The organism is Halopseudomonas sp. Lyrl_26, from assembly GCF_051948695.1.
GTDB lineage: Bacteria > Pseudomonadota > Gammaproteobacteria > Pseudomonadales > Pseudomonadaceae > Halopseudomonas > Halopseudomonas formosensis.
Map to the genome: position 1 here is coordinate 56447 of NZ_JAYJLH010000007.1, position 55295 is coordinate 111741.

The 55295-nt window shown below is 62.9% G+C and carries 55 protein-coding genes and 3 pseudogenes (1 of these 58 cut by a window edge); 27 read left to right on the forward strand and 31 right to left on the reverse strand.

Going from position 1 to position 55295, the window contains the following annotated elements; all coding sequences use genetic code 11:
- The 3 genes in view from VF673_RS10490 to tldD are tightly spaced (at most 4 nt apart) and all read left to right on the forward strand, a layout consistent with a single transcriptional unit that may run on beyond the window.
- On the forward strand, positions 1–965 hold the 3' portion of the coding sequence (locus VF673_RS10490) for a YhdP family protein (RefSeq protein WP_440291895.1). The gene continues 2911 nt to the left of window position 1, outside the view; 965 of the gene's 3876 nt are visible here — the last part of the coding sequence; its start codon lies beyond the left edge, outside the window; its stop codon occupies positions 963–965.
- 1 nt (position 966) lies between these two features.
- Positions 967–1812 (forward strand): carbon-nitrogen hydrolase family protein, encoded by an 846-nt coding sequence (locus VF673_RS10495; protein ID WP_440291896.1) that lies wholly within the window; start codon positions 967–969, stop codon positions 1810–1812.
- A 4-nt stretch (positions 1813–1816) separates the two neighbouring features.
- Positions 1817–3262, forward strand: coding sequence for a metalloprotease TldD (gene tldD, locus VF673_RS10500; RefSeq protein ID WP_440291897.1), 1446 nt, complete (start codon positions 1817–1819; stop codon positions 3260–3262).
- A gap of 346 nt (positions 3263–3608) precedes the next feature.
- Here the strand turns inward: tldD and VF673_RS10505 are convergent, their stop codons facing one another.
- Positions 3609–4091 carry an asparaginase domain-containing protein gene (locus VF673_RS10505; RefSeq protein WP_090535847.1) on the reverse strand — a complete coding sequence of 161 codons (483 nt, stop codon included), beginning with the start codon at positions 4089–4091 and terminating at the stop codon, positions 3609–3611.
- 13 nt (positions 4092–4104) lie between these two features.
- Here VF673_RS10505 and VF673_RS10510 point away from each other — a divergent pair, with 13 nt between their 5' ends.
- The 3 genes from VF673_RS10510 (at position 4105) to VF673_RS10520 (ending at position 6873) form a co-directional block, all read left to right on the forward strand.
- Positions 4105–4431 carry a GIY-YIG nuclease family protein gene (locus VF673_RS10510; protein WP_440291898.1) on the forward strand — a complete coding sequence of 109 codons (327 nt, stop codon included), beginning with the start codon at positions 4105–4107 and terminating at the stop codon, positions 4429–4431.
- 81 nt (positions 4432–4512) lie between these two features.
- On the forward strand, positions 4513–5466 hold the full coding sequence (locus tag VF673_RS10515) for a glutathione S-transferase family protein (RefSeq protein WP_440291899.1): 954 nt from the start codon (positions 4513–4515) through the stop codon (positions 5464–5466).
- A gap of 57 nt (positions 5467–5523) precedes the next feature.
- Positions 5524–6873, forward strand: a complete 1350-nt coding sequence (locus VF673_RS10520; RefSeq protein ID WP_440291900.1) for an erythromycin esterase family protein — start codon at positions 5524–5526, stop codon at positions 6871–6873.
- Here VF673_RS10520 and VF673_RS10525 read toward each other — a convergent pair whose 3' ends face one another.
- From VF673_RS10525 to yejK, 4 genes are all read right to left on the reverse strand, one after another.
- Complete coding sequence (locus VF673_RS10525; RefSeq protein ID WP_440291939.1) at positions 6874–7407, reverse strand: glycoside hydrolase family 15 protein; 534 nt, start codon at positions 7405–7407, stop codon at positions 6874–6876.
- Between the two features lie 6 nt (positions 7408–7413).
- Positions 7414–7566, reverse strand: coding sequence for a hypothetical protein (locus tag VF673_RS10530; RefSeq protein ID WP_440291901.1), 153 nt, complete (start codon positions 7564–7566; stop codon positions 7414–7416).
- Between the two features lie 24 nt (positions 7567–7590).
- Positions 7591–7896, reverse strand: a complete 306-nt coding sequence (locus VF673_RS10535) for an SDR family NAD(P)-dependent oxidoreductase (RefSeq protein ID WP_440291902.1) — start codon at positions 7894–7896, stop codon at positions 7591–7593.
- 105 nt (positions 7897–8001) lie between these two features.
- Complete coding sequence (gene yejK / locus VF673_RS10540) at positions 8002–9009, reverse strand: nucleoid-associated protein YejK (RefSeq protein ID WP_440291903.1); 1008 nt, start codon at positions 9007–9009, stop codon at positions 8002–8004.
- Positions 9010–9138: 129 nt separating this feature from the next.
- On the opposite strand from yejK, the gene VF673_RS10545 reads away from it, so the two are divergent.
- Positions 9139–9999 (forward strand): ChaN family lipoprotein, encoded by an 861-nt coding sequence (locus VF673_RS10545; protein ID WP_273125513.1) that lies wholly within the window; start codon positions 9139–9141, stop codon positions 9997–9999.
- 283 nt (positions 10000–10282) lie between these two features.
- Here VF673_RS10545 and VF673_RS10550 read toward each other — a convergent pair whose 3' ends face one another.
- The 3 genes and pseudogenes from VF673_RS10550 to VF673_RS10560 all read right to left on the reverse strand — a co-directional run.
- The gene (locus tag VF673_RS10550) at positions 10283–12109 is read right to left on the reverse strand and encodes an SLC13 family permease (RefSeq protein ID WP_440291904.1); all 1827 of its coding nucleotides are present in this window, start codon (positions 12107–12109) and stop codon (positions 10283–10285) included.
- A gap of 115 nt (positions 12110–12224) precedes the next feature.
- Positions 12225–13598 (reverse strand): sodium:proton antiporter NhaD, encoded by a 1374-nt coding sequence (nhaD, locus tag VF673_RS10555; RefSeq protein WP_440291905.1) that lies wholly within the window; start codon positions 13596–13598, stop codon positions 12225–12227.
- Between the two features lie 218 nt (positions 13599–13816).
- Positions 13817–14116, reverse strand: a pseudogene (locus VF673_RS10560) (SLC13 family permease); the annotation flags it as partial.
- Positions 14117–14327: 211 nt separating this feature from the next.
- Between VF673_RS10560 and bacA the strand changes: the two are divergent.
- The 7 genes and pseudogenes from bacA (at position 14328) to VF673_RS10595 (ending at position 24268) form a co-directional block, all read left to right on the forward strand.
- Positions 14328–14945, forward strand: a complete 618-nt coding sequence (bacA, locus tag VF673_RS10565; RefSeq protein ID WP_440291906.1) for a biofilm formation regulator BacA — start codon at positions 14328–14330, stop codon at positions 14943–14945.
- A 22-nt stretch (positions 14946–14967) separates the two neighbouring features.
- Positions 14968–15663, forward strand: coding sequence for a PspA/IM30 family protein (locus VF673_RS10570; protein WP_440291907.1), 696 nt, complete (start codon positions 14968–14970; stop codon positions 15661–15663).
- Positions 15664–15702: 39 nt separating this feature from the next.
- Complete coding sequence (locus VF673_RS10575; protein WP_440291908.1) at positions 15703–16344, forward strand: hypothetical protein; 642 nt, start codon at positions 15703–15705, stop codon at positions 16342–16344.
- A gap of 43 nt (positions 16345–16387) precedes the next feature.
- A complete protein-coding gene (locus tag VF673_RS10580; protein ID WP_440291909.1) occupies positions 16388–18442 on the forward strand; it encodes a hypothetical protein in 2055 nt (684 codons plus the stop codon).
- Between the two features lie 64 nt (positions 18443–18506).
- Positions 18507–23633 (forward strand): annotated as a pseudogene (locus VF673_RS10585) (DNA repair ATPase); the annotation flags it as partial.
- Between the two features lie 75 nt (positions 23634–23708).
- Positions 23709–23957 (forward strand): Rho-binding antiterminator, encoded by a 249-nt coding sequence (locus VF673_RS10590; RefSeq protein ID WP_440291910.1) that lies wholly within the window; start codon positions 23709–23711, stop codon positions 23955–23957.
- A gap of 38 nt (positions 23958–23995) precedes the next feature.
- Entirely contained in the window at positions 23996–24268 is a 273-nt protein-coding gene (locus VF673_RS10595; protein ID WP_188634622.1) for a hypothetical protein, read from the forward strand.
- 12 nt (positions 24269–24280) lie between these two features.
- On the opposite strand, the gene VF673_RS10600 is transcribed toward VF673_RS10595, so the two are convergent.
- The 5 genes from VF673_RS10600 to VF673_RS10620 form a co-directional block, all read right to left on the reverse strand.
- On the reverse strand, positions 24281–25234 hold the full coding sequence (locus tag VF673_RS10600) for a cation diffusion facilitator family transporter (RefSeq protein ID WP_440291911.1): 954 nt from the start codon (positions 25232–25234) through the stop codon (positions 24281–24283).
- Between the two features lie 61 nt (positions 25235–25295).
- On the reverse strand, positions 25296–26090 hold the full coding sequence (locus VF673_RS10605) for an ABC transporter ATP-binding protein (RefSeq protein WP_440291912.1): 795 nt from the start codon (positions 26088–26090) through the stop codon (positions 25296–25298).
- Positions 26090–26980: an ABC transporter permease gene (locus VF673_RS10610; RefSeq protein ID WP_090535873.1), complete on the reverse strand. Its 891-nt coding sequence runs from the start codon at positions 26978–26980 to the stop codon at positions 26090–26092. The genes VF673_RS10605 and VF673_RS10610 overlap by 1 nt, the downstream gene beginning before the upstream one ends.
- A gap of 59 nt (positions 26981–27039) precedes the next feature.
- Positions 27040–28014, reverse strand: coding sequence for an ABC transporter substrate-binding protein (locus VF673_RS10615; RefSeq protein WP_273128131.1), 975 nt, complete (start codon positions 28012–28014; stop codon positions 27040–27042).
- An 86-nt stretch (positions 28015–28100) separates the two neighbouring features.
- A complete protein-coding gene (locus VF673_RS10620) occupies positions 28101–31001 on the reverse strand; it encodes a valine--tRNA ligase (RefSeq protein ID WP_440291913.1) in 2901 nt (966 codons plus the stop codon).
- A gap of 620 nt (positions 31002–31621) precedes the next feature.
- Between VF673_RS10620 and VF673_RS10625 the strand changes: the two genes are divergently transcribed.
- On the forward strand, positions 31622–32566 hold the full coding sequence (locus tag VF673_RS10625; RefSeq protein WP_440291914.1) for a hypothetical protein: 945 nt from the start codon (positions 31622–31624) through the stop codon (positions 32564–32566).
- Between the two features lie 81 nt (positions 32567–32647).
- Complete coding sequence (locus VF673_RS10630; protein WP_440291915.1) at positions 32648–33145, forward strand: hypothetical protein; 498 nt, start codon at positions 32648–32650, stop codon at positions 33143–33145.
- Positions 33146–33386: 241 nt separating this feature from the next.
- On the opposite strand, the gene VF673_RS10635 is transcribed toward VF673_RS10630, so the two are convergent.
- On the reverse strand, positions 33387–33758 hold the full coding sequence (locus VF673_RS10635) for a hypothetical protein (RefSeq protein ID WP_440291916.1): 372 nt from the start codon (positions 33756–33758) through the stop codon (positions 33387–33389).
- Positions 33759–34197: 439 nt separating this feature from the next.
- Here VF673_RS10635 and VF673_RS10640 point away from each other — a divergent pair, with 439 nt between their 5' ends.
- Positions 34198–36315, forward strand: coding sequence for a catalase (locus VF673_RS10640; RefSeq protein ID WP_440291940.1), 2118 nt, complete (start codon positions 34198–34200; stop codon positions 36313–36315).
- A 73-nt stretch (positions 36316–36388) separates the two neighbouring features.
- Here VF673_RS10640 and VF673_RS10645 read toward each other — a convergent pair whose 3' ends face one another.
- The gene (locus VF673_RS10645; protein ID WP_440291917.1) at positions 36389–36817 is read right to left on the reverse strand and encodes a hypothetical protein; all 429 of its coding nucleotides are present in this window, start codon (positions 36815–36817) and stop codon (positions 36389–36391) included.
- A 90-nt stretch (positions 36818–36907) separates the two neighbouring features.
- Here VF673_RS10645 and VF673_RS10650 point away from each other — a divergent pair, with 90 nt between their 5' ends.
- From VF673_RS10650 to VF673_RS10665, 4 genes and pseudogenes are all read left to right on the forward strand, one after another.
- A complete protein-coding gene (locus tag VF673_RS10650) occupies positions 36908–37189 on the forward strand; it encodes a DUF503 domain-containing protein (RefSeq protein ID WP_440291918.1) in 282 nt (93 codons plus the stop codon).
- A gap of 87 nt (positions 37190–37276) precedes the next feature.
- The gene (locus VF673_RS10655; RefSeq protein WP_440291919.1) at positions 37277–37627 is read left to right on the forward strand and encodes a DUF4870 domain-containing protein; all 351 of its coding nucleotides are present in this window, start codon (positions 37277–37279) and stop codon (positions 37625–37627) included.
- A gap of 212 nt (positions 37628–37839) precedes the next feature.
- A complete protein-coding gene (locus tag VF673_RS10660) occupies positions 37840–38988 on the forward strand; it encodes a DUF503 family protein (RefSeq protein ID WP_440291920.1) in 1149 nt (382 codons plus the stop codon).
- 81 nt (positions 38989–39069) lie between these two features.
- Positions 39070–39249 (forward strand): annotated as a pseudogene (locus tag VF673_RS10665) (helix-turn-helix domain-containing protein); the annotation flags it as partial.
- 24 nt (positions 39250–39273) lie between these two features.
- On the opposite strand, the gene VF673_RS10670 reads toward VF673_RS10665, so the two are convergent.
- Positions 39274–40035, reverse strand: a complete 762-nt coding sequence (locus VF673_RS10670; RefSeq protein ID WP_440291921.1) for an SDR family oxidoreductase — start codon at positions 40033–40035, stop codon at positions 39274–39276.
- 159 nt (positions 40036–40194) lie between these two features.
- Positions 40195–40452, reverse strand: a complete 258-nt coding sequence (locus VF673_RS10675; RefSeq protein ID WP_440291922.1) for an SDR family NAD(P)-dependent oxidoreductase — start codon at positions 40450–40452, stop codon at positions 40195–40197.
- A gap of 152 nt (positions 40453–40604) precedes the next feature.
- On the opposite strand from VF673_RS10675, the gene VF673_RS10680 reads away from it, so the two are divergent.
- Together VF673_RS10680 and VF673_RS10685 are read left to right on the forward strand one after the other, a co-directional pair.
- Complete coding sequence (locus tag VF673_RS10680) at positions 40605–41264, forward strand: DUF1028 domain-containing protein (RefSeq protein WP_440291923.1); 660 nt, start codon at positions 40605–40607, stop codon at positions 41262–41264.
- Between the two features lie 92 nt (positions 41265–41356).
- On the forward strand, positions 41357–41782 hold the full coding sequence (locus tag VF673_RS10685; protein ID WP_440291924.1) for a CBS domain-containing protein: 426 nt from the start codon (positions 41357–41359) through the stop codon (positions 41780–41782).
- Between the two features lie 39 nt (positions 41783–41821).
- Here the strand turns inward: VF673_RS10685 and VF673_RS10690 are convergent, their stop codons facing one another.
- The 5 genes from VF673_RS10690 to VF673_RS10710 form a co-directional block, all read right to left on the reverse strand.
- A complete protein-coding gene (locus VF673_RS10690; RefSeq protein WP_440291925.1) occupies positions 41822–42187 on the reverse strand; it encodes a hypothetical protein in 366 nt (121 codons plus the stop codon).
- A 192-nt stretch (positions 42188–42379) separates the two neighbouring features.
- Positions 42380–42733, reverse strand: coding sequence for a DUF1428 domain-containing protein (locus VF673_RS10695; protein ID WP_440291926.1), 354 nt, complete (start codon positions 42731–42733; stop codon positions 42380–42382).
- 29 nt (positions 42734–42762) lie between these two features.
- Positions 42763–43122 (reverse strand): YciI family protein, encoded by a 360-nt coding sequence (locus VF673_RS10700; protein ID WP_273124964.1) that lies wholly within the window; start codon positions 43120–43122, stop codon positions 42763–42765.
- Positions 43119–43970 (reverse strand): YciI family protein, encoded by an 852-nt coding sequence (locus tag VF673_RS10705; protein WP_440291927.1) that lies wholly within the window; start codon positions 43968–43970, stop codon positions 43119–43121. Before VF673_RS10705 ends, VF673_RS10700 begins: the two co-directional genes overlap by 4 nt.
- A gap of 84 nt (positions 43971–44054) precedes the next feature.
- Positions 44055–45308 carry an RNA polymerase sigma factor gene (locus tag VF673_RS10710; RefSeq protein ID WP_440291928.1) on the reverse strand — a complete coding sequence of 418 codons (1254 nt, stop codon included), beginning with the start codon at positions 45306–45308 and terminating at the stop codon, positions 44055–44057.
- A gap of 270 nt (positions 45309–45578) precedes the next feature.
- On the opposite strand from VF673_RS10710, the gene VF673_RS10715 reads away from it, so the two are divergent.
- Positions 45579–45833: a hypothetical protein gene (locus VF673_RS10715; protein ID WP_320331643.1), complete on the forward strand. Its 255-nt coding sequence runs from the start codon at positions 45579–45581 to the stop codon at positions 45831–45833.
- Positions 45834–45859: 26 nt separating this feature from the next.
- Here the strand turns inward: VF673_RS10715 and VF673_RS10720 are convergent, their stop codons facing one another.
- The 3 genes from VF673_RS10720 to VF673_RS10730 all read right to left on the reverse strand — a co-directional run bounded on the left by VF673_RS10720 (position 45860) and on the right by VF673_RS10730 (position 48365).
- Positions 45860–46336: a hypothetical protein gene (locus VF673_RS10720; protein WP_090535898.1), complete on the reverse strand. Its 477-nt coding sequence runs from the start codon at positions 46334–46336 to the stop codon at positions 45860–45862.
- Positions 46337–46339: 3 nt separating this feature from the next.
- Positions 46340–46771, reverse strand: a complete 432-nt coding sequence (locus VF673_RS10725; protein ID WP_440291929.1) for a DNA polymerase III subunit chi — start codon at positions 46769–46771, stop codon at positions 46340–46342.
- A gap of 112 nt (positions 46772–46883) precedes the next feature.
- The gene (locus tag VF673_RS10730) at positions 46884–48365 is read right to left on the reverse strand and encodes a leucyl aminopeptidase (RefSeq protein ID WP_090535900.1); all 1482 of its coding nucleotides are present in this window, start codon (positions 48363–48365) and stop codon (positions 46884–46886) included.
- A 158-nt stretch (positions 48366–48523) separates the two neighbouring features.
- Here VF673_RS10730 and lptF point away from each other — a divergent pair, with 158 nt between their 5' ends.
- Together lptF and lptG are read left to right on the forward strand one after the other, a co-directional pair.
- Positions 48524–49627: an LPS export ABC transporter permease LptF gene (gene lptF / locus VF673_RS10735; RefSeq protein ID WP_440291930.1), complete on the forward strand. Its 1104-nt coding sequence runs from the start codon at positions 48524–48526 to the stop codon at positions 49625–49627.
- Entirely contained in the window at positions 49614–50675 is a 1062-nt protein-coding gene (lptG, locus tag VF673_RS10740; protein WP_273125685.1) for an LPS export ABC transporter permease LptG, read from the forward strand. The genes lptF and lptG overlap by 14 nt, the downstream gene beginning before the upstream one ends.
- Positions 50676–50841: 166 nt before the next feature.
- Here lptG and VF673_RS10745 read toward each other — a convergent pair whose 3' ends face one another.
- The 5 genes from VF673_RS10745 to folM are packed head-to-tail and all read right to left on the reverse strand — an operon-like array spanning position 50842 to position 53346.
- A complete protein-coding gene (locus tag VF673_RS10745) occupies positions 50842–51327 on the reverse strand; it encodes an RDD family protein (RefSeq protein WP_090535903.1) in 486 nt (161 codons plus the stop codon).
- A 10-nt stretch (positions 51328–51337) separates the two neighbouring features.
- Positions 51338–51679: a HopJ type III effector protein gene (locus VF673_RS10750; protein WP_440291931.1), complete on the reverse strand. Its 342-nt coding sequence runs from the start codon at positions 51677–51679 to the stop codon at positions 51338–51340.
- Between the two features lie 10 nt (positions 51680–51689).
- Positions 51690–52061, reverse strand: a complete 372-nt coding sequence (folX, locus tag VF673_RS10755; RefSeq protein WP_090535905.1) for a dihydroneopterin triphosphate 2'-epimerase — start codon at positions 52059–52061, stop codon at positions 51690–51692.
- Between the two features lies 1 nt (position 52062).
- Positions 52063–52632, reverse strand: a complete 570-nt coding sequence (gene folE / locus VF673_RS10760; RefSeq protein WP_407046234.1) for a GTP cyclohydrolase I FolE — start codon at positions 52630–52632, stop codon at positions 52063–52065.
- A gap of 12 nt (positions 52633–52644) precedes the next feature.
- Positions 52645–53346 carry a dihydromonapterin reductase gene (folM, locus tag VF673_RS10765; protein ID WP_440291932.1) on the reverse strand — a complete coding sequence of 234 codons (702 nt, stop codon included), beginning with the start codon at positions 53344–53346 and terminating at the stop codon, positions 52645–52647.
- 133 nt (positions 53347–53479) lie between these two features.
- Here folM and VF673_RS10770 point away from each other — a divergent pair, with 133 nt between their 5' ends.
- On the forward strand, positions 53480–53932 hold the full coding sequence (locus tag VF673_RS10770) for a flavodoxin domain-containing protein (protein ID WP_440291933.1): 453 nt from the start codon (positions 53480–53482) through the stop codon (positions 53930–53932).
- 584 nt (positions 53933–54516) lie between these two features.
- On the opposite strand, the gene VF673_RS10775 is transcribed toward VF673_RS10770, so the two are convergent.
- The gene (locus tag VF673_RS10775; protein WP_273128321.1) at positions 54517–55257 is read right to left on the reverse strand and encodes a Crp/Fnr family transcriptional regulator; all 741 of its coding nucleotides are present in this window, start codon (positions 55255–55257) and stop codon (positions 54517–54519) included.
- Between the last annotated feature and the right edge of the window lie 38 nt (positions 55258–55295).

The window sequence follows — 55295 nt, forward strand, 5'->3', positions numbered from 1 at the left end:
CGGCCGAGGGTGAACCTGTCATCCTCGACCTGCAGCGCCTGACCCTGCCGCGCCGGGAACAGCAGATTGCCGATACCCAGGGTCTGATCACGCCGCTGGCGTCCGAAGACCCGCTGCGTGGGGTGCGACCGGGTCAGGTGCCGGCCATGCAGGTCAGCATCGATCAACTGGTCTGGGGCCCGGACCCGGTGGGGGCGGTAGCCTTCAACATGACGCCCGAAGCCGGCGCCCTGCGCATCAGCGACATCGACGTGGGCCTGCGCGGCGGCCTCAGCCTGAAGGGCAGCATGCGCTGGGACGAATCCCGCAGCCGCTTCGACGGCACCCTCTCCGCCGGGGATATCGCGCGCGTGCTCAGTGCCTGGAATTACGCACCGACGCTCAGCAGTTCCCGCTTCAATGCCCAGGTGGATATGGACTGGCCCGGCTCCCCCGCCTGGTTTGCCCTGTCGCGCAGCTCCGGCTCGCTGGCGGTCAAGGCCGAGGATGGCGCCCTGCAGAGCGGTGAAAGCTCCGCCGACGCCCTGCGGGTATTCGGTCTGCTCAACTTCAATGCCCTGACCCGGCGCCTGCGTCTGGACTTCTCCGACCTGTTCGGCAAGGGCGTGGCCTATGATACCTTCAGCGGAGAGGCGGCCCTGACCGATGGCCTGCTGCAGACCATGTCGCCGCTGGTCATGGACGGGCCCAGCGCCAAGCTGCAGCTGGACGGCACCCTGGATCTGGCCTCCGATCGGGTGGACATGGGGTTGCTGGTCACCCTGCCGGTCACCAACAACCTGCCACTGGCGGCGATCATTGCCGGGGCACCGCAGATCGGCGGGGTACTGTTTCTGGTCGATCGCATCCTGGGTGACAAGGTCGCCCGCTTCGCTTCCGTGCGCTACCGCATCAGCGGCAGCTGGATGCAGCCCACCGTGGAATTTGACCGGGCCTTCGACGACAAGGCGGCCCTGGAGGATTGAAATGTCACGCGTTGCCGCCATACAGATGATCAGTGGTGCCGATGTCCAGGCCAACCTGGATGCCGCCGCCGTTCTGATTGCCGAGGCCGCGCAGCAGGGCGCCGAGCTGGTGCTGCTGCCGGAGTGCTTCGCCGCCTTCGGCAATCGCAGCCTGCAGGAAATAGCCGCAGCGGAATGGGCGGGCAGCGGCCCGATCCGCCCCTTCCTCGCCGCCCAGGCCCGGCAGCACGGCCTCTGGCTGGTGGGTGGCAGTATCCCTCTCCCGGCAACGGCTGGCGGCAAGGCCATGGCCTGCTGCCTGGTGATGGATGGCCAGGGCCGCGAAGTGGCGCGCTACGACAAGCTGCACCTGTTCGATGTGGAGGTGGCGGACAACCAGCGCAGCTACCGCGAGTCCCGCGACTACGGCTACGGCGACCGGGTGGTCTGCGTGGATACACCGGTCGGGCGGCTGGGCCTGACCATCTGTTACGATGTGCGCTTTGCCGAGCTCTACCTGACGCTGCGCAACCAGGGTGCCGAGCTTATAGTGGTACCCTCGGCATTCACCGCCGTCACCGGCGCCGCCCACTGGGAGGTGCTGTTGCGGGCCCGGGCCATCGAAAGCCAGTGTTACATTCTCGCCGCCAACCAGGGTGGGACCCACGCCAACGGGCGGGAAACCTGGGGCCACAGCTGTCTGATAGATCCCTGGGGCGAGATCAAGGCCTGCCTGCCCCAGGGTGAGGGCGTGGTCTGCGGGGAAATGGATCCGCAGTTGCTGAAGAACACACGCGCGCGCATGCCGGTTCAGGAGCATCGCCGTTTCATGCCGGTCGAGCAGATTCTCCCGGCCAAGGAGCAATGAACCTATGAGTAACCTGTTAGCCCAGGCGGAAAGCCGTCTGCTGCAGCCCGCCGAACTGACCCCGGACGGCATTGCCAGCGTCCTCGGCCAGCTGGTCTCCGCACCGGGCGTGGATGCGGCCGATCTGTATTTCCAGCACCAGGTGAGCGAGTCCTGGGTGCTGGAGGATGGCATCGTCAAGGACGGCAGCTTCAATGTCGACCAGGGCGTCGGGGTACGGGCCCAGGCCGGAGAGAAGACCGGTTTCGCCTACAGCAACGACCTGCACCTGCAGGCCCTGACCCAGGCCGCCGGCGCGGCACGCTCCATCGCCCGCAGCGGTCAGCAGGGCAGCGTGCAGGCCTGGCAGCGCAACAGCGCCGTGCCCCTGTATCCCGCAGACAACCCGCTGGACAGCATGGCCCAGACCGACAAGGTGGCCTTCCTGCAGCGGCTGGATGCGTACACCCGCAGCCTCGACTCGCGCGTGACCCAGGTATCCATCAGCCTCGGCGGGGTACATGACACCGTGCTGGTGGCCGCCAGCGATGGCACCTGGGCCGGCGATGTGCGCCCGCTGGTACGACTCAACATCAGCGTCATCATCGAACACAACGGCCGCCGCGAGCGCGGCAGCTTCGGCGGTGGCGGACGCACCGACTACCGCTTCTTCGAGGCCGAAGAGCGGGGCATGGCCTACGCGCGGGAGGCGGTGCGCCAGGCGGTGGTGAACCTGGATGCGATTGCCGCCCCCGCCGGCAGCATGCCGGTGGTCATGGGCCCGGGCTGGTCCGGGGTACTGCTGCACGAGGCGGTCGGCCACGGTCTGGAGGGTGACTTCAACCGCAAGGGCAGCTCTGCCTACAGCGGACGGGTAGGGCAGAAGGTCGCTTCCGAGCTGTGCACCATAGTCGACGACGGCACCCTGCAGGGGCGTCGGGGCTCGCTCAGCGTGGATGACGAGGGCAGCAGCACCAACTGCACCGTGCTGATCGAGAACGGCATCCTCAAGGGCTATATCCAGGACAAGCTCAACGCCCGCCTGATGGGCGTGGCGCCCACCGGCAACGGTCGCCGCGAGTCCTACGCGCATCTGCCGATGCCGCGCATGACCAACACCTACATGCTGGCCGGGCAGAGCGATCCGGAGGAGATCGTCCGCTCGGTGAAGAAGGGTATCTACTGCGCCAACCTCGGCGGCGGCCAGGTGGACATCACCAGCGGCAAGTTCGTGTTTTCCACCAGTGAGGCCTACCTGATCGAGGATGGACGCATCACCGCCCCGGTCAAGGGCGCGACCCTGATCGGCAACGGCCCCGAGGTGATGAACCGTGTATCCATGGTCGGCCACGACCTGCAGCTGGACAGCGGTGTCGGTACCTGTGGCAAGGATGGTCAGTCGGTGCCCGTGGGTGTGGGCCAGCCCACCCTGAAGATCGATCAGATTACCGTGGGTGGTACCGGGGCCTGACTGGCTCGTGTACGAGCTGCTGTGATATTCGTGCAGGGCTGTGCTGGGGTGCAGGGCCGCGCCGACACGCCGTGAATACTTCACTGTAGGCTCGCGGTTTTCATCCCTGAAAACCGACGGTCGGCACAACCCTGCACCCCAGCCCGCTGATTATTCCGAGCTGCTTTCAGAAAACCATCAGCAGCTCGGAAGTTTCCGCCGTTGCGCCGGTATGCCCCCGATACGACCGTTTGATGTCATGGATGACATCAACGAGCCCCCAGGGATGGGTTCACGGCGTGTCGTAGCGGGGGCGTATCGGCGCAGAGGCCCGCACAGACCACCAGATACTCCCGCACCAATACCTTCAAACCCCTTCAAACTTCCCTGCCAGGCGGTTCTTTCTGACGCCATCGGCAGCAAACACCCGACCGCTCATGGCGATATAGACGCCGGGCTGGCAGCTGTTCAGCGCGCCTATGGCCAGGCCGACGTTGAAGGGGGCGTCCGAATCGCGGAAGCGGGCCGGCTGCATGGCGCCCGTCAGCACTATCACCTTGTTCTCGATATCCGCCAGCGCTGCTGCGGTCACTGTCATGGTGTCGGTACCATGGGTGATCAGGATGTGGTCGGCGGGGCAGGCCGCGACTCTGGAGCGGATCAGCTCGCGGTCATTGTCGTCCAGCTCCAGACTGTCCTTCCTTGTCAGGGATTCGATGGCATAATCGAACCCGACCCGCGCGTCCTTCAGCAGCTCGCCGATGATGGGCTCGCCGATCTGGAATTCGCTCAGTGCGTCGAAGTACACCTTGTCGATGGTGCCGCCGGTACTGAAGATCTGTATGAACATGACTGCCTCCTGAATGACTGTCACCAGTATGCCGCCAGAAAGCGATGAACACAGCCCCGGGAATGCACCGGCGGTACAGACCTGGTGGGTGTACATGGTCCGGGCGCAGAACGGGCACCTGTACACCGGGGTCAGCACCGATCCCGAGCGGCGCTTCCGCCAGCATGCCAGCGGCAAGGGCGGAGCCCGGTTCTTCAATCGCAGTCCGGCCCAGGCTCTGGTCTGGCAGCATCGCTGTGTCGATCGCTCCGATGCCCTGCGCCGTGAGATCGCGGTGAAGAAACTGGCGAAACCGGCCAAGGAAGCCCTGGTCAGTGGGGCGCGGAGTCTGCAAGACTGAGCTGGCGGCGGTACCGGCCCCACGGCAGAAGCCACGGTCAGCGACTAAGATGTGTCCTCAGAGCATAGAACCGAGGTGACCATGAACCAGCTGATTCTGCATCATTATCCGCAATCACCCTTCGCCGAGAAGGCCCGGCTGATGCTCGGGCTCAAGGGATTGTCCTGGCATTCGGTGATGATTCCGCCGGTGATGCCCAAGCCCGATCTGACCGCGCTGACCGGGGGCTATCGGCGTACCCCGGTGTTGCAGATAGGTGCGGATATCTACTGCGACACGGCGCTGATCGCCCAACGTCTGGAGCGGGAAAAGGCCATCCCCGCGCTGTTTCCCGAAGGGCAGGAGGCCGTAGCCGCCGCCCTGGCCCAGTTCGGTGATCAGACCCTTTTCCAGCATTCCATTGCCATCAATTTCCAGCCCCACGCCCTGGAGGCGCGCTTTGCCGGCATGCCGCCGGAGGTGATCAAGGGCTTTCTCAAGGACCGTCAGGCCATGTTCTCCAGTGGCACCGCCAGCCGTCTGGAGACCGACGTGGCGCTGGCCCAGTGGCCGGTGCTGATGAGCCGTCTGGAAACCCAGCTGGAGCGCAACGGCGAGTACCTGCTGGGCGAGGAGCCGAGCATTGCCGACCTGGCCTGGTATCACCCGCTGTGGTTCATGGCAGCCAACTCGGCGGTCTCGGTGATGCTGGAAGATTACCCCGCCGTGCGGGCCTGGATGGCACGTATCCATGACTTCGGCTCCGGCGCATCGGTGCGCATGGAGGCGGAGGAGGCGATCCGCATTGCCCGGGACAGCGAGCCCGAGCCGCTGCCCGAGGGCGGCTTTGTCAGCACCCGGGGCCTGAGTCTGGGGCAGGAGGTCACGGTGCGGGCGGTGGACTACGGCAGCGACCCGGTGGTCGGACGCCTGGTCCACGAGGAGCTGGACGAAATCGTCATCGCCCGGGAAGACGAGCGCGCCGGACTGGTTCATGTGCATTTTCCGCGGGTTGGCTACCGGGTGGACGTCGTCGGCGCCGCCGAAAAGGATTGAACAGCCGCTTTCTCCGTGGGTCACTCTTTACAACAGAGTGAATACCACGGGGAATCCATGAGCAGCGACGACAGTGCACTGGTAACGACCATTACCGAGCAGGCCCTCCCATTGAACGGCACCGACCGGGACTTCGATGCCATCATCGAAGCGGCCCGGGGCAAGTCACTGGTGCTGATCGGCGAATCCACCCACGGCACCAGCGAGTTCTACCGGGCGCGGGAGCGTCTGACCCGCCGCCTGATCAGTGAACTGGGATTTGCCGGTGTGGCGGTGGAGGCCGATTGGCCGGACGCCTTTGCGATCAATCGTCATGTCTGGAATCTGCAACCCGACCAGCCGGAACAGCAGGTGCTGGCCGCCTTCGAACGCTTTCCCGCCTGGCTGTGGGCCAACCGCGAGGTGCTGGAGTTCGTCCGCTGGCTGGCGCGGTTCAACCGCACCCCGGCTCGGGCTGATGCGGGTCTGCGACCGGTCGGCTTCTACGGGCTGGATCTGTACAGCCTGCGCAGCTCCATCCGCGCAGTGATCACCTATCTGGAGCGGGTCGACCCACCGGCAGCGGTGCGCGCGCGGGAGCGCTACTCGTGCATGGATCACTTCCTGCAGGATCCGCAGCTGTATGGGCAGAAGGCGGACTCGGGGTTCAGCCGGTCCTGCGAACAGGCCCTGGCCGAACAGCTGCAGGACATGCAGACCCGCGCCCTGCAGCGGCTGGAAGGGCTCGGTCTGCTGGCCGACGAACACCGCTTTCATGTGGAGCAGAACGCCCGTCTGGTACGCAACGCCGGAGAATACTACCGGGCCATGTTCCGCGGTCGCCCCGGCTCCTGGAACCTGCGCGAGAACCACATGTTCGAGACCCTGCAGGCCCTGCGTGATCATCTGTCCCATCAGCTCGGCGAGCCCGCGGCTCTGGTGGTATGGGCGCACAATTCCCATGTCGGCAACGCGGCGGCGACCGGCATGGTCGAGCGCCGCGAGGCCAGTCTCGGCCAGATGGCCCGGCAGGTCTACGGGGACAAGGCACTGCTGGTCGGCTTCAGTACCGCCAGCGGTGAGGTCACGGCGGCGGCGCACTGGGATGGCCCGGCCGAGACCATGGCCCTCAATCCGCCACTGCCGGGCAGCCATGAAGCCCTGTTCCAGCAGGTGCCGCAGGAGGCCTTCCTGCTGGATCTGCGCAACGGGACGCTGGCGGCGCAGCTCGGCGAGCCCCGCGTGCAGCGCTCCGTCGGCGTGGTGTACCGCCCGGAGACCGAGCGCGAGAGCCATTACCTGTCCAGCCGCCTGCCGCAGCAATTCGATTTCCTGCTGCACTTCCAGCGTACCCATGGCATCGAGCCGCTGATCGAGCGCACCCCGGCCAGCGGCGAGCTGGGGGCCACCTGGCCCAGCGGGCTGTGATCAGTCCACCGGGCGGTAGGAATGCCGCTCGGGTTGACCGCCATGATGGGCCTGTTCGCAGGCCTGCAGCAGGTCCTGCTCGATCCAGCGCAGGGTTGCCCTGACTCTGGGAACCTCCGCCGGCAGAAAGCCCAGCAGGGGAATCATCAGCACGCTGGCGTCCGGCTCGGCATCCTCGTAACTGCGCTTGAAGGCGCCTCTGGCCGGATCCAGTCCCCGTTCGCAGACCTGCGCATGGATCTGGTCCCGGATCTCACGCCAGCGCTCCAGGGGCGCATGCAGTCCGTATTCCTCCGCGTCGCGGATGGAGCGGTCGAAGGCCACCCAGGCGTAGACCTTGGAATGGATGTAGTTGCGACGCTGGCCGCGCAGTTCCCAGATGCCCTCATCGGGCTGGTGCCAGCAGGCCTCGACTTTCTCCATCAGTCGACACTGGTGGTACCAGCTGCGCCACCAGTGGCGGCACTCCTCGAGGGTTTTCTGCGGGTCGACGGGAACAGCCGGGGCTTCGCCGGGCTCCAGGTGCTGGAGGATGAAACATTAATGCTCGCCGGCTTGCACGGTGATCTCGGCCGTGGCCTGATCCTCGCGCAGTTGCAGCGGCACCTCGGTGTGCAGCAGCAGTCGACGTTCGCCATCCCACAGGCTGCAGCCGGTGGCCTCCGGCTCGCAGCGGCCGGCATGGTGGTCCACAGCTGCCAGCTGTGGGTCCTGGCTTCATTGTCGAAGCGCCCATGGCTGCCCATGTCCCTGTCCACCGGCTCGAACAGGTTGTCCGGCCGGTCGCCGGCTGACAGCTGCTCGTCCTGCTGGCCGCTGTAGCCGTCCTCCTCCAGCACCCAATCGGGCGAATCTGTTGCCCCCGGCGGCCTCTACCTCGGCCCGCGCCCCTTCGAGGCCGGCTTTGCCCCGGGCAAGCAGGGCGACAGTGGCACCCTGGCGGGCGAACTCGACGGCGGTGGCGCGGCCCACCCCGGCCGAGGCGCCGGTGACGACGACAATCTTGTTGGCAAGCTCGGACATGGAGGATCTCCACAGGCTGGTCGGAATAATCAGATGACCACGCCAGCGGCGGCCGCGTTCAGCAAAACGCAGCCGTGGAGTCCAACAAAATGTGTCGGTCGGGACCTAGCGCTTGCGGTTGCGCAGCTGCTGGATCAGCCCCTTGGGGGGATGGCGGATGACCAGGGCATCCTCGCCCTCGTCGTACTCCACCCGCTCGCCGAGCAGGTGCGCCTCGAAGCTGATCGACAGCCCGTCGGCCTTGCCATAGAACTTGAAGAAGTTGTTGAGGGTGCGCTTGTCCGCCGGGATCTCCGGCGCCAGGCCGTAGTCCTTGTGGCGGATGTAATCGTAGAACGCCCGGGGGTTCTCCTCATCCAGCACCCCGGACAACTCTTCCAGCGCCACCTGCTCGCCCTGGCGGGACTGGCTGTTGACGTAGCTGGTCATGGCCTTGGCCTTGCCCTTGAGCTCTTCCGCCGGCAGGTCCGCTTCGCCCACGTAGTCCTGGAAGGCCTGCAGCAGGGTCGTGGTCTCCGCCTCCGGGTCGGCCCCTTCCTGGCAGCCGATGAAGTCGCGGAAGTAGTCGGACACACGCTTGCCGCTGCGGCCGCGGATGAAGGAGATGTACTGCTTGGAGCTGGCGTTCTGTTTCCACTCGGTCAGGTTGATGCGCGCCGCCATGTTCAGTGCCGACAGATCCAGATGCCGCGCGGCGGCCACTTCCAGCTCCTCGGTCACGGTCACGCCCTCGGTGTGATGCAGCAGAGCGATGATCAGGAAGGCGGTCATGCCCTGGCGGTAGCGGATGAACAGCACATGCCCGCCGAGGGCCAGGTTGGAGCCCTCCATCAGGGTCTTCAGGTGTTCGGTGGCCTGCTTGGAGAAGCCGACGAAGTCCAGTTCCTCGTCGATCAGCTGCTGCAGCCAGCCGCTGAAGGGGTAGGCGCCGCTTTCCTCGTGGAAGTAGCCCCAGGCCTTGTTCGGCTTGCTGTTGTAGGTTTCGATCAGGCCGGCAAGCAGCTGTTCCAGCGCCTCGCTGTTGGCCAGCTCCTGCTCGCGCAGGGTCAGGCTGGCGGGCTGGCCGTCCGGCTTCTTGTGAATCTGATGAACAATGCTGTTGTCGATGGGCATCGGTAATCCGCAACGGTAAAACGAAAAGGGGAAAGTCGGCCGGGCCGAGAGATGGCAGAACGTTACTCCAGTTCACGCCGCGTCGCAAACCGGGGATACTGAGCCCGTCACAGGACAACCGGGGGCGATATGAAACGCATGCTACTGACAGGCCTGATGGCGCTGTGGACCGGATTGGCGGCCGCGACGCCGCTGCCCGAGTGGGTCAACAGCGTACCGCCGGCGCAAATGCACCTGGGCCAGGCGCTGGATACCCGCAGCGGCGAATGGCTGGAGCCAGACGAGCTGGTCGAGCGCATCCGCAATGCCGACCGGGTACTGCTCGGCGAGCAGCATGACAACGACGATCACCATCGCCTGCAGTTGTGGCTGTTGCAGCGGTTGCACAGCGAACGGCCCCAGGCCGGTCTGCTACTGGAAATGCTCACTCCGGCCCAGCAACCGCTGGTGGATCAGGCCTACGCCACCGGCTCCTCCTCTGCGGCATTGAAGGAGCAGCTGCAATGGAACCCCGGTTGGCCCTGGGAGCTGTATGGCCCCGTGGTGCGCTGGGCCTTGGACAAGCAGGTGCCGCTGTATGCCGCCAACCTGGACCGCAGCGAGATCAGCGAGCTGTACCGCAATCCGCCGCCGCTGTCGCCGCGCTACAGCGAGGTGGCGGTAGCGGAGCTGAGGGAGACCATAGCCCGGTCCCACTGTGGCCGGATCGACGAGCCCCAGCTCGGCGGCATGCTCGGCATCCAGCAGCAGCGGGATATGCGCATGGCCGAAGCGCTGGCCGCCGCCCCGGCCCCCAGTCTGCTGCTGGCGGGCAACTTCCATGTGCGCCGGGATTTGGGTGTGCCCGTGCACGTCGAAGGCGAGGCCCCGGTGGTGATCATGCTGCACGAGGCCGGCAAACCCATGCCCGGCCCCGAGCAGGCCGACTACCTCTGGCTCACCCCCGCCGCACCGGAGCAGGACCACTGTGCGCAGTGGCAGTCGGAGTAAACCGTGGCCCGCTTTCGCACCGGGGCGGTGCTCCTACAGGAATGAAGCATCAGCCAGCGCAGTGCACACTCCCCCTGTAGGAGCGCCGCCGGATCGCCGGACCGCTCGGCGCAAACGCGGCCTGCAAGGGAGCACTCAGGCCGTCTTCAGCATAGGAGTCAAAGGCACGTCCGGTTCGCAGCGGGGGCGCTGCTCCTACGGGAATGAAGCATCAGCCAGCGCAGTGCCCCCCTTCCCTGTAGGAGCACCGCCGGATCGCCGGACCGCCCGGTGCGAAAGCGGGCTAGAAGGGAAATACCGAAGGTACCAGCACTACTGTGACCAGCAGCACCAGCAGGGTGAAGGGCACGCCCACCTTGAGAAAATCGGCAAACCGATAGCCGCCCGGATCCAGCACCAGGGTATTGACCGGGGACGACACCGGGGTCATGAAGGCCGCCGAGGCAGCCAGGGCCACTGCCATGACGAAGGGATAGGGCGACACGCCCATGGCCTGGGCGGTGGCCAGCGCCACCGGCGCCATGAGTACCGCCGTGGCGGTATTGGAGATGAACAGACCGGTCACCGCCGTAGCGATGAACAGGGTTGCCAGCAGCACCCGTGGCCCGGCATCGCCGAACAGGTTCAGCAGGCCGCCCACGGCCAGGTCTATGCCGCCGGTCTTCTGTAGCGCCAGGGCAAAGGGCAGCATGCCCACGATCAGGATCAGACTCGGCCAGTGGATAGACCTGTAGGCGGAGTCCATGGTGATGCACTTGAAGGAGCCCATCAGCAGGCAGCCAATCAGCGCCGCCATCAGGTTGGACACCACGCCACTGACCATCAGGCCGATCATCACCGCCAGGCTCAGCAGGGCATAGGGCGCCTTGCGGGCGGCCGGGACCACTTCCCTGATCTCGCTGGGCAGACTCAGCAGCACAAAATCCCGGGTCAGCAGGTGCAGGCGGTCGATGTCCTTCCAGCTGCCGGCCACCAGCAGGGTATCCCCGGCCCGCAGCTTCTCGTCGACCAGCACGCCGGGCAGGGCCTGACCGTTGCGCCGCAGCCCCACCACATTGAGTCGGTGACGGCTGCGGAAGGCCACTTCCTGAATGGTCTTGCCGGCCAATCGCGACTCCGGCGGCAACGCCACCTCGGCCAGCCCCAGCTGATGGGAATGCACGCTGTAGTAGGAGTCCTCGAGCGGCACCTGGGTAACACCGATTTCATGATAGGCGCCGAGCAGGGCGATGGCCGGGCTGGCCAGATCCACCAGCAGGATATCGTCCGGCTGGGGCACGGTATTGCCGGTGGCAACCTGCAGCAGATTGCGGAAGCGGCGCTGGCGCTCCACGGCAATCACGTTGATGCCGTATTCACTGCGCAGCTCCAGTTCATTCAGCGGCCGGCCGATCAGCGGCGAGTTGTCGTTCAGCCGCAGGCGCCGTTCCCGCTCGGGCAGCCGATACAGCGCGGCCAGATCCTGCATGGTCTGGCGCTCGGGCTCGTCCTTGCCCACCTGGCCGCTGCCCAGCCAGCGCCGGGCAAACAGCATGTAACCGATACCGCACAGCAGTATCACCAGACCGATGGGTGTGAAACTGAAGAAGTGAAAACCATCCAGCCCCTGACGAACCAGCTCGGCGTGGACCACCAGGTTGGGCGGTGTCGCCACCAGCGTCAGCATGCCACTGATCAGCCCGGCAAAGCTCAGCGGCATCATCAGCCGGGAAGCGGGAATATTCATCCGCATCGCCACGCTCATCACCACGGGGATGAAGATCGCCACCACCCCGGTGGAGCTCATTACCGAACCCAGCGCGGCCACCGTCAGCATCAGCAGCACGATCAACCGGGTTTCGCTGTTGCCGGCCTGGTGGGCCATCCAGTCGCCCAGCTTGTAGGCAATGCCGGTGCGCACCAGACCGTCACCAATGACGAAGAGTGCCGCGATCAGCAGCACGCTGGGATCGCTGAAGCCGGCTACCGCCTCCTGGATGGTCAGCACGCCGCTGAGCGGCAGCGCCACTATCACCAGCAAGGCCACCACATCCATGCGCGGCTTGTTGCGGATAAAGAGCACCATGCTGCCAACCAGCAGGGCGAGGACAACGGCGAGATCAGTGTTCATGCATTCCTTACGGGCAGACGGAGCGGTTCCAGCCATGATGGTAGTACAGTCCGAGCGCAGCGGGCAGCACTACCACGGATGCACGTTAGCCCGGAATGTGAAACCGTGCCGGGTGTTACATGTACATCAGGAAGTACACCAGCGCTCCCGCGGTATAGCCGAGGAAGGCCAGCAGGCTGACGCGTCTGATGTACCAGAAGAAGCCGATCTTCTCCATGCCCATGGCCGCGACACCCGCGGCCGAGCCGATGATCAGACTGCTGCCACCGGTACCGGCACAGAAGGCCAGCAGTTGCCAGAAGCGGCCATCGACAACGAACCGACTCATCCACTCGGCCTCGGCTGCAGGGGTCGATGCGAGCATTCCTTCGCTGACCAACGGATACATCTTCATGGCGCCGGCTACCAGCGGCACGTTATCCACCACCGCCGACAGCAGCCCGATGGCGTAGTTGATGGCGAAGATGTCGCCCAGCCCGTCGCGCAGCGCCAGGGCGATCTGACCGAGGTGTCCGGCTGTTGCCAGGCTGGAGACAGCCAGCAGGATACCCAGGAAGAACAGAATGCTCGGCGTATCAATCCGGTGCAGTACCCCGATCACCGACAGCGGATGCTTGAGTTCGGGTTTCTTGTTGCGGTGCATGATCTCGGTAGCCGCCCACAGGACGCCCAGCCCGAACAGAATGCCCATGTACGGCGGCAGACCGGTGACCGTCTTGAACACGGGTACAAACAGCAATGCGCCAATCCCCATCGCCAGCACGATATTGCGTTCCCCGTCGGTGGTCTCATGGCCACCCTCGGCGAGGTGAGCGCGTACCCGCGGCCGTGGGGCGTCACCCTTCAGACGCAGGCTGAGGATCACCAGTGGTACCAGCAGACAGGCCAGGCTGGGCAGGAACAGATTGGTAACCACCTGATGTGCGGTGATCTGGCCACCGATCCAGAGCATGGTGGTGGTCACGTCACCAATGGGCGACCAGGCGCCGCCGGCGTTTGCGGCAATCACCACTATCCCCACATACAGCCAGCGCTCCGGCCGCCCCCGTACCAGCTTGCGCAGCAGCGAGATCATGACGATGGTGGTGGTCAGGTTATCCAGTACCGCAGAGAGGAAGAAGGTCAGCAGGCCGATGATCCACAGCAGCGATACGCGCCTGCGGGTGGTGATGCGGTCGGTGATCACCTTGAAGCCGCCATGGGCGTCGACCAGCTCGACGATGGTCATGGCGCCGAGCAGGAAGAACAGGATCTCGGCGATCTCACCCAGGTGATGACGCAGCGCACTGACCACTATCCCCGAGGAGTCCGCCGGGTCATTGGTGTACAGCTCCAGGGTCGGCAGTATCTCATTGGCCCCCAGCACCAGTACCGTCCAGGTCAGTGCAGCCGTGAGGATCGCTGAAGCGGCCTTGTCGAGCCTGAGCGGATGCTCCAGCGCGATACAGAGGTAACCCACTACAAAAATGACCGCCATCAGCACATACATCAATCCGCCTCCTTACTGCTTTCGGAACCACAGGAATGCCGGGCTCGGCTCTGAAATCGACCCGCCATTATTCGCGGCTGGCGAGCCCTCGGCCTTATCCCAGATCAATTCTGCGGGATAGCCGTCACGACACATCCTGTTACAAGGGGGCGAACTTTACCCTATGGCGGGATTGATCGGTAGTTCGGTGGCCAGGGTGTGCAGGCCACCCCAGGGGTCAGCATCAGCAGCACGATCAACCGGGTTTCGCTGTTGCCGGCCTGGTGGGCCATCCAGTCGCCCAGCTTGTAGGCAATGCCGGTGCGCACCAGACCATCGCCGATCACGAACAGCGCAGCAATCAGCAGCACACTGGGATCACTGAACCCCGCCACCGCCTCCTGAACCGTCAGTACACCACTCAATGGCAGCGCAACGATCACCAGCAGCGCCACCACGTCCATGCGCGGCTTGTTGCGGATAAACAGCACCATGCTGGCGAGCAGCAGGGCAAGGGTGATCAGCAGTTGGGTATTCATCAATGCGTTCCGTCAATTGCCTGCGAAGCGGAACAGAGGATGCCGCATCACCGCTCCGTCCTCACCGGGCGCGTGGTAGCCCCGATCCCGGGGCGATGGGTGTGCGCCAGCACACCCTTTGTTCAACGGGAATGTGAGCCACGTCTCGTTGCGAACAATCCACTGAGCAAACCGCTATCCACCCTCACATGTAATGCCTTAAGTTCCGCCCATGCAGAACAAATCATCAGCACACTATCAGCGGCTTTATCGCCAGCGCTTGCGCGAGCGTGGGCTGATCAAGAAGGAAGTTTGGGTGCTGCCCGAGTACGCCTCACAGCTTATGGCGTGTGAGCGGCAATGGCGCCAGCCGCGGTCCGGGCTGGCTTTGACAGACAGTGAGGGAAATGGAATGCAGCAGATCTGGACTGCAAAGGGATTGTACGAAGCGCTGGCGACCACCGAGCTCTTTACCAGTGGAGCGGCCCGGATTGAGCTGATCAGCGGCAGCGAGCCGAGCCTGCACATCACCATGTGCGAATACGGCGAGCTGCCGCTGTTTCTGGCGGTGCACGGTGAGCAGATCATCGTCGAGGCGCTGCTATGGCCAGCCAGCGATGTGGAGCACCAGGGGGATTTCAATGCCGAGGTGCTGCGTACCCAGAAGCTGTTCCCGCTGTCCTGCATCGGACTGGAAACGCTCGGCGATGGCGAGCTCTGCTACACCATGTTCGGTGCACTGAGCTCGTCCTCCTCGCTGGCGGACGTGGTGTTCGAGATCGAGCTGCTGGCAGACAACGTGATCAAGGCCACCGAGGCCTATGAAGGTCATCTCAAGGCGACCGCCTGATTGTTTTCAAGGAGAAGAAGCGATGAATGTCTGGAGAAAGTTGCTGACAGCGGTACGAGGCGGGGCACATGAAGTGGGCGAGGCCGTAGTGGACAGTCAGGCCCTGCGCATTCTGGATCAGGAAATACGCGACGCCGACGACGAACTGCACCGCTCCCGCGAGGCGCTGGCCGGCATCATGGCCAGGCAGAAGCTGGCCGCCGAGCGGGTGGCCAAACTGCAGGATCAGATCACGGAATACGAAGGTTACGCCCTGAAGGCGCTGGACGCCGATAACGAGACGCTGGCGCGGGAAGTGGCGGAAAAGATTGCTGCGCTGGAAGCCCAGCTCGGCGAGGAGCGCCACCAGGCTGACGGTTACGCCAACAGTGTTGCCCAGCTGCGCAAGGCAATCACCCAGGCTGAAGGCAACCTCAAGCGGCTGAAGCAGCAGGTGGACACGGTCAAGGCCACCGAAAGCGTGCACAAGGCGCAGCTGGCAGTCTCCCAGCGCCACAGCGGATCCCAGGCAAAGATGCATACAGCGCTGGAGTCGCTGGAGCGCATCAAGCAGAAGCAGGCCGAGCGTGGAGCGCGCATGGAGGCAGCCGAGGAGCTGGCCGCCGAAGCGAATCTGGATGGCCAGCTGGAAGGCAAGCTGCGCGCCGCAGGTATCACCCCGGATGCAGGCAGCGCTGACAGTGTGCTGGCGCGCTTGAAGAACCGTGCCACTACCTGATCCGCCCGCGGCCCCGCTACTGCGTACAAGGATGTACCCATGAATCTGTTTCTGCAGACGTCACTGTCTTTCCCCGTAGTGCTGCTGAGTTTCGTGCTCTGTGTGGCGGTGCTCTACTGGCTGGCGGTTGCCCTGGGGGTGCTGGATATCGAGGCGCTGGATTTCAGTCTGGACGGGGTAGAGTCGAGTTTTTCCTCCGCCGAGGGGCTCGGCGGCCTGCTGCTGAAGCTGGGCTTCCGGGATGTGCCGGTGACCCTGTGGTTGACGCTGCTGGTCTTCTTCGGCTGGATGCTCTGCTACTTCGCCGAACTGCTGGCGCTGCGTTTCCTGCCCCTGGGCTGGCTGCGCTATCCGCTCGGGCTGGTGGTCGCTGCCGGCTGCCTGACACTCGCACTACCGGTAGTGCGGCTGATCAGCAGACCTCTGCGGCCGCTGTTTCGCAAGGTCAACGGCGACAGCACCCGTTCGCTGATCGGCCAGACCGCAGTGGTACGCAGCGGCAAGGTCAGTATGCGCACCGGGCAGGCCAGCCTGGAAAACGGGGGAGCAGGGCTGATCCTGCGCATCCGCGCCGAGGAGGAGCTCGGCCTGCAGCGGGGCGACCGGGTGGTGCTGCTGGATTATCTGCCGGCCGAACACGCCTACCGCGTGATAACCGAAAACGAATTCAACGATGTATGACCCGCAGGAAGCAGTCACGGGTGCCGCAAACAAGGAGATGTAGATGAACATCGCAATGCTGATGCCCTTCCTGATCGGGGTGGGCGTTTTCTTTCTGATCCTGATCGGATTTTTCGTTCTGTTCCAGGCGTTTTATATCAAGGTGCCGCAGGGCACGGCGCTGATCGTCAACGACATGTCCTCCACGCCAAAGGTGCACTTCACCGGTGCGCTGGTATATCCGGTGATCTACAAAAAGGAGTTCATGAAGATCTCCCTGCTGACGCTGGAAGTGGACCGGCGTGGCAAGGATGGCCTGATCTGCAAGGACAACCTGCGGGCGGACATCACCGTTGCCTTTTACCTGCGGGTGAACGAAACCGCTCAGGATGTGCTGAAGGTGGCCAAGGCCATCGGTGTGGATCGCGCATCCGACCGGGTGGCGGTGAACGAGCTGTTCAACGCCAAGTTCTCCGAGGCACTGAAGACAGTCGGCAAGAACTTCGATTTCGTCAGCCTGTTCGAGGAGCGCCAGGCGTTTCGCGACCGCATCATCGAGGTAATCGGCAATGATCTGAACGGTTATATCCTCGAAGACGTGGCCATCGACTACCTGGAGCAGACCCCGCGCACCTCGCTGGACCCGCACAACATCCTGGATGCCGAGGGTATCCGCAAGATCACCCAGCTGACCGCGGCGCAGAACGTCATCACCAACGAGCTCGAGCGTAACGAAGAACTGGCGATCAAGAAGAAGAACGTCGAAACCCGCGAGGCCACCCTGGCGCTTGAGCGCCAGCAGGCCGACGCCGAGGCGCGTCAGAAACGCGAGATCGAGACCATCCGCGCCCGGGAAGAAGCCGAAACCCTGCGGGTGCGCGAGGAGGAACGGCTCAAGGCCGAGCAGGCGCGTATTCAGACCCAGCAGGAGCTGGATATCCGCGCGGAGAACCACCAGCGCGAAGTGGAGGTGGCCCAGCAGAACCGCGAACGGGCGGTGGTGATCGAGAAGGAGAAGGTGTTCCGCGCCCGGGACCTGGAGATAGTCGCCCGCGAGCGAGAGGTCGAGCTGCAGCGTATCGAGAAGGAAAAGGCGCTGGAGGAAGAGCGCAAGAATATCGCCTCGGTCATCCGCGAACGCGTGGCGGTGGAGAAGACAGTGGCTCAGGAAGAGGAGCGCATCAAGGAAGTGCGGGAGGTGTCCGAAGCCGAGCGTCTGAAGCAGGTCGTGCTGCTCAATGCCCAGGCCGAAGCAGAGCAGGAGCTGGTACGCCAGGTCAAGCAGGCCGAGGCGGACGAAACCCGTTCCCGGCACAAGGCGGTGGAAATCAACACCCTGGCCCAGGCCGAGCTGGAAGCGGCGGCCAAGAAGGCCGAAGCCCTGAAGAAACTGGCCGAAGGCACCCAGGCCGAGCAGGCTGCCAGCGGTCTGGCGGCAGCGAAGGTGCGGGAAGTGACCGCCGCGGCGAAGGAGAAAGAGGGCCTGGCCGAAGCGCGTGTACATGCCGAATACATGACCGCCGACGCCAGGGGCGAGCAGGAGAAGGGGCTGGCGCAGGCGCGCATTACCGAAGCTCAGGCACTGGCCAAGGAGAAAGAAGGGCTGGCCGAGGCCAAGGTGCTGGAAGAGAAACTCACCGCCCAGGCCCGCGGCGAGGAGCAGCTCGGTGTCGCCCAGGCGCGCGCCACACGCGAACAGGGTCTGGCCGAGGCGCAAATCCTGCTGGAGCGCTTCAACTCCGAAGCCGAAGGTCTGGGCAAGAAGTTCAGCGCGCTGGACGCGCTCAGCGACAACGCCCGCCAGCACGAGGAGTTCCGCATGCAGCTGGAGAAGAGCTTCGAGGAAGCCATGGCCGCGATTGCCGCGAACAAGGACATCGCCAAGGATCAGGCCGAAGTACTCTCCGCAGCGCTGTCCAAGACCAAGATCGACATCGTTGGCGGCGAGGGCGATTTCTTCAATTCCTTCGCCAAGTCCCTCTCGGTGGGCAAGGCCATCGAAGGCGTGGTCGGCAAGAGTCCAGTGGTGCAGGACGTTATCCAGCGCCTGTTGGCCGGCAAGGCGGCCCCGGCCGATGCTTCCAAGACCAACGGTCATGCCATCCCCGGCGAGATCTGAGCTTTACCCTCTTCACCCCCGGTCTTCCGGGGGTGCTTGTCTGGCTTGAATCAGGAACAACACCATGACGGATGTGCAGACCGAGGCGCCGGGACAGGAGCTGGTTGATCGGGCGGTCGCGGAGGGCGGCGCCTACGAGGTGCTGCAGCGGCGGCTGCAGGAGCAGGGAGCACAGCTCAGAGCGATTGCCGACGGGCTGAACCACCAGCGCCAGGAGGCCTTCGGCAGCAGTCGGATGGAGGTCACGGGGCGCGTACGCATCCGCACCGAGAACAATTGCCTGGCCAGGGATATCGTGCAGGTTGGCGACGCGCTGCTGTTTGGCTACAACGTGTTCCTGGGTTTGAAGAAGGAGACCCGGGTCGCCGATGTCTTCTCCCTGTATCGGGTGATACAGCACGAGGAAGGCTACGAGGCGGAGCCGCTCCCGCTGACCGGCAGCTTCCTTGACGAGCCCGGCTTCGTCAATGATTTCAACGAGCTCTACGCCTATTACAAGAATACCCGGCTGCTGCAGCTGACGATCCGCGACGGCAAGCTGCTGGCCAGCTTCCAGATCGGCGATCGCATCAGCGACATCCGCGTGTTCCGCTGGTCGATCTCCCAGAACGGCGAGCATGTGCGCTACATCGACAACCGCGGCGAGCGGGACGTGGCGCTGCCGCAGCCCTTCGACTTCGAGTGGCAGCGTGCAACGAGGGAGATGGCGGTCAATGGGCGCCATCCGCACGTCAATATCCTCGATACCGTCTTCGTCGAGACCGTCGCTGGCGACCTGACGGTGAAGGTTGAAAACAACACCGAAGACGGTCTGGGCATCTACCGCGAGCCGGTGCAGGACAAGACCCAGTCGCTGGATGACGCGGTCATCGAGTTTGCCCAGGTAGGCAGCCTGGTGCTGCTGAAGATCCTGCCCTACCGGGAGGAGACCTGGCGCTATCTGGTCTTCAACAGCCTGACCCGGAAGGTCGAGCGCATCGATGCGATTGGTCTGGCCTGCGTACAGCTGCCTGAAGACCACGGCATCATCTTCCCCGGTGGTTATTACCTGCAGAGCGGTGAGCACAAGACCTTCGACCAGTCGATGGAAGGCATGCGCTTCAAGCGGGCAATGCGCTCGCCCAACGGCGAGGATGTGCAATACGTGTTCTACCACCCGGAGCAGGGCCGCTCGGCGCTGTTCACCTACAACCTGATCCGCCGCGAGCTGCAGAACCCCGTGTTCGGCCACGGCTACGCGCGGCTGGAAGACGGGCGCATGGTGATCTTCTCGGCAGAGGGCGATGAGCCGACGCGGATCCATCCCATGCAGATCTGGCAGACGCCTTTCTTCACCGATGAGTACGCAGCGCGCCAGCCGCAGCGCAGCGATTTCTTCGGACGTACCGGCAATGCCGAGCTGGTGCGCGGTATCTCCGAACTGCTGAACCTGAGCCGCGAGATAGACAGCAGCGAGGTGTCCATCCAGCGCTACACCCGACTGTGCCAGGACGTACGTCGGCTGTTCGATGCCTACCATTGGCTGGATGATCCCCAATGCCAGGGGCTGGGCAAGCTGCTGCATCAGGTCGCCTCGACCGCCGAACTGGTGCTGGACGAGTTCGAAAAGGTGGAGAGCATCCGCCAGCAATCACGCCGCGCCATGAATGAGGCGGAAACACGCTGGCAGGCCCTGCTGGAAACCCTGCACCGTGACGAGCGGGGGGATGTCCAGGCGCATGTCTCGGCGCTGAACAACCTCGCTCAGTTGCGTGGCCAGCTGCTGACCATCCGCGATTATCGCTACATCGACATCGAGCGCATCGACCAGATGGAAGACGCCTTGCTTGAAGAGCAGGCGCGCGCTGCGGCGGAAACGGCCGAGTTTCTTGCCGGGGAAACGGCACTGCAGCCGTACCTGGCCGCCCTTGAAGAAACGGATGAGCAGGCACAGCAGGCCGAAACAGTGGCCGAGCTGGCTGAACCGCTGGCCGCGTTCGAGCGGATGTCAGCCGACCTGGACATGCTGTCCTCGCTGATGGCCTCGCTGCAGATCGAGGATGCCACCCAGCGTACCCGCATCGTCGAGTCCATCTCCGAGGTCTACGCCCGGCTCAATCAGGCCAAGGCCCGTGCCGAACAGCGCCGGCGCAGCATGGGTTCTGCCGAGCAGGTAGCACAGTTCGGAGCCCAGTTCCGCCTGTTCAGTCAGAGCATTACCAGCGCCCTGGCTCAGGCCCGGGATCCGGAGGGGTGCGACGCACAGCTGTCGCGCCTGCTGGTGCAGCTGGAGGAGCTGGAAAGCCAGTTCGGCGATCACGAGGCGTTTCTCGGTGATATCCTGGCCAAGCGCGAAGAGCTGCTGGAAACCTTTGAGAGCCATCGACAGGCCTTGCTGGATGAGCGTCAGCGCCGCGCGCAGGGCCTGCTTGATGCAGCCGTGCGCATCATCGACAGCCTGCCTCGCCGTACCGGGCGGCTGGAGACCCCGGAGGAGATGAACGCCTTCTTCGCCACCGATCCGCTGATTCTCAAGCTCCGCGAGCTGACCGAGCGGCTGCGCACGCTGCAGGATAACGTCAAGGCTGACGATGTCGAAGCCCGTCTCAAGCATACCCGGGACCAGGCTGTGCGCGGCCTGCGCGACAAGGCCGAGCTGTTCGAGGAAGGAGGCAATGTCATCCGCCTGGGGCCGCGGCATCGCTTCAGCGTCAACACCCAGGAACTGGACCTGACGCTGATGCCCCGGGGCGATCAGCTGTACCTGCATCTGACCGGCACCGACTTCCTCGAGCCCTTGCAGCACCCTGAGCTGGAGGCGCTCAAACCCTTCTGGCAGGTGAACCTGGAGTCGGAATCCGACGAGCTTTACCGTGCCGAGTACCTGGCCGGCGAAGTGCTGGCTGCCTGCGAGGCTGGCCGTGATGGGCTGGACATGGGCCAACTGCATGAACTCCTGGTGCAGCCGGAACAGTTGGTGCGGATGGTGCGCGAGTTTGCCACCCCCCGTTACCGCGAAGGCTATGAGAAAGGCATTCATGACCATGACGCCGCGCTTATCCTGAATCAGCTGGTACCGCTGCGCGACAGCGCCGGCCTGCTGGCATTCAGTCCGCTGGCACGGGCGCTGGGGCTGCTGTTCATTTCCACCCATGGCGACCTCTCAGCGCAGGGGCAGTGGCCGCAACGAGCCCAGGCTGCGGCGCATATCCAGCGCCTGTTCGGCCGCCGCGATGCCTTCACCCAGCTGCAGGCCGAGGTTCAGCAGCACCTTGCCGATCACGTGCAGCAGCTGGCATTGGAGGAGGCGCCACTGGCCGAAGCGGCCGAGTATCTACTGGCCGAGCTGGCCGGTGGGAACCAGCCGGTGATGAGCAAGTACGCCCGCCAACTCACGGAGGGATTGCAGGATTGCCTGCAGCACGCCGGCCTGTGGGAGGAATATCAAACGACCCTGGCCCAGCTGGCGGATCAGCCGGCCCAGCGCTGGCGCCTGGTGGAAAGCTGGTTGCTGGGGTTGTGCGAGAGTGAGGAATTTGCCGGTGCACGACATTACCTGCCCGAGGCCATCGCGCTGATGCTGTTGCCCGAGTCGGCGGGCGTGCAGGTGACCGAAGTGGACCTGCGCTTTACCGTTGACGGGCTACTGGGCGACCACCCACGGATAGACAATGGCAGCATGACACTGGCACTGGACGATCTGTTCGCGCGCCTGCGCCGTCACCGTGAGGCGTTCCTGCCGGGCATGCAGCGCTATCAGGCGTTGCGCCAGGAGGTCATCCAGCAGCAGCGCGATGCCCTGCGGCTGTCCGAGTTCAAGCCAAGACCGCTCAGCTCCTTTGTGCGCAACAAGCTGATCAACGACGTTTATCTGGGCGTTATCGGCGACAACCTGGCCAAGCAGATGGGCACTGCGGGAGAGAGCCGCCGCTCAGACCTCACCGGCCTGCTCATGTTGATTTCACCACCCGGCTACGGCAAGACCACGCTGATGGAATACGTTGCCCACCGCCTCGGCCTGGTGTTCATGAAGATCAACGGCCCGTCGCTGGGACACGAGGTGCGCTCGCTGGATCCGGAGCAGGCGCCCGACGCGACCTCGGCTCAGGAGCTGGTCAAGCTCAACCTGGCGCTGGAGATGGGCAACAACGTCATGCTGTATGTGGACGATATCCAGCACACCCACCCGGAGTTCCTGCAGAAGTTCATCTCCCTGTGCGACGGCACCCGGCGTATCGAAGGGGTATGGAAGGGGCGCACCCGCACCTACGACATGCGCGGCCGCAAGTTCTGTGTGGTCATGGCCGGCAACCCCTATACCGAGTCCGGGGAGGTATTCCGGATTCCGGACATGCTGGCCAACCGGGCGGACATCTACAACCTGGGCGATACCCTCGGGGGCATGCAGGAGGTGTTCGCCCTCAGCTATATCGAGAACAGCCTGACCTCCAATCCGGTGCTCGCCCCGCTGGCCACCCGGGACATGCAGGATCTCTACCGCTTCGTCGACAAGGCGGAAGGCAAGCCCTTCTCCAGCAACGAGCTGAGTCATGATTACAGCACCGCCGAGATCAACGAGATCACGGCTACCCTGCAGCGCCTGATGCAGGCCCGGGACGTCGTATTCCGTGTCAACCAGCAGTATATCGCCAGTGCCGCACAGGATGATCGCTACCGTACCGAACCGCCGTTCCGCCTGCAGGGCAGTTACCGCAACATGAACAAGCTTGCGGAAAGGATTTCCGCAGTGATGAACCAGAACGAGCTGATGCAGCTGATCGCCGATCACTACCAGGGCGAGTCCCAGCTGTTGACCACCGGCGCCGAGGAAAACATGCTCAAGCTCGCTGAGCTGCGCGGCAACATGACCGACGAACAGGCTGCGCGCTGGGAGCAGATCAAGACCGACTTCATGCGCAACAAGGCCATGGGCGGCGACGATGCCGATGTGGGCAGCCGTGTCGTGGCGCAGCTCAACGATCTGGTGAACGGCGTTCGTGCTCTGGGCACCGCCGCAAACCAGCCAGCCGGAGTGCGGATGGAAGACATACCTTGGCAGCAACTTGTGGACGGCCTGGAAAGCCTGCACAAGCTCAGCCCCCAGGTGCGCGTGGTAACCCCACCCAAGGCCGCGATGCAGTGGTTTGCCGGCGAACTGGGCGGCAGCCTGCAGGCGTCGCTGAAACCCTTGATAGAGGCGCTGGAGCGCAAGTAGGGCAGGCGGCAGCCAGCCCCTGCGCTACACTGATGCGCGACATATCCCGCATCTGCATCACCGGAGGCTGTCGTGAAGATTACCTGTGACCAGTCCGATTATCTGGAAATCGCCTGCCTCTACCGCATCCCCATTGCGCTCGACTGGGCCGATGGCAAGCGGGTGGAAGGGGTGCCGCTGGATACCGGCTACAACGAACAACGCCAGGAGTGCCTGCAGATGGCGCTCGGCGACGGGCCGCAATGGGTGGTGCTGGAAGGCGCGCTGAGCATGACGGCGCTGGAGGAGAACAAGCACTTCGCTCAGGTACGCTTCGGGTAGAAGGCATACGCAGTTGTACCGGTATTCAGGGAGGCGTTATGAAAAGGAAGCATGAAACACAGGAAACACTCGGCTCGCGTCTCATGGCCGCATTGTTTTCACTGTTTGTTTCGGTGCCCACGGCCGCGCTCATCTGGTTATGGGTCAACCGGGAGCTGGCATTCTGGGGAGGCTTTGTCAGCAGCAGCTATCTGCTGGTCTCGGTGGCCATTTTTGCGCTGATCGCCTTTGTCGTCCCCAGGCTGTTTCCCAGCCTGCTCGGCAGAATCTGGCACGGCATGATCAGCGTCAATCGCTGGTTCGGCTGGTAGCGGCAGGGGAGCTCACTCCGCCCACTCCGGATCACCGGTAAACACCACCGTCAGCCAGCGGTCCGGGCCCTTGTCGCCGATCATCTCGCCTACTTCCTCACGCAGCGCATCCCATTCCTGGATGGTGCGAGAGGGAGCGTCCGGCGGCACGATGAAGTAGATCTCGATCTCCCGGCAGCGGCCCATCCGCGCCACATAGGCGCGGAAGGACAACAGCCCGTGCTTCTCCTTGAATGCCTTGGCAACCTCATCCACGTGTTCCTTCAGATCAGCCGGGGTGACCAGAAAGATGTCCGCCAGCGCCTGACGGATGGTGGAAATGGGCAGGGGAATGATGACCACGCAGACCACAGCCAGGATGACCGGGTCGATGTAGGGTGAGACCCATTCCAGCGAGGTGCCCTGCACCAGATAACCGAAGATGAAGGCGATCAGCAGGGCAGCGGTGATGGCGCCCGCCATGATCCAGCCCTTGATATCCAGCGCCACGAAGTCGGAGTTGATCTTTTCATTGGCATTTTTCTCGACGCTGGCCATGACCACACAGGCAATCAGCGTGACCAGGGTGTAGAGAATTGCCCAGCCGAACTCTAGCTCACGTCCACCGTCCAGGATGCTGCCCACTGCGTTGAACAGTGCATAAGTCGCAACACTGACCAGCAGGGTGCCGTTCAGGCACAACACCATCGGCTCCAGATGCCACAGCCCCATGGAGAAGCGCTCCTGCAGCTTCTTCGACACCGGCTTGATCGCCGCCGCAGCAGCAATCAGCCGAGCCACCACCAGCGACAGCAGGCTCATGCAGGCGTCGACCAGCGAGTAGACTCCGTCGAACACGATGGAGAACGAGCCGGAGATGATGCCGAAGCAGATGCCGAGCAGCGAGTAGAACACCGTCGCGGCGATGGAAGCACGCAGCACGCCGGCTTCGTCGGAGAGGTTGAACAGCCTTGTAACTCGATTCATGTCAGGTCAGTCAGGAGGGTGAATCGGGTATAGCGCAGGTGCGCTACACCCGCAGTGCAGCTCAGCTTAGCAGTAACGCATCATCCGAGAGCTTCTCACCACGGACCTTCTCGAACATCTGCAGCAGGTCCGGCACGTCCAGCCCCTTGCGCTCGTCGCCGGCCACGTCCAGCACCACCTGGCCCTGGTGCAGCATCACCGTACGGTCGCCCACATCCAGCGCCTGGCGCATGCTGTGGGTGACCATCATGGTGGTGAGCTTTTTTTCCTCGACGATACGGGCCGTCAGTTGCAGAACGAAGTCAGCGGTGCGCGGGTCGAGGGCGGCGGTGTGTTCGTCGAGCAGCAGAATGCGTGAAGGCTGCAGCGCCGCCATCAGCAGGCTGACCGCCTGGCGCTGACCGCCGGAGAGCAGACCGATGCGGTCGGTCAGGCGGTTCTCCAGACCCAGGCCCAGGGTCGACAGCCGATCCCGGAACTCGTCGCGCATCTCGCGCTGCACCGCCCGGCGCAGACCGCGACGCTGGCCGCGCTGCTGGGCCAGAGCCAGGTTTTCCTCGATGGTCAGGTCCTCGCAGGTACCCGCCATGGGGTCCTGGAATACCCGGGCCACGCGGTTGGCGCGGCTCCATACCGGCAGGCGGGTAACGTCATCGCCATCGATCAGGATCTTGCCGCTATCCACCGGCAGGTCGCCGGACACCGCATTGAGGAAGGTCGACTTGCCCGCGCCGTTGGTGCCGATCACGGTAACGAACTGGCCGGTGGGAATCTCCAGCGACAGCCCCTGCAGCGCCTTGGTCTCGATCGGCGTGCCGGGGTTGAAGGTGATTTTCAGATTCTGGGCGCTGAGCATCAGATTTGTCTCCTGCGGGTCAGGCGTTGCTTGAGCAGCGGGATGACCAGCGCAATCACTACCAGCACCGCGGTAATCAGGTTCAGGTCCTGGGCCTGCAGCCCGATGAAGTCACTGTTCAGGGCCAGGGCGATGAAGAAGCGGTAGATCACCGCACCGATCACCACGGCCAGGGTCAGGTAGACGATGCGGCGGGCGGGAATGATGCTCTCGCCGATGATCACCGCCGCCAGACCGATAACGATGGTACCGATACCCATGGAGATGTCGGCACCGCCCTGGGTCTGCACGAAGAGCGCACCGGCCAGGCCGACCAGGGCGTTGGAGATGGCCATGCCGAGGATGACCATGGCGCCGGTGTTCACGCCCTGGGCGCGGCTCATGCGCGGGTTGGAGCCGGTGGCGCGGATGGCCAGACCCTGGCGGGTGGAGAAGTAGGCGTCCAGCAGGAACTTGGCCAGCAGGACGATCACCAGCAGGATCAGCGGGCGGGCGATGTAGTCGGCCAGCCACTCGGGCTGCAGGATGCTGAACATGGTCGGTTCCATGATCAGCGGAATATTGGGACGGCCCATGATGCGCAGGTTGATCGAATACAGGGCAATCATCATCAGGATACTGGCCAGCAGATCCATGATCTTCAGGTGCACGTTGAGCACCGCAGTGACCATGCCAGCCAGCGCACCGGCGAGGGTAGCGATCAGCGTGGCCAGGAAGGGATCCATGCCATTGGCAATCAGCACGGCGCAGACGGCGCCGCCCAGCGGAAAACTGCCGTCCACGGTCAGGTCGGGAAAGCGCAGCAGACGGAAGGAAATGAATACACCAAGCGCCACCAGACTGAAGATCAGGCCGACTTCAAGGGCGCCAAACAGGGAAAACAATGACATGGGATGTTAAGCCTTTGGGTGAAGGCTGCGCCGGTGCGGGTGCACCGGCGCAGGTCGGATCAGTCGATGATCTCGGCGGCCGAGTCGATCAGCTCCTGGGACAGGGTGACACCCTGAGCCGCAGCGGCGGAGCGGTTGAGGTACAGGCTCAGCTCACCGCTTTTCTGCGGAGCGATGCTGCCGGGGGCTTCACCCTGCAGTACCCGTACGGCGACCTTGCCGGCCTGAACGCCGTGCTGGTAGTAGTCGATACCCAGGGCAGCAATGGCGCCGCGCTTGACCGAGTCGGTATCGGAGGCCACCAGCGGCGTCTTGGTGTCGTTGCCGACCTTGACCAGCGACTCGTAGGCGGAGACCACGTTGTTGTCGGTGCTGGTGTAGATCACGTCCACCTTGCCGACCAGGCTGCGGGCAGCGGCGCCCACGTCAACGGTACGCGGAGCGGCGGCTTCCACTAGGGTCATGCCCATGGTCGGCAGCAGCTCGCGCAGACGCTCGACCACCACCACGGAGTTGGCTTCACCCGGGTTGTAGACCATGCCCACGCGGGTGGCGTTGGGCACTACCTGCTTGACCAGCTCCATCTGGCGATCCAGTTCCAGCTCGTCGGACACACCGGTAACGTTGGTGCCGGAGGCTTCCCAGCTGCTGACCAGCTGCGCTGCCAGCGGATCGGTTACCGCAGCAAAGACCACCGGAATGGACTTGGTGCTGGCCACCACGGCCTGGGCCGAGGGGGTGGCGATGGCGACGATCACGTCGGGCTTGTCACCCACGAACTTGCGGGCGATCTGGCCGGCGGTGGCGGTGTTGCCCTGGGCAGTCTGGTACTGCCACTTCAGGTTGTCGCCAACGGTGTAACCGGCTTCTTCCAGCGCGGCACGGACGCCATCACGCACCGAGTCCAGTGCCGGGTGTTCCACGATTGCGGTGGCCGCCACGGATTTGGTGTCGGCTACAGCACTGGAGAACGGGGACGCCAAGGCCATGGCGAGGGCGCCCAGGGATAACCACTTGCTCATAGGTGACTTCATCTTATTTCCTTGTGGGCCGGCAGGAGGCCCTGTTCTGGTTTTTGTTTCCGTGTCACGGGTTCAACAGGTGCATTATTCCCCGTTCGTTACAAATTGGCGATATGTGCCCGCTGTTCGCTCAACTGGGTCAGGGCCTTCTCGGCCTCTTCCAGCTTTGCGCGCTCCTTGTCGATCACCGCAGCCGGAGCCTTGGCGACGAATCCTTCGTTGGCGAGTTTGCCGCCGATCCGCTTGACCTCACCCTGCAGGCGGGTGATTTCCTTGTCCAGGCGGGCCAGTTCCGCATCCTTGTCGATCAGCCCGGCCATGGGTACCAGAACCTCCAGCTCACCCACCAGGGCGGTGGCGGCCAGCGGTGCTTCGTCGGCATCCGACAGTACACGGATGGACTCCAGTTTCGCCAGCTTCTTGAGGAAGGCCTCGTTCTCGCCCAGGCGGCGCTGATCCTCGGCACCGGCCTTGCGCAGCAGTACATCCAGCGCCTTGCCGGGGGCGATGTTCATCTCGCCGCGGATGTTGCGCACGCCCAGAATCAGGCCCTTGAGCCATTCGATATCACCCTCGGCGGCGGCGTCGATGCGGTCATCGGCCGCCTCCGGCCAGGGTTGCAGCATGATGGTGGCGCCGGACTTGCCCGCCAGCGGCGCAATGCGCTGCCAGATCTCTTCGGTAATGAAGGGCATGAACGGGTGGGCCAGGCGCAGGGCGGTTTCCAGCACGCGTACCAGGGTACGGCGGGTGCCGCGCTGGCGGCGTTCATGTGCGCTCTCGGTCGCTTCCGGCGTCCTGCCCTCAGCGACACTCGCACTTCCCTGTGCAGCGTCCCACAGTACCGGCTTGGACAGCTCCAGGTACCAGTCGCAGTACTGGTTCCAGATGAACTCGTACAGGGCGTTGGCCGCCATGTCGAATCGGAACTGATCCAGGTGACGGGTGACCTCGGCCTCGGTGCGCTGCAGCTGGGAGATGATCCAGCGGTCGGCCAGGGTCAGCTCCACGGACTCCCCGTTGACGCCGGTATCCTTGTCCTCGCACTGCATCATCACATAACGCGCGGCGTTCCAGATCTTGTTGCAGAAGTTGCGGTAACCCTCGACCCGGCCCATGTCGAACTTGATGTCACGCCCGGTGGAGGCCAGCGACAGGTTGGTAAAGCGCAGGGCGTCGGTACCGTAGGCGGCAATGCCCTCGGGGAACTCGGCGCGGGTCTGCTTCTCGATGGCCGCAGCCAGCTTGGGCTGCATCATGCCGCTGGTGCGCTTCTTCACCAGGGTTTCCAGATCGATACCGTCGATGATATCCAGCGGGTCCAGCACGTTGCCCTTGGACTTGGACATCTTCTGGCCCTGGCCGTCGCGCACCAGACCATGCACATAGACGGTCTTGAACGGAATCTGCGGGCTGCCGTCCTCATGCTTCATCAGGTGCATGGTCAGCATGATCATGCGCGCTACCCAGAAGAAGATGATGTCGAAGCCGGTCACCAGAACATCGGTCGGGTGGAAGGTCTTCAGCGCTTCGGTCTGCTCCGGCCAGCCCAGGGTGGAGAAGGTCCACAGGCCCGAGCTGAACCAGGTGTCCAGCACGTCGTCGTCCTGGCGCAGTACCGCATCGCCCAGATCGTGCTTGGCGCGCACTTCGGCCTCGTCGCGGCCGACATAGACGTTGCCCGCCTCGTCATACCAGGCCGGAATACGGTGGCCCCACCACAGCTGGCGGGAAATACACCAGTCCTGGATGTCACGCATCCAGGAGAAATACATGTTCTCGTACTGCTTGGGCACGAACTGGATGCGGCCGTCTTCCACCGCGGCAATGGCCGGCTCGGCCAGAGGCTTGGTGGACACGTACCACTGGTCGGTCAGCCAGGGCTCGATCACCACGCCGGAGCGGTCGCCCTTGGGCGTCTTCAGGCTGTGCGGCTCGATCTTCTCCAGCAGGCCGGCGGCGTCGAAGTCCTCGACAATGCGCTTGCGCGCCTCGAAGCGGTCCAGCCCGGCATAGGCGGCGGGCAGGGTGGCGTCCACCTCGGTGTTGACGCTGCCATCGACATTGAACACCTGGGCGGTGGCCAGAACAGCCGCGTTCTTGTCCAGCACGTTGATCAGCGGCAGGTTGTGGCGCTTGCCCACTTCATAGTCATTGAAGTCATGGGCGGGGGTGATCTTCACGCAGCCGGTACCGAACTCCGGATCGCAGTAGTCGTCACCGACAATCGGAATGCGCCGGCCAACCAGCGGCAGCTCGACGAACTTGCCGATCAGAGCCTTGTAACGCTCATCCTCCGGGTTCACCGCCACAGCGGTATCGCCGAGCATGGTCTCGGGGCGGGTAGTGGCAACGATCAGATAGTTCTTGCCGTCAGCGGTGGTCGCGCCATCGGCCAGCGGATAACGCAGGTGCCACAGCGAACCGGTCTCGTCGTGGTTCTCCACTTCCAGATCGGAAATGGCCGTGTGCAGTTTCGGGTCCCAGTTCACCAGGCGCTTGCCGCGATAGATCAGCCCGTCCTCATACAGACGAACAAAGGCCTCCTTCACCGCCTCGGACAGACCCTCGTCCATGGTGAAGCGCTCGCGGGTCCAGTCCACCGAGCTGCCCAGACGACGGATCTGGCTGGTGATGGTGCCGCCGGACTGCTCCTTCCACTCCCACACCTTCTCCAGAAACTTCTCCCGACCCAGGTCGTGGCGGCTCACGCCCTGAGCCGCCAGCTGACGCTCGACCACCATCTGGGTGGCGATACCCGCGTGGTCGGTACCCGGCTGCCACAGGGTGTTGCGACCCTGCATGCGGCGGAAGCGGATCAGCGCATCCATCACCGAGTTGTTGAAACCATGGCCCATGTGCAGGCTGCCGGTCACGTTCGGCGGCGGCAGGGCAATGGTGTAGGGCTCGCCAGACCCCTGGGGAGCAAAGTAATTGTTCTGCTCCCAGGTCTGGTACCAGGAAGTTTCGATGGCGTGGGGCTGGTAGGTTTTATCCATGGGTGTTCTGGCTATCCGGTATAGGCTGGCGACGGAAACAGGGTGCCACGGCGCCGAACAGGAGTCCCGCCCGGCCCGCTGATTGGTTGGGGCTATAGAGGCAGGAACTCCGCGCGCCGTGAGACAGAGTCGCAAAAGGAGCCATTATACCGAGGTGGGGCGGTGGAGGCATCCTTAGTTCACGCGCAGTCCAGCGCTACACGGGCACAGCCTCCACCTCACTCTAATCAAGCCCCAAGATTCATCGCCTACCGGCTATGGCCAAGCGCCATCGCCTGCGCTATGTTCACAATCAGGCAATGGATTGCAGCCACTCCCGCCCCGAGCGGCAAGGACAGCTCGCAATCCATTCATTTAAAAATTTAGAGCGTACCGGCTCGCCTGCCATTTAAGGCCGGGCGGTAGCGTGCCCCCGATCAGCTGGTTTTATCCAGTAGTAATGGAATCGGGAAAAGACGCAGTCAAGCGAATACGGGTACAGTTAGCGTTGCGTTCGTAATCTATTGATTTTTATAGATTTTATGGCGGGCAGAGTTCTGGCTTAACCGGAGTTATACCGCAGTCATTGTTATGTATTAGTGCCGCATGCGGTCTAATCACTGTTATATTTCAGAGGAAGCATGAGCGCATTTAAGAATGGTCCCTTTAAGGTTCCTAAATTATCAGATGATCACCCATTGTATGGGCGATTGCTTGCTAGAGAGGTAGAGAAGCTGGTTTCTCTGCCTGATTTCTCTGATGACAAAGGGTTGTTTATTTTTTCTGATTTTGGTGGTGAGCATAAAGGAGCGGACTTCACAACTTACTCAATCTTGATTTGCTCAGCCGACAAAAGAGTTATTTTCGAAGAGAAGACTAAGAAACTAAGAGCTAAAAATGGCCTGAATGATCCATGGAAAGAATTTGGTTTTAAAGATCTAGGTTATGGGCCTATATCCAGATCGTTAGATGAATTCCTTAGTCTTGCCGACAATTTCATTCATGGGATTTTGGTTACTATTTCAATAGATCAGAAAATTCAAAGTCTTTTTGGTCTTGATAAAAAAGAAGCTCAAAATCAAATTGTAGAACTATTTCGAAACAACGATTTAGGCGAGTGGAAAGGCAAGGAGTCAGAAAAAGTACTTCGGGTATGCCATGCAATTAGCATATTTATGTCGCTTGTTGCTTTCTCAGGTCAAAAGATATTGTGGTTATGCGATCACGATTCAATAAATGTAGATGGAAAAAAACGCGATTTCACCCACACGCAGAAGATATTTGGGCACTGCCTAGCAATGTATAGCGACAATCTATACGAAATATATGGATTTGCAAAGCCATTCGAAAAGGATGCCGGAACAACTGACTTACTCAGCTTAGCTGATTTTTCAGCTGGCATTATACAGGAGATCCTTCAAGGTGAAGTTTCAAAGAAAGATGTACAGCTATCTGATGAGAAAGCGAAGCTAGCCAAATGGATGGGAACAGATAGCTCATTCCTCACCAAGGCGAACTTGGTTTTTATTCAACAAGATGATGGGGGTTGGGGTGTTGGTTCTGTCGATATCCAAGCAAAAATATAACAATCGCAAGCACTCGGACCAATTTTCCGCTGCGCTACAAATTGCCCGGTGTTGCGGGCGTTAGCTTGCTGAGGTGTAAATATGTCAGATTCAGAAAGCACCGAAATCCTTAAAATAAAAATAGGTATTTGGGAGAAGGTAATAGATGTGCAAATGCATTTTAATGACCTATGCCTAAGGATTCGTAGCTTCGCAATATCAATACTTGGTGTACTACTTGGTTCGGCAGCTATTGCATATCGATTTGCTGGGTATGTAGAGGTTTTTTCTTATAAAGTCCCTACGGCAACAATTTTTATTGCAATTTCTATGATTTCTTGGTCCGCATTTTACTTGATGGATCGTTTTTGGTATCACGAGCTCCTAAAAGGAGCGGTGCATCATGCGCAAAAAATTGAGGACTCTCTGAAGAGTGTGTTATCTGAAATAAATCTTTCGCATTCAATTAGAGAGCAAAGCCACGAGTCGCTTAATATGAATGCAGCTAAGAAATTGCATATTTTTTACATCACTATTTTGTTGGTGCAGGTGGCAGCATTTTTTGTTCTTGCAAGCGATATGGTCAAGGTCGCAAGCTAACAAGGCATTCAAGATCGTTCGCTTTGCTCACTGGGACCGGTGTAATGACCCAGTGAAAACCTGCACATGCTAAAGTCGCTTCAGAAATTGGAGTGAAGCATGACGCAAGAACCCGACATCAAGCGCTGGACAGCCAAACGCAAAGCGGAGCTGATCATGCAGATCTACCGAGGGCAAACTACAGTGCCCGAGGCGGCGCGGGCCGCTGATCTCGAATGCTTCGCCCTATCCGGGCGCAGCCTCAGAGTCCCAGATACTCTGCAATCAGGAAGGCTTCGCCCTTGCCCTCGTGCTTGCCGAAATAGCTGACCGGCTCGCGGGCGCCGTCTTGGATATAGCCCACTTCGCAATCAATGCCGTACTGCTCGGCCAGCCCGTTGAACAGGTCCACGGGAAAGTTGAGGTGGGTATTCCTGGTCACCGGGTGGCTGATGCCCAGCTGCCAGTCCTCGCAATCGTCGCTCTCGCATTCATTGATCAGAATGACGTCGTATGCGGCGTTGGCCTCGGCGTACGCCTGCAGGGCAGCCTGCAGCTCCGGCAGGTTCTGCCGGAGTTTCTTCTCCTGCTTGTCCTCAAGGCGGTCGCAGGCGATCAGAAGGTATATGAGCATTCGGGTGGTCCGGTCTGTTTGAGTGGCTACTTTACCATGGTGGCCCTGTTCGGCTGTCACCCTTTGATTGCCGCCGGTAGCCGCTTGTCGCACCCCGTCAAATAACCCCTGAACGCTTCGTTTGAGGGCCTTGTCACAAGTCGGAAGGGCAATATCTCTGTGACTGACGAGGTGAAGACCAATGCCGAACGACAAGAAAGGCCAGGGCGGTACCTATATTCCCGAGACCGCCTATCTTGGCACCGATGGTGGCCCCGCTTCCGCCCCAGCCAAGGCGGACAGGCCGGCGGTAAAGCAGGCGAAGTTGGTGGGAGAGGTGGCTGGCAGCATGCCGCACAACGACACCAAACCCAGTGAGTACGACCCTGCCGGTGCGCCGCCCGCGGGCTCGGTGTCGCCGCGGTTCAATGACCTGGCTGCGGCCAGTACGCCCAGTGAGATGAACAGCAATGCCAAGACCGGCGGGGCCGGGCCGGTCAAGGATGGCGAGTATCAGGACGGCTCACTGGACAAGGATCGCGCGCCGCCGCCCGAGGGTCCGCTGACCACCAACCAGGGTGTGCTGATCGCCGATAACCAGTCCTCGCTCAAGGCGGGGGGCCGCGGACCGGCGCTGCTCAAGGACTTCATTCTCCGCGAGAAGATCACCCACTTCGACCATGAGCGCATCCCCGAGCGCATCGTGCATGCCCGCGGCTCCGGGGCCCATGGTTTCTTCGAATGCTTCGACAGCCTCGAGCATCTGACCTGCGCGGCTCCCTTCGCCGAAAAGGGCAAGCAGACGCCGGTGTTCGTACGATTCTCCACCGTGGCCGGGGAGCGTGGCTCCAAGGACACTGCCCGGGACGTGCGCGGTTTTGCCATCAAGTTCTACACCGATCAGGGCAACTGGGATCTGGTGGCCAACAACATGCCGGTGTTCTTCATTCAGGATGCAATCAAGTTTCCCGACCTGGTGCATGCGGTGAAGCCGGAACCGCACCATGCCATGCCCCAGGCGGCCTCGGCCCACGACACCTTCTGGGACTTCGTTTCCCTGATGCCGGAAAGCACCCACATGCTGATGTGGCAGATGTCCGACCGGGCCATTCCGCGCAGCTACCGCATGATGCAGGGCTTTGGCGTGCACACCTTCCGCTTCGTGACCCGGGAGGGCAAAGCCACCTTCGTCAAATTCCACCTCACCCCCAAGCTGGGCACCCATTCGCTGGTGTGGGATGAGGCGGTGAAGATTGCCGGTGCCGATCCGGACTTCCATCGCCGCGACCTGTGGGAGGCGATTGATGCCGGGGAATACCCGGAGTGGACCTTCGGCGTGCAGTTGATCCCCGAGGAGGATGCGGAAAAATTCAGCTTCGATCTGCTGGATGCGACCAAGATCATTCCGGAGGAGCTGGTGCCGGTAACGCCGATCGGCCGGCTGGTGCTCAACCGCAACCCGGACAACTTCTTTGCCGAGACCGAGCAGGTGGCCTTCTGCGCCGCCCATGTCATCCCGGGCATCGATTTCACCAACGATCCGCTGCTGGCGGGGCGCATCCACTCCTATCAGGACACCCAGCTGTCACGCCTGGGTGGGCCGAACTTCCATGAAATCCCCATCAACGCGCCGGTGGTACCGGTCAACAACAACCAGCGCGACGGCCTGCATCGTCAGACCATCAACCGAGGCAAGGTAGCCTACGAGCCCAACTCCCTGGCCGGCGGTTGCCCGTTCCAGGCCGGCAAGGCAGGCTTTGTCGCCTTCCCCGAGCCGGTGTCCGGGGTGGAGCTGACCGGCAAGCCGGAGAAGTTCGCCGAGCATTACAACCAGGCGCGGTTGTTCTTCAACAGCCAGACGCCGGCGGAGCAGAAGCACATCATCGATGCCTTCGCCTTCGAGCTGGGCAAGGTGACTGTGCCGGCGGTGCGCGAGCGTACCGTGTCGATGTTGCGCAATGTGACTGACGAGCTGGCGGTACCGATTGCGAAGAAACTCGGCATCACCAGACTGCTACCGCCCATGCCGTTGGCCACCGACAGGGTGTTCAAACCGGAGGTGGAGAAGTCCGACTTCCTGTCGCTGCGGGCGCATCCCGGTGAGATGGGCATCCGTACCCGCAAGGTGGCCATTCTCTGTGAGGACGGCGTAGATGGCGCAGCAGTGCGGCAGGTTGCTGAAGCGCTGATCGCGGAGGGCGCGGTGGTGCGGCTGGTCAGCTCGCGGCTGGGTGACATTGCCGGATCGGGTTGCGCGGTGGAGGCCGATACTACCTGCGAGGCGTCGCCCTCAGCTGTATTCGACGCCATGGTGCTGCCGGGCGGCAAGGCCGCCGCCGAGGCCATGATCAGGAACGGCGAGGCGCTGGGCTTTGTCCGTACGCTGTTCCGTCACTGCAAACCCATGCTGGTACTGGGGGAGAGCGCTCAAGTGCTGAGTAAGGCAGGCATCGATCCCAAGGCATCCTTCCCCGGCGTGCATGTCGTGGCCCAGGGGGGGGATGGGACCGCTGACCTTATTGCCTCGATGATCAGGCATCGTGATTTTGAGCGGGAGACTGATCCGCCTATGGTCTGATTATGGGGCGGAGTACACTTTCAGGCGCATAAAAGTGTAGGTTTCTGCATTTTTATGCGCATAAAAGTGTAAATCAGCCTTGGTTTTCCGCTTCCAGCATCTGCAGCAATTGATTCATTGCACTCATCAGGTTGCTGGTCAGAGCGCTGATACTGGCCTGAATTTCGGCCAGTTTGACCTGTTTGGTCTCATGGCTCAGGTTGGCGTCAGCCATTACCTGCATGAGTTCCTGTTGCTTTTCCTGAAGCTGGCGCTGAAGGTCCTGAATGAGTTCCATCAGGCGTTGGGCTTCTTCAGGCAGCTCGTAGCCGGACGCTTCACCCTCGGTTCTACTGGGTTGATTGGTCTGCCCCAGAGCAGCCAGAGCTCGACCGAGGCTGGACAGGTCGACAGTATCGCCGGTGCTGGATGGCAACGGTTGGTTTGCCGGTGCCGTGCCACTGCTGGGGCTGGCAGTTACTGTCGGCAGGCTGGGCATGCTGGGTGGGATTGTCGGGCTCATGGGTAGTCCGTGTCTGGCCTGTTACCCTGAGTGTATCGGCCGCTACTGGGCATCCTTGATGGCCAATGGCTTTTTCACGGAGAAAAACTGATGCATATCGCTATCCTCACCATGACCTTTTCCCTGCCGGGCTGCACTTCTCTGAAGGAGAAGCGCCAGCGTATGGGCGGTATGCATGAACGCTACGGGCGCAATCCGGCGGTGGCGGTGTGCGAGAGTGGGGCGCGGGACAGTCTGGATAGCAGCGAGTGGAGCATGGTTGTGGTGGGCAACTCGGTGCAGGAAGTGGATTCGCTGTGCAGCGAGATCGAGGACCGGATCCAGCGTACTGTGGAGGCCCGGATCACGGATGTAGTGCGTGAGCGGTTGTGAGTGAACAATTGCAAGTTCATGGTATTGAAACACTTTCTCACTTACCTTATGGTGTTTCGACACAAATAAATGCAATGGAGATATGCCATGAGTATTGAAGAGACAGCGGAAGTTGGGGTGGTGAGTCAGGAGTCCAAGAACTTCGCCCTGCTGACCTGGATCGGTACCCTGTTTTTCGGCTTCATCCCGGGTCTGATTGTCTACCTGGTGAAGACCGATGACGCTTATGTCAGAGGACAGGCGAAAGAGGCGCTGAACTGGTCGATCACTGCCATCATCGCTTATGTCGCTGCCTTCATTCTGGCCTTTATCGTGATCGGTGCTTTCCTGATTCCGATCATCGCCATTGCCCACCTGGTGATCTGCATCATGGGGGCGGTTTCCACTTCCAAGGGCAACGACTTCCGCGCGCCCCTGACTATCCGTCTTATCAAGTAACACGACCTCACAACATACTGCAGACTGTTTCATGCCGCTGATTGCGGCGTGGGACGGCTGCAGGTCATGTCTCAGAGTCATACCGCTTATTGTTTCCCTCAGTGGCAGGATTAATCGCTGCTTGCACTCTTGTGGTCTACGCTTGAAGAGCGGTGGCCCAGCCATTAGCAGAAATTCAGTCCCCTTTTTTCTGCATATGCTAGAGAGAATCCATGCCAATCGACCCTCCCGATCTGGAAGGCGCCGGTGCAGATCAGCCGGACGCAGCATCCTCAGGTTCACGGGCAAAAGTGCCGCCGCCGTTGGAGCGCAGTCGATTCGGGGGTACCCAGCGTCGTCCGGAGCGTCCTGATGAGGCGCCGGTGTCACGCAGCGACCTGAGCAAGGGCCCCGAGGAGTTACTGGAGCATCGCACCTCCCGCACCAACTGGCAGGTTCTGGTGATTTCCTCCTTGGTCATTCTGGCTTTCTCGGTCTGGGCGATCCTTACGCCGGGCCAGGCGCGGGTCGGAATGAAGGCGATGGTGGACTGGATAGCCTTCAATCTCGGCTGGTATTACGTGGTCACCATGACTCTGGTGATCGGGTTTGTGCTCTGGGTGGCGCTGTCCAGAGAGGGCAGTGTGCGACTCGGGCCGGATCATTCGCGGCCGCAGTACAAGCTGGGGACCTGGGTGGCGATGCTGTTCGCCGCCGGAGTGGGGATCGATATGCTGTTCTACTCGGTTACCGGCCCGGTGGTGCAGTACCTGTATCCGCCCTCCGGTGAGGGCAGCAATGCCCAGGCGATGCAGGATGCGGTGGTCTGGACGATGTTCCATTACGGCATTGCGGGCTGGTCGATGTATGCCTTGCTCGGTATGTCCATGGGCTATTTTGCCTATCGCTGGGGCATGCCGCTGTCCATCCGCGCGGCGCTGTATCCCCTGCTGGGTAAACGGGTGAAAGGCCCCCTGGGAGATGGGATCAGCATCATCGCGCTGGTTGGAACTGTGTTCGGGGTTGCTACCTCCATGGGCATCGGTGTGGTGCTGTTGAGCGTAGGCTTTTCGCTGATTTTTGGTTTGCCGGACGGGCTGGGATTGCAGATCGGCCTGGTCATTGGCGCGGTGGTGCTGACCATAGGGGCAACCACCTCGGGGGTGGATCGGGGGATTCGCTGGATCTCGGAGCTGAACCTGTGGAGTGCGGTGGCGGTCTGTGAAAGCGGCGATCGCGAGCGGCTGGATGCCAGCGAATGGAGCTTTGTTGTAGTAGGCAACACGGCACAGGAAGTGGAATCGCTGTGCAGTGAGATTGAGGAGCGGGTACAGCGGACGGTGGATGCCAGGGTGATGGCGGCTGTCAGGGACAAGCTGTAGCCAGACAGCCACCCCCGAGTTTCCCCTCAGCCGCCGTACCGGTTCGCATCAGTCAGCTGCTGCCAGGCCCAGGGAGCTGTTCTGCATGAAGCCCGCCGGCTGATGCTCAGCGAAGGGCTGGAAGCGGCTACCGCCAGTTACCGGGTCGGCTATGAAAGCCCGTCCCACTTCAGCCGCGAGTACAGCCGCATGTTCGGCGCGCCGCCCCGGGCGGATGTGACCAAGCTGCGGCAGGAAACCCGGCTCAGCATGCACGCCTGAGCCAGGCCACCCGCTGACTTCAGCTCAGATGCAGGTGCTGCCACCGTCGACCGGCAGGGCAATGCCGGTGGTGAAGCTGGCGGCATCGGAACACAGGTAGAGCACCGCCGCGGCCACTTCCTCGGCCCGGCCGATACGACCTATGGGGTGCAGCCTGGCGACGGATTCGGCCTTGCGCGGCTCGGCTTCCACCGCGCGGCGGTACATGTCGGTGTCGATCACCGCCGGGCACACGGCATTGATGCGTACTCCCCTGAAGCCATATTCGACCGCCGCCGAGCGGGTCAGCCCCAGCACCGCGTGCTTGCTGGCGGCGTAGATGCTCATCTTCGGCGCAGCACCCAGGGCGGCGATCGAGGCGGTGTTGACGATGGCGCCGCCACCGCTCTTGAGCATCAGCGGAATCTCGAAGCGCATGCACTGCCAGACGCCCTTGACGTTGACGTCCATGATGCGGTCGAACACGGTTTCGTCGCCGTCGGCCAGCTTGTCCTGCTCGAACTCGACCCCGGCGTTGTTGAAGGCGCAGTCCAGCCGGCCGTAGTCGCGCTCGATCATCTCCAGCATGGACTGGACCTGGGCGGCGTCGGCCACGTTGCACTGGCAGAAGACCGCATCACCGCCCTGTTCGCGGATGGCTGCCACTGTCGCCTCGCCATTGCCGGTGTCGATATCCGCCAGTATCAGCCGCGCCCCTTCAGCGGCGAAGGCCTGGGCGGTGGCCTTGCCGATGCCGGCAGCGGCCCCTGTGATCAGTACGACCTTGCCCGAAAACGCTGAACCCATGGTGTGTTCTCCTGAGCGATGGCGGCGGTCCCATACCGCCGCCTGTCCGTCGCTCAAGAATATCAACGCGACGGCGGATGGCACGCTGCATCAGGAAGCTTGTTCATGGGCCATGAGCATGGATGATGGGTCACGGCCGGGCCGGGCGTCCGGTGGCGGTCAGATCGGCTGTCGGGTCGGGCGTACCACTATCTCGTTCAGCGATACCCGTCCCGGCCGGGTCAGGGTAAAGCACAGTGGCAGCAGGCGATCAGACCCGGCCTCCAGGGAAGTCTGCATCTGCTCGAGCCGCTCAATGCGACGGGCCAGCGCGACCACGCGGGCACCTGCATTCAACAGTGTGGTGATGGTGGCGGCACCGATACCGGAGGAGGCCCCGGTGACCATGATGATCTGATCCTGCAACGGCTTTGTCATTGTTGTTACTCCCGTATGTCTTGAATTGGATCTGCTGGTGGCAGGGCTCTGGAAAATAACAGCTGGTCGGTACGCCGAAAACGGAGCCGCGCCAGTGAACCTGAATCCCGCTCGCCAGTCCCATTTGTAGATAACAATACACGGGAAAACCCATGACCTTTTCCATCGCAGCGCTGTGCCCGCGAACCGGGCAGATCGGTATCGCCGCCACCACCGCCGCCCAGTCGGTAGGCAAGCTGGCCTGCCATGCCCTGCCGGGGGTGGGAGCCTTTGCTTCCCAGGCCCGGCTCAATCCCTACCTGGCCTATGATGGTCTGCGCCTGCTGCAGCGCGGCGCGACAGCCGAAGTGGCGCTGGCGCGGGTCCTGGCCAGTGACCCGGAGCAGCAGGAGCGCCAGGCGGGGGTGATCGACCGCCATGGCAATATCGCCGCCTTCACCGGCGCCGAGAACATTCCCTGGGCCGGGCATGTGGCGGGACGGTTGTTCGTCACCCAGGGCAATCGCCTGGCCGGGCCGCAGGTGCTGCAGAGTATGGTCGAAAGCATGCAGGGTTCGGAGCATCTGGAGCTGGCCGAGCGGCTGGTGCTGGCACTCAGGGCAGGGGCGGATGCCGGCGGTGATGTGGAAGGGGAGCGCTCGATCAACGTGATGGTGTTCGCCGATGAGGAGTATCCGTTGTGCGATATCCGCATCGATGATCACGACGAACCCCTGATCGAGCTGGAGCGGCTCTTTGCCCTGTACCGTGAGGAGATACTGCCGGTCGTGCTTGGGCTGCCCAAACGGACCGAAATCGCCGAACCCCGCTGAGCTTGCCCTGGGTCAATTGATATCCCGGCAGATATGGTGAACCATGCTGTGAGACGTATCCGCATCTCGCGGTGGTTAACAGGAGAGTTGCCATGCTGCCCATTCAAGTTCCGGTGGAAGAGTTCACCACTCCCGATCCCGTCACGGCGGATGCCAGCACAATGGTCGATGATCTGCGCCTGCTGATGGAGCGCCATGGTATCCGCCACCTGCCCATAGTTCAGGATGGCGCCGTGGTAGGTATTGTCAGTGACAGGGATATGCGGCTGTTTGCCGGCCTCAGTGCGGCGGAGAAATTTCAGGTACAGGCCTCGGATATCATGGCCGAGAACCCGCTGAGTGTGACCGCTTCGACACCCCTGGACGAGGTCGCCTTCCTGATGTCCGAACGCAAGGTGGGCAGTGTCATCGTCAAGGATGAGGAGGGCGCCCTGCTGGGCATCTTCACCGCCACTGACGCGCTCAATGCGCTGATCGAGATCATCCGCGAGGGGCGGTCTTCTGCTTCGCAGGAGTGAAGGTATGCTGCCCGGTGCGCCGGGCGGCCCGAGGCGCAATCAATCCCTGACGATGCGCCCGCGATAGATACGTACTGCCCGAGGCTCACCCCCCGGGGCGGGCTGCTCGAAGCTGGCCGGCATGGTCATGGCGGTATCGGTCAGCAGCTTGTCGCGCAGCGCTTCCATCAGGCCCTTGCCGGAGGGGGCGGACGACTGGGGTTGCTGTTGTGTCGCGGCCAGCGCCAGTTCCAGGCCCAGCTGGCGGATGAGTTGGTCGTCACTGGCCTCGCTCAGGCGGATCATCTTCTGGACCGCGTCGGGATCGTCCAGATGGACTGTTACGCCCTGGGTCTGTTTGAGATGCCTGCGCAGTACCACCATGCGATCCAGGGTGCTGCGGTTGAAGCGGGTTTCATCGATCATGCTCCATGTCTCCTTCGGACAGCGTGGCGATGGCCTCCGAAGACCAAGCAGAATGTGTTCCACTTCTCACCATTCCGCGAATTCTGTGCCCTGCGCGGCTCTGGCACGGGGTTTTCACCCAATTGTTGCTCCAGACTGGGTCGCCGGCGGTCGGCTCGGACCAAAAGTGAGCCGACCGCCGTCCCGACTCCCTCATTCATCCACCACCATGCGGAAGCCGCCATAGATCATCCGCTTGCCGTCGAAGGGCATGGGATTGCTGTCCTGTTTCAGGCGAGGGTCTTCCATCACCTTCTGCATGCCGACGTCGCGCACCTCGCGGGAGGGCCACTCGATCCAGGAGAACACCACGGTTTCCTCCGGTTCCAGTTTCACCGCCATGGGGAAGGAGGTGAGTTTCCCGTCGGGTACATCGTCGCCCCAGCATTCGGTGATGCGCAGGGCGCCGTGCTCCCTGAATATCTCCGCGGCCAGCCGGGCATGGTGGACATAGGCATCCTTGTTGCTGGTGGGTACTGCTACTACAAAGCCGTCTACATAGTTCATGTCGGACTCCCGTTATTGGTAGAGGACAATCAGTCCTTCGGTGGCAGCTCCCGCACCGGACGCACCTCGATGCTGCCCAGGCGTGCGGGAGGAATGCGGCTGGCCAGCTGCAGGGCCTCGTCCAGATCCCGGGCTTCCAGCAGGTAGAAGCCGGCCAGCTGTTCCTTGGTTTCGGCGAAGGGGCCGTCGCTGAGCAGAACCTCGCCCTCGCGCACCCGCACCGTGGTCGCGGTGGCCACCGGCTGCAGAGCCTGACCGGCCACATAGTGCCCGGCTGCGGTCAGGCGCTCGACGCCGGCAACGCATTCCTGATTGAGGTCATGCCACTGCTGATCGGTCATGGCCTCGATGATGCTTTCCTGGTAGTACACCAGCGCCACGTACTTCATGGGTTGCATACCTCCTCAAGCGGGGTTTGCGGGCTGCGCCCGGTGCCGTAGCCGATCATCCAGCTGATGCCGAAGCGGTCGGTGACCATGCCGAAACGGCTGGCCCAGAAGGTTTCGGCAAAGGGCATGGTGACCTGGCCACCCTGTTGCAGCTGGTCGAACACCTCGGCGGCCCGGTCCTGATCATCGTATTCCAGGTGGATGCAGGTTCCCTGGGCGACCTGCTGGCATTCGCCAGCCATGTCCGCACCCATCAGCCGCCGGCCGCGGATGTTGAGCGAGCCGTGGATGATCAGGTCGGCTGCCTCCGGCGGTACCTCTGCGGCAGCCGGAGTCTCGCCGTAGGTGATCAGGGCTTCCAGGGTGCCGCCGATGGTCTGGTGATAGAAGGTCATGGCCTCGCGGCAGGTGCCGGGAAAACCGAGATGGATATTGACCTCCACCGGCATCTTCAGCTGCTGCTGGTGTGCCTCCACCAGCGGACCGGGGGCGAAATCCCCCGGTTCGAAATAGCGCCGCAGTTCCAGTACCGCATTGCCGTTACTGTCCAGCGTCGGCCATTGCCGGGCCCATTCGATGGCCTGTTCGAGGCTGTCGACCTCCAGGACGGAGTAGCCCGCGAGTTGTTCGCCGGGCGGCGTGAAGGGCCCACGCACCACCTCCGGCTGGCCGTTGCGGAACACGATGCGGCAGCCTTCGCTGGTCGGCCGCAGACCGTTGCCGAACAGGAATACCCCGGCCTGGATCATGCGGTCGTTGTACTCGAGCATCGCCTTGAACAGCTCGTCGGTCGGCAGAATGCCCTGTTCGGTTTCACTGTCGGCCTTGCGCATCAACATGAATTTCATCCCTCTGACTCCTCTTCTGGCGGGTGGTAACAGTGGGTCGTGCGGCGGGCAGGGGAATCGACAGTGGCGCTCGACAGCACCTTTTTACTCCGACGAACGGTCGTCCGGCGCCTCCAGATGTTCGAGCTGGCGCGCCAGAAATCGCCGCTCCGGTTCCTGGGTGGCCAGGCTCAGTGCGCGCTGGTAGGCCTGCCGGGCTCCGTCGATATCGCCGGTGCGGCGCAGGAGGTCGGCCCGGGCGGCGTGATACAGGTGAAAGTTGATTACCGCCCGGACATTCAGCCGGTCCAGTTCCTGCAGCCCGGCGGCCGGCGAGTCCCGCATGGCAATCGCCACGGCACGGTTGAGGGCAATGACGGCTGAGGGCTGCTGGCGGTACAGGGCGTCGTAGAGCGCCACTATGCGCTTCCAGTTGGTCTGGCTGGCGCTGGGGGCGGTGGCGTGTTCAGCGGCGATGGACGCCTGCAGGGTGTAAGGCCCTACCGGCGTCAGGGGCAGGGCGCGGGTCAGCCAGGCCATGCCCTGGTCGATCTCGTCCCGATGCCACAGCCGCCGGTCCTGCTGCTCCAGGGTGATCAGCTCGCCAGTGGCATCCTGCCGGGCATCACGGCGGGAGTGTTGCAACAGCATCAGTGCCAACAGGCCGAAGACCTCCCCTTGGGGCAGCAGTGCGGCGAGGGACTCGGCCAGTCGGATGGCTTCGCCGGCCAGGCTCACATCTTGCACCTGCTCACCTTCGCTGCGCGAATAGCCCTCGTTGAACACCAGGTAGATGACCCGCAACACATCCGGCAGCCGCTGGGGCAGTTCATCACTGTCGGGCACCCGGTAGGGGATGTTGGCATCGCGGATCTTGCGTTTGGCGCGCACCAGGCGCTGGGCCAGCGTCGCCGGCTGCTGCAGCAGAGCGCGGGCGATCTGTTCGGTGGACAGGCCGCACATCTCGCGCAGGGTCAGGGCAACCCGCGTCTGCGTGGCCAGGGCCGGGTGGCAGCAGGTGAACAGCAGGCGCAGCAGGTCATCCTCGATGGCGGCATCATCCGGATCGAAGGCCAGCGCCTCCTCCGACGTCAGCCAGGGCGCGTGACGGCGAGCGGTCTGCTGGCGCCGGATATGATCGATACCGCGCCGGTGCCCGGTACTGACCAGCCAGGCGGCAGGGTGGTCCGGCAGGCCGCTTCGGGGCCATTGATCCAGGGCGGCAATGAAGGCCTCCTGCAGGCACTCCTCGGCCAGGCTGAAGTCGTTGAGCAGGCGAATCAGGGTCGCCAGCACCCGCCGCGACTGTGCGCGGTAGATCTGTTCGATCTGCTGCCGGGTGACGCTGTTGTGGCTCATGGACCGGTCCGCTGGAGGCCGCTGGGCACGGCCCGCGTCACTGAGCCTAGAACTCTGTGCCGGGGCGCGCCACCGCAGCGGCTGTGTGCCGTACCGCTTATCGTTTTCCGGGTGCGTGGATTTATCGCTGCTTAACTTAAGCATGTTGGAGTCAACCAACCCAAGGGGATAACGTCATGAACACAGGTTGTGAGCCGTGTCCGTGATACCCCCTTGCATGGTCTTACGCTGAAAATGCGTTAACGAGCCCACCACAGGAGAGTTTGCGTCATGTTCCGTTTAAGTTTGCTTGTGTTTGCGATGCTGTTCGCTTCAACCGCGCTGGCCATGCACTGTCCCCAGGACATGGCCCGGATCGACGCCATTCTGGAAAGCGATCCGCCGGCGGATGAGGAGGTGCTGGCGCGGGTGCAGGAGCTGCGTGCCGAAGGGGAGGATCTGCATGAGGCCGGACGCCATGCGGAGTCCGTTGCGGTACTGGGTGAGGCGCTCGAGTTGCTGGGCGAGCCGCCCCACGAGGACTGACCCGCGGGGAAGGGGAGTGCCCGGCATCAGAGACCGGCGCTCCCCTCCCGGTCCAGTTGTTCCTCCACCAGTTGCTGCAAGCGGCCGTTCAGTCGCTTGCGCAGCTCCGCCTCGATCAGGGGCAGTATCTCGTCGATCACGTCCTGCATGATCAGCTGCGCATCGGCATGCAGGCGCTCCTCCATCCTCACCTCCCGGGCGCCGGTGTGCGGGCTGGGCGTGGTCGGGCTCAGGCTCTGTTGCAGCAGGCGTTCGAGCTGCACGCGCTCGCCCGCCAGCTTGGCCAGGGATTCATAGGGAAGAAAGGGATTGGGCGCCTTCTCGGCTGAGGCGGTGGGGGGTGGAGTCGGTTCCGGCTCCGGCCGATCGGTACCGGAGGTGATGATGTCCTCCAGCAGGGGAATGTCCAGGGTCTGCGCAGGCTGCTCTTCATCCAGCAGAGTGCGGATGGACTCCAGATCCTGCAGCAAGCCTTTCCGGTCCTTTGGCTCGCGTTGCTTCATGCTTCATCCTGCTATCCGTATCTGATGAGTGTCCAGAGGATAGCCCCGATCGCGGTAAAAGCGAAAGCGTTCGCGGCCCGGAACGATGATCGGTTCATGATTGACGAGGATTTCCGCCAGACGGTTGAAGCGGCTGAAGAACTCGGGCGTCTCGTTGCTCAGATTGATCAGCAGGTCATTGTAGGGGTCGGGTTCGCGACCCCAGCCACAGACCACCGGCTCGTCCCCATGGCATTCGTACAGGGCGTGGGGCAGGAAGGTATCGGGGCGGAATGACCACAGCAGTTCGTCCAGCTCTTCGGCTTCCTGCTCGCTGCCGCAGTGCAGGTAGACCCGGCGGTTATGCTGCCAGGCCTTGTACGCCAGCCGGCAGGCAAACTGCAGTCGGGCGTTGCTGCTGTGGCTGTTGAGAACGTAGAAATCGATTCGGGTCATGACAGGTCGGGGATACGGAATTTGAGCTGCACGCTACAGGCTGCGGGCCGGGAGCACAAGGTCCGGCGGGGTGCCGGGCCCTTGTACTGGCCCGCAGTCAGGGTGCGGGGCTTCAGCCAGCCTGGTTGAGCAGGTACTGGGTCAGCAGGGGGACCGGACGGCCGGTCGCACCCTTGTCCTTGCCGCCGCTGGTCCAGGCGGTTCCGGCGATATCCATATGCGCCCAGCGATAGGCCTTGGTGAAACGCGACAGGAAGCAGGCGGCGGTGATGGTGCCGGCCTTGGGCCCGCCGATGTTGGCGATGTCGGCGAAGGGGCTGTCCAGCTGCTCCTGGTACTCGTCGAACAGCGGCAGCTGCCAGCCACGGTCATCGGCCTGGCGGCCGGCGTCCAGCAGTTGCGCTACCAGCGTGTCGTCATTGCCCATGATGCCGGTGGTATGCGCACCCAGGGCGACCACGCAGGCACCGGTGAGGGTGGCGATATCGACCACGCTGGCGGGGTTGAAGCGCTCGGCGTAGGTCAGGGCGTCGCACAGCACCAGACGGCCTTCGGCGTCGGTGTTGAGGATCTCGATGGTCTGGCCGGACATGCTGGTGACGATGTCACCGGGCTTGGTGGCGGTGCCGCTCGGCATGTTCTCCGCGGCGGCAATGATGCCGGTCAGGTTGATTGGCAGCTGCAGGCTGGCCACGGCCTTGAGCACGCCCAGTACGGTGGCGGCACCGCACATGTCGTACTTCATCTCGTCCATGCCGGCACCGGGCTTGAGGCTGATGCCACCGGTATCGAAGGTGATGCCCTTGCCGACCAGCACATGGGGCTGGGCCTTGCCGGCGCCCTGGTAGCTGAGGCGGATCAGCTTGGCCGGTTCAGCGCTGCCGGCGCTGACCGACAGCAGCGAGCCCATGCCCAGGGCCTGCATGTCCTTCTCCTCCAGCACTTCCACTTCCAGCCCGTGCTGCTCGGCCAGTTCCCTGGCCTGAGTGGCCAGATAGGAGGGGGTGCAGACATTGCCCGGCAGGTTGCCCAGATCGCGGGTCAGGCTGGCGCCGTCGCTGATCGCCTGACCGTGGGCGATGGCCCGCTTCAGGATTTCGGCATCGGCCTTGTCCGCCGTCCACAGGGTGCATTTCTTCAGCCGCGGCTTGTCGGCCTTCTTGCTCTTGAACTGGTCGAACTGATACAGGCTCTCGCGGGTGGTCTGCACCAGCAGGCGGGTACGGGCGTAGAGGTCGCGGTCCTTGACCGGCAGGGCGGCGAGCGCCAGCAGGGCGTCGGTGGCGCCGCCGCTCTTCAGGCCACCGATGACGCCGGCAACCAGCTTGCGGAAGCTGCGGTCGTTCAGCTCGTCCTTGCCGGTACCCACCAGCAGTACCCGCTGGGCACTGATGCCCGGCAGGGCAAACAGCATCAGGCTCTGGCCGGATTTACCGGTGATGTCGCCGCGCTTGATGGCGGCGCTGATCTGGCCGCCGCTGGTGGCATCCAGTTCGGCGGCAGGGCCGGTGAGGGTTTTGGCTTCGCTGATGCCGACCACCAGGCAGCCGGTTTTGATGGTTGCCAGTGCGCCGTGTTTGACGTTGAACTCCATGGTACTCCCCAAGACAAATCAGGTGGATTGACCGATAATGCTGCCCATCACGACCGGCTTGTGGCGGCGGAGAGCAGTCATTTCTACATAGAAGTGCTGTGCAGCATTCTGGCCTATTCCCGCTGGCCCATAAAGCCCCGGACTCAAGGAAACAAAGTGTGATCGTATTCCGATACCTCAGCCGCGAGGTGTTGACCACGCTGGCTGCGGTCAGCGGTGTGCTGCTGATCATCATCATGAGCGGCCGCTTCATCAAGTATCTGGCACAGGCTGCAGCAGGGCAGCTGGACCCGGGCGTGCTGTTCACCATCATGGCCTTCCGGGTGCCCGGCTTCCTGGTGCTGATCGTGCCCCTGGCCATGTTCCTGGGCATCCTGCTGGCCTACGGACGCATGTACCTGGACAGTGAAATGGCCGTGCTTTCGGCGACCGGCGTCAGCGACCGCCGGATTCTCGGTTATACCCAGGGCCCGGCGCTGCTGGTGGCCCTGCTGGTGGCCTGGCTGAGCCTCTGGGTGGCACCGGCGGGCGTGCTCAAGACCCAGCAGCTGTTCAATGAACAGGACGCCATGACCGAGTTCGATACCCTGGCCGCAGGACGCTTCCAGGCCCTGGGCAGCGGCCAGCGGGTGACCTACGCCGGTGGTCTGTCCGAGGACCGCACCGAGCTGGAAACCGTGTTCATCGCAGAGCGCACCGGGTCCGGCGAGGACGCCTCGGTCGGCGTGCTGGTGGCCGAAGGCGGGCGTCAGGAACTGACTGCCGATGGCAACCGCTACCTGGTGCTGCACAACGGCTACCGCTATGACGGTCGGCCGGGCTCGGCGGATTTCCGCACCATCCAGTACGACCGCTACGGCGTGCTGCTGCCCAAGCCGGAGGTGATCCGGGAGATCACCGACAGGGAAGCCATGCCGACCCGCCAGCTGCTGGGCAGTGATGACCTGAAAAACCGCGCCGAGCTGCAGTGGCGCCTGGCGGTGCCGCTGCTGGTGCCCATCGTCGCCTTCTTTGCCGTACCGCTGGCGCGGGTCAATCCGCGTCAGGGCCGCTTCCTCAAGCTGATTCCGGCGATCATTCTCTACATGGCCTACCTGGCGCTGCTGGTCAGCGCCCGGGGCTGGATGGAAGCCGGCAAGACCCCGGCGGCCATCGGTCTGTGGTGGGTGCATCTGGTGTTCCTGGCGATCGGGGTGATGCTGAATTTCCGCGCCCTGACTGCGCCCTCCGGTCCGAAAGGGGGTGCCCATGCGGCTGCTTGATCGGCACATCGGCACTACTGTGCTGCTCAGCGTCCTGACCGTGGCGCTGATCATCGTCGGGCTGGATCTGTTGTTCGCCTATATCGGTGAGCTGGAGGACCTGGAAGGGGACTATGGTGCGCTGCAGGCGCTGCTTTACGTGTTCCTGACCCTGCCGCGCAGGCTGTATGACCTGCTGCCGATGGCGGCGCTGGTCGGCTGCCTGATCGGTCTGGGGACTCTGGCCAGCAATTCCGAACTGACGGTCATGCGCGCCTCCGGGGTCTCCATCGGGCGCATCATGGGCTCCGTGCTCAAGCCGCTGCTGGCGCTGATGATCGCCGGGGTGCTGCTGGGCGAATACGTGGTGCCCTATACCGAGAATCTGGCCGACAGCCGCCGGGCGCTGGCGGTGGGCAGTGGCTCTGCGGTCAAGTCCAAGGGCCTGTGGCACCGGGAAGGCAACGACTTCATCCACATCAACGCGGTGCACCCCAACGGCACCCTGCATGGCATCACCCGCTACCGCTTCGACGACGAGCGCCGGCTGATCGAGACCAGCTTCGCCACCCGGGCCAGTGTGGAAGAGGAGCACTGGCTGCTGCAGGAGGTCGCCGCGACCCTGTTCGAGGACGACGGCACCAGCCGCGTCGAACAACATGAACAGCAGCGCTGGGATGTCGGCCTGTCACCCAGCCTGCTGCGCGTGGTGCTGCTGGATCCGGACGTGCTGCCGCTGCGCGGCATATGGCATTACCAGAGCTATCTGGCCAATCAGGGACTGAACAACAGCCAGTACTGGCTGGCCTTCTGGAAGAAGCTGCTGCAACCGGTGACCACGGCGGCGCTGGTGTTTGTCGCCATCTCCTTCATCTTCGGCCCGCTGCGCTCGGTAACGCTCGGCCAGCGGGTATTCACCGGGGTGCTGGTGGGCTTCAGTTTCCGCATCCTCCAGGACCTGCTGGGTCCATCGAGTCTGGTATTCGGCTTCTCCCCACTGATCGCGGTAGTGGCACCTATCCTCATCCTGGTAGTGATGGGCATGTGGCTGATCCGCCGGGCGGGATGAGCTGAAAGGACCCGGGAGGGAGGAGCACATTCTGCCGGGAACTCCATCATCGAGCTAGTGCTCGACGTTCCCAGGGGGGGGGGGCGTTTCCGGGCGGGCAGGAGGGTGGGGACGCTGTTCCGGGGGGGGGACGAGCACCAGCTCGTCCAGCAATCTCTCCCCAAGCTCAGGTCTTGGGCAGTACCACGGTGCGGGTGCCGGAGGCGATATCCGCCCAGGTGCGGGACTGCTTGTCCCACAGCGCCCACCAGATGCCCAGCCCGCCACACAGCCAGCTGACCAGCGAGACGCTTACCCGGTTGATCGCCTGACGGCGGGTGATGGAGGTGCCGTCGGGCTGCTGCACGCGCAAGCGCCAGGCCTGCATGCCCAGGGTCTGTCCGCGCAGGGTCCAGAACAGCATGAAGAAGCCGTAGATGGCCAGGACCATCAGCACCGTCAGCAGCGGGTCGCGGTCCAGCTGACCGGCGTTGGACATGGCCTCCAGCGTCTCGGCGCCATAGATCATCCGCAGCACGACCTGCTGGTAGACCAGGGTCAGCACCATGAGCATCGCCAGGCACAGCATCATGTCGTAGAAGGCGCTGGCGACCCGGCGGAAAATGCCGGGGGCGGGAAAGTCGCCCTGGGGGTGGAGTTGCTTGACGGCCATGTCTGCTCCGTTAACGTCGGGTCAAGGGCGGCCGGTCGAAGCGTACCGCTTCCAGGCCGTGTTGCATCAGGGTACGGATATTGGCGTGTTCGCTGCCGGTCGGATCACCCAGCACCGCCTGGTAATGCTCGGCAAAGCAATGCAGGGCCTGCTGGGTATCCAGCCCGAGATCCTGAGCCATCGCCAGCAGGCGGCAGGAGCCCTGGTTCTGCTCCGCGCTGTTGTACAGCGGCCCGTTGTGAAAGCCGCTGGGCCGGTAGTGGTAATGCTGTTCGATGAACGCCAGGGTGTCGGCGAAGCGGTGCTCGGCAGTGCCCAGGCGCGACTTGAATTGCTCGGCAGTCAGCGTCATGGGTGGCCTCTCAGCGTGCTGCGCTCAGGGTGATGGATACCGATTCGGAAAAGCGCAGGGCATGGGGCTTGTCCACTTCCACCTCGGCGTAACGCACCTGCTCGTTGTCCATGACGATATCCAGCACTTCCTGGGTCAGGCGCTCCAGCAGGGCAAAGCGGTTGCTTTCCACATGGCTGATGATCGCCTTGGTGATGGTCCGGTAGTTGAGCGCGTGCTCGATCTGGTTGATCTCCACCGCGTTGTCCGCCGGATAGAGGATGGTGGCGTTGATCACCACATCCTGCCGGTTGTTGATCTCTTCTTCCTTGATGCCGATGTAGGTGCGCAGGCGCAGGTCCTTGATCCTGATCCGCGCCATGCCGGGTTGCAGCTGCTGCATCTCAGTTGTCCCGTCCGATCAGTTGCAGGAATTCCTGGCGGGTGTTGAAGGACTCGCGGAAGGCGCCGAGCATCACCGAGGTCATCATTGACGAGTTCTGCTTCTCCACGCCGCGCATCATCATGCACATGTGTCGGGCCTCGATCACCACGGCCACGCCCCGGGCATCGGTGACCGTCTGCACGGCCTCGGCGATCTGCCGGGTCAGGCTCTCCTGAATCTGCAGACGGCGGGCGAACATGTCGACGATGCGGGCGACCTTGGACAGGCCGATCACCTTGCCCGCCGGCAGATAGGCCACATGGGCCTTGCCGATGAAGGGCAGCATGTGGTGCTCGCACAGGGAGTAGAGCTCGATGTTCTTGACGATCACCATCTCGTCACTGGAGGACTCGAACAGCGCGCCGTTGACGATTTCCTCCAGCGATTGCTGGTAGCCGCGACAGAGAAACTGCATGGCCTTGGCGGCACGCTGGGGGGTGCCCTTGAGCCCTTCGCGTTCGGGATTCTCACCCAGGTTGGTGAGGATGTCGTGGTAATTGCTGGTCAGCTTTTCAAGGCTCATTGGCATTCTCGTGTCGGTTCATTTGAGGTTCCTGCCGCCGTTGAGGTCGAGGCAGGTGCCTGTGACGTAGGGGTTGTCCATGAGATAGCGGATGGACTGGTAGACAACCTCGGGGCCGGGCTCGATGCCCAGCGCGGATTTGGCCAGCGCCTTCTCGCGGTATTCGGGTGTATCGCCTTCGTTGAACATGATCAGCGCCGGGGCGATGGTGTTGACCTTGATGCGCGGCGCCAGTCTGGCCGCGAAGGAGCGGCTCAGACCTTCCAGCCCGGCCTTGCTGGCACTGTAGGCAATGTGCCGGGCGCTGCCACGCTGGGCCACATGATCGCTGATATGGATGATGTCGCCGACCTGCACGGGGTCGAACAGCTGGTCGCTGGCCAGGTTCAGCAGGTAGGGCGCCTGCATGTGCACCATGAACATTTGCTGCAGCGCGTCGGCGCCCTGGTCATCGTTGTGCCAGATCGAGGCGTTGTGAATCAGCGCCCGCAGGCGCACACGGCGCTCGATCAGGGTGTCGATGAGCCGGCGGATGCCCTCAACGCTGGAGAAGTCAGCCAGCAACACCTCGATGCCCTGCAGCGGATTGTCCTGCCACTCCGGGCGAGCCTGCCGGCAGGTGATGATCACCCGGTAACCATCCTCCACCAGGCGCTGGGCGCAGTGCAGTCCGATGCGCTGGGCGCCACCGGTAATCAGAATGGTCGGTTTCTCTGTCATTGGCCGGGCAGGGTCAGGTGCATGGACCGGCTATCTTACCATGCCGGCTGCGGGCTGGGGCCCTGCCGGGTCGGACAGCCGCGGCGCTTCCGGGCATAATGGCCGGCCACCATGTGAACTGACGGGAGTGACAATGCATCTGGCGATTTTCAGTGGATCGGTTTTCGGTACCGCCGACGAAGTGGCGGACATGGCGGCCGAGCGGTGCCGCGCGGCGGGCCTGCAGGTGACCCGCCTCAAGCCGGTGACGGTAGACGCGCTGCTGGCCGCCGATGCCGATGCGCTGCTGGCGTGCTGCTCGACCACCGGCATGGGTGAACTGCCGGCGAGCATCCAGGACTTCTACTACGAGCTGCAATCGCGCTTTCCCCTGCTGACCGACAAGCCCTTCGGGGTCATTGCCCTGGGCGACTCCGGCTACGGCGATACCTTCTGCCAGGGCGGCGAGCAGCTGCGTGAACTGCTGCTGGAAGTGCAGGCCAGGGAGCTGCTGCCCATGCTGCGCCTGGACGCCAGCGAGACGGTCACCCCCGAAGAAGATGCCAAGCCCTGGCTGGATGAGTTTGTGGCGGCGTTGAAGGGGTAGAAGTCACGCGGGCCCCCTTCGCACCCGGGGCGGGTGCTCCTACAGGGGACGGGTGAGGTTCTTGTAGGAGCACCGCCTCGGTGCGAACCGGGCAGGCAGCCATTCGCACCCGGGGCGGGTGCTCCTACGGGGGCGGGGGCTGGGTGAGGTTTTTTTGTAGGAGCACCGCCTCGGTGCGAACCGGGCAGTCATCCACATCCGGGGCGAAGGCTCCTTGTATGTTACGCAGAGATCAACTGATAAGGTTGCTCGCCAGTTATCGGGGAGGCCGTATGCTCCTGGAGGCAGCTTGGACTGACCTCGTGTGTAGAGTGGCTCCCCGCCTCATTACCAACCTCGAAGAGTATCCGGAAGCTGGCTTGGCCAGACTTCGCATGACAAGGTCGAGGCGGCATCAAGTACGAGGTCGGGGAACCGGTAACTATTGTGACCGAAAATCTGCCGAGGGAGAACTCATTTGACCATTGCTGTTGGAATCGATATCGCTGCCAAGACATTCGACATGGTCATCCGCCGCTCCGAAAAGCCGAGCAAGTCGAGTGTTCAGTGAGGAGCACATGAAAGCTTGACCTTTAACAGAGTCTCTACAGGCTGCCGGTGGCGACCCGGGTCAGGGCGGCTTCGTCGAGGATGCTGATCTGGCTGTAGTGGATCTGCACCCAGCCGGCCTGTTCGAACTGTTTCAGCAGGCGGTTGATGCTCTGGCGTGAACTGTTGAGCATCAGCCCCAGGGTTTCCTGGGACAGCTGGATAGACAGGCGATCTCCACCCGGCCCCGGCTCGCTGTACTGCTGGGCATGCATCAGCAGGCGCTTGGCCAGGCGTGCGGGCAGGGGCAGCAGGGCGCTGTCCTCGAGCATGCTGAAGGAGTGGCGCAGGCGCAGGCACAGCAGGCGCATGAAGTGCGGGTACAGTTCGGGGCGGCGTTCCAGCAGCTGGTGGAACTCCCGGCGCGGGATCACCAGCACCTCGGTGGGACCCATGGCGTGGGCATCGTGGGTGCGGGGCAGGCCATCGAACAGCGATATCTCGCCGAACCAGTTGCCGGGACTGAGAATGGTCAGCAGCGCCTCGCGGCCGTCGGCACCGGTGCTGCTGATCCGCATCGCCCCGGTGCTGACGCCATACAGACCATCCGGCAGGTCACCCTGGGCATGCAGACGCTGGCCGTCTTCCAGCCGCCGCAGCCGGGCCATGCCGACCATCTCGCTGATGGCATCCGCCGGAAGGCCGCGGAACCAGCGATTCCTGTGCAGCAACTCCACATGCCGCTCGGTCACGCCGGCGGACACTGTAAGCTGATTGACAGTGCTGTCGTCAGTCACGCCTTAGACTCTCCTGAACTGGGCTGGCCAGTATGCCG

Bases quoted from the DNA above. Each gene is read 5' to 3' on its own strand.
- VF673_RS10495 (WP_440291896.1), top strand. From the start codon at position 967: ATGTCACGCGTTGCCGCCATACAGATGATCAGTGGTGCCGATGTCCAG.
- tldD (WP_440291897.1), top strand. From the start codon at position 1,817: ATGAGTAACCTGTTAGCCCAGGCGGAAAGCCGTCTGCTGCAGCCCGCC.
- VF673_RS10505 (WP_090535847.1), bottom strand. From the start codon at position 4,091: ATGTTCATACAGATCTTCAGTACCGGCGGCACCATCGACAAGGTGTAC.
- VF673_RS10510 (WP_440291898.1), top strand. From the start codon at position 4,105: ATGACTGTCACCAGTATGCCGCCAGAAAGCGATGAACACAGCCCCGGG.
- VF673_RS10515 (WP_440291899.1), top strand. From the start codon at position 4,513: ATGAACCAGCTGATTCTGCATCATTATCCGCAATCACCCTTCGCCGAG.
- VF673_RS10520 (WP_440291900.1), top strand. From the start codon at position 5,524: ATGAGCAGCGACGACAGTGCACTGGTAACGACCATTACCGAGCAGGCC.
- VF673_RS10535 (WP_440291902.1), bottom strand. From the start codon at position 7,896: ATGTCCGAGCTTGCCAACAAGATTGTCGTCGTCACCGGCGCCTCGGCC.
- yejK (WP_440291903.1), bottom strand. From the start codon at position 9,009: ATGCCCATCGACAACAGCATTGTTCATCAGATTCACAAGAAGCCGGAC.
- VF673_RS10545 (WP_273125513.1), top strand. From the start codon at position 9,139: ATGAAACGCATGCTACTGACAGGCCTGATGGCGCTGTGGACCGGATTG.
- VF673_RS10550 (WP_440291904.1), bottom strand. From the start codon at position 12,109: ATGAACACTGATCTCGCCGTTGTCCTCGCCCTGCTGGTTGGCAGCATG.
- nhaD (WP_440291905.1), bottom strand. From the start codon at position 13,598: ATGTATGTGCTGATGGCGGTCATTTTTGTAGTGGGTTACCTCTGTATC.
- bacA (WP_440291906.1), top strand. From the start codon at position 14,328: ATGCAGAACAAATCATCAGCACACTATCAGCGGCTTTATCGCCAGCGC.
- VF673_RS10570 (WP_440291907.1), top strand. From the start codon at position 14,968: ATGAATGTCTGGAGAAAGTTGCTGACAGCGGTACGAGGCGGGGCACAT.
- VF673_RS10575 (WP_440291908.1), top strand. From the start codon at position 15,703: ATGAATCTGTTTCTGCAGACGTCACTGTCTTTCCCCGTAGTGCTGCTG.
- VF673_RS10580 (WP_440291909.1), top strand. From the start codon at position 16,388: ATGAACATCGCAATGCTGATGCCCTTCCTGATCGGGGTGGGCGTTTTC.
- VF673_RS10595 (WP_188634622.1), top strand. From the start codon at position 23,996: ATGAAAAGGAAGCATGAAACACAGGAAACACTCGGCTCGCGTCTCATG.
- VF673_RS10600 (WP_440291911.1), bottom strand. From the start codon at position 25,234: ATGAATCGAGTTACAAGGCTGTTCAACCTCTCCGACGAAGCCGGCGTG.
- VF673_RS10605 (WP_440291912.1), bottom strand. From the start codon at position 26,090: ATGCTCAGCGCCCAGAATCTGAAAATCACCTTCAACCCCGGCACGCCG.
- VF673_RS10610 (WP_090535873.1), bottom strand. From the start codon at position 26,980: ATGTCATTGTTTTCCCTGTTTGGCGCCCTTGAAGTCGGCCTGATCTTC.
- VF673_RS10615 (WP_273128131.1), bottom strand. From the start codon at position 28,014: ATGAAGTCACCTATGAGCAAGTGGTTATCCCTGGGCGCCCTCGCCATG.
- VF673_RS10620 (WP_440291913.1), bottom strand. From the start codon at position 31,001: ATGGATAAAACCTACCAGCCCCACGCCATCGAAACTTCCTGGTACCAG.
- VF673_RS10625 (WP_440291914.1), top strand. From the start codon at position 31,622: ATGAGCGCATTTAAGAATGGTCCCTTTAAGGTTCCTAAATTATCAGAT.
- VF673_RS10630 (WP_440291915.1), top strand. From the start codon at position 32,648: ATGTCAGATTCAGAAAGCACCGAAATCCTTAAAATAAAAATAGGTATT.
- VF673_RS10635 (WP_440291916.1), bottom strand. From the start codon at position 33,758: ATGCTCATATACCTTCTGATCGCCTGCGACCGCCTTGAGGACAAGCAG.
- VF673_RS10640 (WP_440291940.1), top strand. From the start codon at position 34,198: ATGAACAGCAATGCCAAGACCGGCGGGGCCGGGCCGGTCAAGGATGGC.
- VF673_RS10645 (WP_440291917.1), bottom strand. From the start codon at position 36,817: ATGAGCCCGACAATCCCACCCAGCATGCCCAGCCTGCCGACAGTAACT.
- VF673_RS10650 (WP_440291918.1), top strand. From the start codon at position 36,908: ATGCATATCGCTATCCTCACCATGACCTTTTCCCTGCCGGGCTGCACT.
- VF673_RS10655 (WP_440291919.1), top strand. From the start codon at position 37,277: ATGAGTATTGAAGAGACAGCGGAAGTTGGGGTGGTGAGTCAGGAGTCC.
- VF673_RS10660 (WP_440291920.1), top strand. From the start codon at position 37,840: ATGCCAATCGACCCTCCCGATCTGGAAGGCGCCGGTGCAGATCAGCCG.
- VF673_RS10670 (WP_440291921.1), bottom strand. From the start codon at position 40,035: ATGGGTTCAGCGTTTTCGGGCAAGGTCGTACTGATCACAGGGGCCGCT.
- VF673_RS10675 (WP_440291922.1), bottom strand. From the start codon at position 40,452: ATGACAAAGCCGTTGCAGGATCAGATCATCATGGTCACCGGGGCCTCC.
- VF673_RS10680 (WP_440291923.1), top strand. From the start codon at position 40,605: ATGACCTTTTCCATCGCAGCGCTGTGCCCGCGAACCGGGCAGATCGGT.
- VF673_RS10685 (WP_440291924.1), top strand. From the start codon at position 41,357: ATGCTGCCCATTCAAGTTCCGGTGGAAGAGTTCACCACTCCCGATCCC.
- VF673_RS10690 (WP_440291925.1), bottom strand. From the start codon at position 42,187: ATGATCGATGAAACCCGCTTCAACCGCAGCACCCTGGATCGCATGGTG.
- VF673_RS10695 (WP_440291926.1), bottom strand. From the start codon at position 42,733: ATGAACTATGTAGACGGCTTTGTAGTAGCAGTACCCACCAGCAACAAG.
- VF673_RS10700 (WP_273124964.1), bottom strand. From the start codon at position 43,122: ATGAAGTACGTGGCGCTGGTGTACTACCAGGAAAGCATCATCGAGGCC.
- VF673_RS10705 (WP_440291927.1), bottom strand. From the start codon at position 43,970: ATGAAATTCATGTTGATGCGCAAGGCCGACAGTGAAACCGAACAGGGC.
- VF673_RS10710 (WP_440291928.1), bottom strand. From the start codon at position 45,308: ATGAGCCACAACAGCGTCACCCGGCAGCAGATCGAACAGATCTACCGC.
- VF673_RS10715 (WP_320331643.1), top strand. From the start codon at position 45,579: ATGTTCCGTTTAAGTTTGCTTGTGTTTGCGATGCTGTTCGCTTCAACC.
- VF673_RS10720 (WP_090535898.1), bottom strand. From the start codon at position 46,336: ATGAAGCAACGCGAGCCAAAGGACCGGAAAGGCTTGCTGCAGGATCTG.
- VF673_RS10725 (WP_440291929.1), bottom strand. From the start codon at position 46,771: ATGACCCGAATCGATTTCTACGTTCTCAACAGCCACAGCAGCAACGCC.
- VF673_RS10730 (WP_090535900.1), bottom strand. From the start codon at position 48,365: ATGGAGTTCAACGTCAAACACGGCGCACTGGCAACCATCAAAACCGGC.
- lptG (WP_273125685.1), top strand. From the start codon at position 49,614: ATGCGGCTGCTTGATCGGCACATCGGCACTACTGTGCTGCTCAGCGTC.
- VF673_RS10745 (WP_090535903.1), bottom strand. From the start codon at position 51,327: ATGGCCGTCAAGCAACTCCACCCCCAGGGCGACTTTCCCGCCCCCGGC.
- VF673_RS10750 (WP_440291931.1), bottom strand. From the start codon at position 51,679: ATGACGCTGACTGCCGAGCAATTCAAGTCGCGCCTGGGCACTGCCGAG.
- folX (WP_090535905.1), bottom strand. From the start codon at position 52,061: ATGCAGCAGCTGCAACCCGGCATGGCGCGGATCAGGATCAAGGACCTG.
- folE (WP_407046234.1), bottom strand. From the start codon at position 52,632: ATGCCAATGAGCCTTGAAAAGCTGACCAGCAATTACCACGACATCCTC.
- folM (WP_440291932.1), bottom strand. From the start codon at position 53,346: ATGACAGAGAAACCGACCATTCTGATTACCGGTGGCGCCCAGCGCATC.
- VF673_RS10770 (WP_440291933.1), top strand. From the start codon at position 53,480: ATGCATCTGGCGATTTTCAGTGGATCGGTTTTCGGTACCGCCGACGAA.